The sequence below is a fragment of the Oceaniserpentilla sp. 4NH20-0058 genome, assembly GCF_040371755.1.
GTDB lineage: Bacteria > Pseudomonadota > Gammaproteobacteria > Pseudomonadales > Oceanobacteraceae > Bermanella.
On the sequence record NZ_BAABWE010000003.1, the window covers coordinates 115,343 to 173,013 of the forward strand.

The window sequence follows — 57,671 nt, forward strand, 5'->3', positions numbered from 1 at the left end:
GCAAAGAATTGTGCTTGTGCCAAATGTGACATTGCAACGGCCTGATCTTCTTTTGATTCAACAGGCAATAACTGCAAAACACTGGTGAAACCCAAAACAGCAGCATCGTATCTTTCCAGATCAAAATTCAAGCGGCCAAATAAATACCACATCTCAACATCGTTTGGCGTGTCTTTTGTTTGCTGCTCAATTCGATCAACTAAATCTAATGCATCCGTTTGCGTAAAACCCGCCTTGTTACTCTTTTTTAAAGCCTCTGTAATCGCTAATTCATTTTCAGCACCTAAATGAACATACAACCCGACACTTACCACTACAGCAAGCATGGCTGATGGAAATAATATCCAGTTACCTTTATTTTGATTATCTTCAGACGCAATACTTTGAGCCTCGGTGTCCGCTAATAAATTCAGTTTAACCTCTTGGCTTAAAGCATCAAATTCTGGTTGATCAATGCGCCCAAGTGCGAGGTCACTTTCTAAATCACTTAACTGTGATTTATAAATCACTAAATTGCTTTGCTGTCTTTTAGAATCACTACCACGTAACGATATAATCATTGGCATAAATAAAATCAGCAATGCCAACACTAATAAAACGGCAATACCTACCCATAAATCAAACATTGCCATCTCCTTTATCTTTACCTAATAACTCTTCTAAACGCTTCTGTTGATCACCTGATAACACTTGAGAGGTAGATTGCTGAACTTGCTTACGTTTGCGCACAATAAAACCTAAACAAATAAGCGCGATGAGTAATAAAGCCACAGGCCCAAACCACAAAACATAGGTCATGGTATTCACTTTAGGGCGATACAATACAAATTCCCCATAACGGTTAACCATAAACTCAATTATGCTTTGTTCATCTCCACCCGCTTTTACTTGCTGGTAAAGCTCACGACGCAAATCTCCCGCGATCATAGCGTTACTGTCTGCAAGGTTTTGGTTCTGGCATTTAGGGCAGCGAAGTTCTTCAGACAACGACCTAAACAGGTTGGCTTTTTGTTGATTTTCCTGACTATTACCATCTGCAAAAATGTATTCATGGCCATCAACGATAGCCAAGCCAGTTAGGGAATAAAAAACGCTAAATATAAATAAAATAGTCTTCATTATGGCTGGCCACCTTGTTTAGCTTCTTCTATCAAGCCCAACCAGATTTTTTCAAGTGGAGCCCAATTACCTTGAGTAATTGGTCCTTGATGCTTGTATCGAATTACGCCTTTTGCATCCACAAAGAATGTTTCTGGGGCACCAGTGACACCTAGATCCATTGATAGAGTACCTGCCTCGTCATCAACAGAATAAAGGTACGGATTACCTAATTCACTAAGCCATTGCCGCGCAGGATCATTCTCGTCTTTATAATTAACACCAACAATTTTCACCCCTTGCTGAGCAAGCTTCACTAAAAATGGGTGCTCAACCTTACAACTAATGCACCACGTACCCCACACATTCACAAGGTGCACATCCCCTTGCAAACTGCTTTGAGTCTTAGTCTCCCCCGCTACAAGTGTTGGTAAATTAAATTCTGGAAAGGATTTATTCACCAATGCCGAAGGCACATCTTTAGGATCTAAATACAAGCCTCGCCAAAGTAAAAAGCCTAACAAAACAAAAATAATAAACGGAATAAATAATGCCCAACGTTTCATACTCTACTCCTTATTATTGTTTTGCTATGCTGCGAGACATACGATAACGCTTATCACATACGGCTAACACACCACCTAACGCCATAAAAATAGCACCTAACCACAGCCAACGAACATAAGGTTTATAGTGAATTCGAACCGCCCAAGCATCCCCCTCTAAAGGCTCACCCAAAGCAACATATAAGTCACGGAACAAGCCCGCATCTATATCGGCTTCTGTCATCATATTTCGCTGAACTTTATAATGACGTTTTTGCGGCTTCATCGTGGTGTAATACTCGTCATTATTAAATACACGAATCTGACCTTCATCTGCAATGTAGTTCGGCCCTTGCACTTTTTTCACACCATCAAACACAAAATGATAACCAGAGGCATCAATACTGTCTCCTGGTACTACTTTAATATCGTGCTCTTGTGTGTAGTTACTAACAATACAAATACCCATGGCGGTCACAGCTACACCAATGTGAGCCAACACCATTCCGTAATAACTCAAGCTGAGCTTTCTAATGCCAGCTATTAAACCGTGCTTAGACTGTATTTTACGATACACATCCATCAACATTGAGCTAATGACCCATGCACTAATCGCAACCCCGACTACGATTTGCCATGTGTAATGCACACCATAAATTAATGGGAAAACACAGGCTAAAATAATCGTAAACACGGCCGCTGGCCATAATTGGCTAGCCAGCCAACTTGGCTCCGTTTTCTTCCAGCGACTAATAAAACCAATACTTATGAATAATAAAAGTACCGACATAATCGGCACAAAAAACAGGTTAAAAAACGGCGCGCCCACTGAGATTTTTTGATCAAAGAAATAATCAGCCACCATTGGATAAAGAGTGCCGAGCAATACCATGGCCGCCGTCACCACAAGCAGAACATTATTTAGCAATAGAAAGCTTTCTTTACTGACAGCAGCAAAACTCACACGAGCAACAACCGTCGGTGCTTTTAATGCATATATAAGCAATGAGCCACCGATACAGATAATCAATAACGCAAGAATAAATAACCCACGATCTGGGTCACTTGCGAAGGCATGCACACTATTAAGCACACCAGAACGAACTAAGAAGGTACCTAGTAAACTTAAGCTGAATGCAAAAATGGCCAGCAATACGGTCCAGCTTTTAAACGCACCTCGTTTTTCTGTTACCGCCAATGAGTGAATTAAAGCGGTGCCCACCAACCAAGGCATGAAAGACGCGTTTTCTACCGGATCCCAAAACCACCAGCCGCCCCAGCCAAGCTCGTAATAAGCCCACCAGCTTCCCAGTGCGATACCAACGGTTAAGAATGCCCAAGCAATGGTTGTCCAAGGACGAGACCAACGGGCCCAAGCAGCATCTAAACGTCCACTTAATAAAGCGGCGATGGCAAATGCAAACGCCACTGAAAAACCCACATAGCCCATATACAACATTGGCGGATGGACAATTAAGCCAAAGTCTTGAAGCAAAGGGTTTAAGTCACGCCCGTCTAAAGGAATATTAGGTAAAACACGTTCAAATGGGTTTGAAGTAAACAGTGTAAACAAAAGGAAACCAATACTAATCAACCCCATAATGGCCAACACTCTAGCCAAGATATCGATTGGTAAATTACGTGAGAAAATACTAACTGCTACCGTCCATGTACTTAGCAGCAACACCCACAACAACAGCGAGCCTTCGTGAGAGCCCCATACTGCTGAAATTTTATACTGAACAGGTAATAAACTATTAGAGTTGTTGGCCACATAAGCCACAGAGAAATCATCGTTCACAAAACTCATGGCCAGCGCGATGAATGAAATACACAAAAAGATAAATTGGCCCCACGATAACGGACGGCTCATGACCATCCACTGCGTTCGACCGAGGGACGTTCCCAACAAAGGAATTGTCCCCTGTAAGCAAGCAAAAACCAGCGCGATTATCAGCGCAAAATGACCTAACTCAGGTAACATACATCATTCCTTATTATATTTAGTAACGTGCGCTTTTCACGTCGTCTTGCCCTTGGTTATGGGCTTTTTCAAGCGCATCCGCCACTTCAGGAGGCATGTAATTTTCATCGTGTTTGGCTAACACTTCAGATGCGATAAAGATTGTGTTTTGATCTAACTGACCAAGGGCGACTATCCCCTGCCCCTCGCGGAATAAATCCGGCAGAATACCTTCATATTCAATCGTAACAATGTCTTTGCCGTCGGTTACGTCAAAACGGACTTTTAAGCCATCACCACCACGTTTAACTGATCCTTCAACCACCATACCACCAGCACGAATAGTCCTATTTACTGGTGCCTCACCCGCCGCTATTTGCTGCGGCGTATAAAATAGATTGATGTTCTCTTTAAGGGCCACCAGCATCAAGCCAACAGCCAAGGCAATACCTGCCACCATAAATAGAATAATAAAAAGTTTTTGCTTACGTTGAGGGTGCATTACTTCTGTTCCCGGCGCATTTGGCGCTCAATATCTTTAATTACTTTTTTACGAGCCAATACTGGACTGATGAAATTCTGAGCAACTATCACAGCAGCAATGCCATAACTAACCCAAACAAACAGACCATGACCACCCATTTGAACAAATTCTGAGAAGCTATCAAAAAACATCAGTGCTTAGCTCCCGTGTTAAGAAGGCTTTTAACCCATTTAGTTCGACGCTCACGCCATAAAATTTCATTTTGTGTGCGTGCAATGACCCAAACGGCAAACCAACAATAGAAACCAATAATGGTTAAAACCAATGGAATAAACATTTCAGGGGCCATTGTTGGTTTTTTAGTCAAGGTGATAGTGGCTGGCTGATGCAACGTGTTCCACCATTCAACGCTGTACTTAATAATCGGAATATTAATGCTACCAACCACAGATAAAATAGCCGCAGCCTTATTGGCCATATCTTCGTTTTCAATGGCGTTATAAATAGCAATTACACCCATGTATAAAAACAATAAAATCAACATTGAGGTTAGGCGTGCATCCCACACCCACCATGTACCCCACGTAGGTTTACCCCATACCGCTCCAGTAACCAGTGCAATAATGGCAAGGCTAGCACCAATAGGGGCAATGGATTTACCCACTACAAATGACATTTTCATTTTCCAAACCAGCCCTACTAATCCAGCAACCGCCATCATAATGTAGGCACTTTGACTTAAAAGCGCTGCTGGCACATGGATGTAGATAATTCGGAAGCTATTGCCTTGTAAATAATCAGCAGGGGCAAACGCCAACCCCCAAATAACACCCACAAGCATCAATGCAGAACCAATCCATAAAAACCATGGAGACCAGCGGCTAGTTAATTCATAAAACCACTTAGGAGAGCCTAACTGGTGATAGAGTCTTTTAATGGCAGACCACATATAAAAAACCTTAATCAATCAATACGGTTATCGCGCAATGGATATTTTTAATGCTGCAGCGCTTGCCCAAGGGGAAATCACCAACATTAATGCTAAATATGAGCCTAAAAACGCCAAGTGGCCCAAATAACTATTTCCATCAACCCCAGCTTGTACAGAACTGGCTGCAAAAATTAATACGGGAATATACAGGGGTAATATTAATAATGGCATCAACATTCCCCCTTTTTTTAAGCCAACGGTTAAACCCGCGCCAATTGACCCTAATAAACTTAATGTGGGAGTGCCCAATAATAGGCTTAACATAAGTGGTGCATAACCGCCTTCAGGCAGTGCCAACATGATACCCAAAATTGGCGCGACCAAAGTCAATGGCACCCCAGAAACCAACCAGTGAAGAGAGGTTTTCACCATTACCAACAAAACAGATGGCTGTGGCTGCAATAAGGTTTGCTCTAAGCTGCCGTCTTCATAATCGCTTTTGAACATCAAATCTAATGACAATAACGTGGCCAATAATGCACCAACCCAAATAATACCGGCAGCAATTAAACCTAGAAACTTAGGATCAGGGGTAACCGCTAACGGAAACAAGCTTGCCACCATTAAAAAGAACATTAATGGATTAAGCAGCTCCCCTCGATTACGAAAAGCAATGAGGAAATCACGTTTAAATATGGCTTTTAATGAAACAGAGGCACTCATCAAATAGCCTCCTGTTGAATAGATTGGGTACTTCCTAAAATAAGCTCTGTTACTTTGACCGCCAGTTGATGATGCGTCGTTAAAACCACCAACCCGCCCTGTTGAGCATGCTCAATGATGCGCTGCTCTAATTGCTCAACCCCTGAAATATCAATAGCTGTAAATGGCTCGTCTAAAACCCAAATACGCTTAGGCTGTAAATATAAACGGGCTAACGCGACTCTACGCTGCTGCCCTGCAGATAAGCCATGGGCTAAAACATCTTCAAAACCTGTTAACCCTACTTTTTCCAAGGCATTAATTATTTCTTTTTGTGAGGACTCAGGGCACAACCAATTCAAGTTTTCCTCGGGAGTCAAGCTGGTTTTAATCCCCACTTGATGGCCAAGATACAAAAGTTCATTACGAAATTCATAGCGAACCTGTGACATAGGTAGAGATTGATACAACACATCCCCTTCATAGGAGGCGCTTAACCCTAGCAAGATGCGTATTAAACTACTTTTGCCAGAACCATTTGGGCCAGCCAAACGAACAATTTCACCACCATTCCAATCAAATGACAGATTTTCAAACAACACACGATCATCTCGCTCGCAGTATAAATTGCGTCCGCTTAACAATGGCCCCTCAGTTGCGGCAAGTTGTTCGGTGGATTGCGTCACAAAGTCTCCCGTGTGTGTATCTGCCCAGTGTCTATACTGAACTTAATATCCTGTATATTTTGCCGATACCATAAACATTCATGCATTGTATGGTTTCGCGCGCGGCATTATATACAAAATGACGCCCATTTACGGCAGATTCGTCAAATATTAATGAGATTTATGAAGCTACCTAATAACTCCTCCTTATCTTCTGCTACACAGCATGCCCAAGGAGGATTAAATACCACAGCCACATCGGAAGCTTCTGCCAGCGCTTTGCACCCCAAACTGCCTGAGCGCATTCAAGCACTGGTGAATACATGGGCAAAAGTGCAATCCCATCAGTTATTACCGCCCCAGCAAAATCAACAGGTTTTATCGCAATTATCTGCACTTATTGCGCAGCCAAGCCCAATTAATAATCAAGGGACTGGCATCAGCGAAAAGCTCAACCTAGAACACATAACTGCTAGTTTAAATAAATCTGAAAGCTTCACTCAAACCACCCAGTTGGCCTTAGTGAAATTGCTTAGTACTCAAGGGCAAATCAGTATACTTTCCACACAAAAGGTAAAGCCCGGTGATAATGTATTAATTTCGCAAACTCCATCAGGGCAATTATCTTTAACCTTGAAAGCCTCACAAACGAGTCTCTCAAAATACCTTCATCAATTTTTGCCTGGGCATATTACCTCAAAACCCATCCCGCTTATTGATAACCATCAAGCTGGCCCTAGTTCTCCATCACTTAACCCAATAATAAGCAAGCCCATTAATCCAATTTTGAACTCTCAAAATATTCCAACCGCTCCATCTATAAAAGTCGCGATTGAATCATCAGGGCAGAACTTAGAACAAAAGCTTCAAACGCTACTTAGTACATTAGGTAATGGTCAAGTCGCCAGCACCCCAGCCACGCAATCACCCAAGCAGGCATTACTAGACTCTACGGTATCGGTACAAAATCGTTTTAACCAAGTGGAGCAACAAATTCAAAAATGGGTTCATAACTTTCAGCAAAAATTCACCATAGATTCGCCATCTCCCACAGTCGCACCAAACACACTCACAACGACTTCAAACCTCATCTCAGGCAATGTCAATCAAACCAGTACTCAAACATTGCAGGAGCAGGTTCAAAAAGGGCTAAATCAATTGTTAGCTCACGCACCTAGCAATGATGCAAAACCCACCATTGAAAACCTATTTCATAATATTCAGTCTGATCAGAAAAACTGGTTATCCAGTAATCAACAAACCTTGATACAGCAATTAACTCAGTCATTTAAGGCACACGGGGATCAGTTCATACCTAATTGGTCAAATCAATTATCGCAAAGCGCAAACATTAAAACCTTTAATGATTTAACCCACTGGTTTAACCTTTTAATCAACCCAAAAAGCACCACAACAAGCAGTGAAACCTTACTTATAAAAACCGGTGTCAGCGTTCAAGCTCAGTTAAATCAAACCCTTGCTTTACTTGCAAATAGCTTAGAGAAAAGTGAAAACAACACAGAGCAAATACTGATACGACAATTACTTAATTTGTCACAAAACATCATGAAGACCAGTCATGACCAAATTTTAAATCGTAACTGGATGAATACACCTGAATTACAGTCTTTTCAGCTTTCTCTTCCTTATTTACATCAACATCAAATTAATTGGTGTGAGCTAGAATTCAAAGGTCATACTCAAACTGAGCAAGAACAGCAAAAATCAAAAAGTTGGCATATTATTTTGCGATTTGCTCAAGACACTGACCAAGCCTTTGCCATTGAAAGCAAAATGATTCAAGAAAAATTAGATATCACACTATGGGCAAGCCACATTAACCAACTCAAATGCTTGCATCAAGAAATTCCAACATTAAAAGAAAAGCTCACCAAGGCAGGGTTTAAACTTGAAAGTATACAAAGCAAACATGGCTCTCCTACACCTTTAAATACACCGATTCAACAATCACTAATAGACGTACATACATAAGATAGGTAAAGCAATGGGTGATATTCCAAAACACGAGATAGAACAAGCATTAGCGTTATTCTATGATGGTGAGCAGGCCCCAATCATAACACAAAGACGCTTTGGTAATGCCGCACAAGAACTAATAGATTTAGCCAATGAAGCTGGGATTCCTATTTATGAAAACCCAGAGCTATTAGAGCAATTAGCAGCATTAAGCATTGGTGATAATATCCCCCCTGAACTATACCGTTTAGTGGCAGAAATTCTCGCGTTTGCTTTTTATGTTCAAGGCAAGACACCTAATACTTATAATGATGCTAATTAAAAACTTTATTCAACCACCAGCATATGTGCCGGGACCATGAAGAGACGTTATTTTTTATTACTTTAAAGTGCGCAATCAAATTAACAGGTAATAAACGCGGGGAAGTTAGCGCATAACCTCAAACTGAGCCATATTTTCATCCACTTGCGCCAACTTGCATTCTATACCGCTCACTTTAGCTAATATCGGGCCTTTTTCGCACCACGTTAGTAACGAATCCAATCCAGAAACAGGGCCTTGGGCATGAACTTCTACTCGTCCATCGTCCAGATTTTTCACCCAGCCTTTTAAGCCAAATGCTTGCGCTTTTTTTGCGGTAGATGCGCGATAGTACACCCCTTGTACTTTACCAGAAATAAACAAGTGGTACGCCTGTATCTGATCCTGTTGCGTTTGCACGTCCTGCCCTCCTAACAGCTTTACAAAATATATGCTCAAACAAACTACGTGGTCAATGCCCTATGAGTTGCCAATCCCCCCTGTTTTACTTAAAACAAATAGGTTTGGATCATTCGATGATAAATATAATGGATTGAAGCCATCAGGTATTGACCGGATTAATCACACATTAGGTTGTATCGTTAACGTACGGTGCTTTTTTACCGGTTAAATATTTAAAATAGATCAAATCAACACAAGCTTGACTTAAAACAAGCTCACAAATTGGCAGTTTGTTAATATTCTCGCATCTTAAAAGACAATTTTCGGTCCACCATGACACACACCTTACTCCCCAACATCCAGTGGGATATTGACCTTATTAAGCGTTACGATAAATCAGGCCCAAGGTACACCTCATACCCCACTGCGGTGCAATTTAATGGTGGCTTCGATACTCGTCACTATCAAGCGGCTCGTGACGCCAGCAACCATGGCCCGATGTCTTTATATGTTCACATCCCATTTTGTGCCCATGTTTGCTACTACTGCGCCTGTAACAAGATCATCACCAAACGTAAAGAAAAAGCCCAGCCATACCTAGATGCCTTATACAAAGAAATGGCCTTACGCAGTGATGGCTATGATAAAAACCGACCTATCGAACAATTACACTGGGGCGGTGGCACACCGACTTTTATCAGCCACGAGCAAATGACAGAGCTTATGACTGAAATGGGTAAACACTTTAATTTGCTCGACACTGAAGACCGTGATTACTCTATCGAAATAGACCCAAGAGAACTTCAACCAGACACCTTAGCCCATCTAAAATCCATTGGGTTTAATCGGGTCAGCCTAGGCGTTCAGGATTTTGATGAAAAAGTACAAAAAGCAGTAAACCGCGTACAGCCTCTTGAAATGACACGCAACACCTTAGAAGAGGCACGCCGACTGGGCTTTAAATCCATCAACATTGACTTAATTTATGGCCTGCCGTTCCAAACAAGAGAAAGTTTTGCTCAAACATTAAAAACAGTACTGGAATTAGACCCTGATCGTTTATCCGTTTTTAATTATGCTCACCTGCCTGAACGCTTCATGCCACAGCGCAGAATCAATGAAGCAGACTTACCATCCGGCGAACAAAAACTAGGTATGCTAGAAGACAGTATTCGAATATTAACCGACGCTGGTTACCACTATGTAGGCATGGATCACTTTGCTAAACCTGACGACAGCTTAGCCCAAGCACAAATACAAGGTAAACTACACCGTAACTTCCAAGGCTATACCACCCATGAAGAGTGCGATTTAGTCGCTCTAGGGGTATCCTCAATTAGCCAAATTGGTGATGCTTACTTCCAAAACAGCGCCGACATTGACGAATACATGAACAGCATTACTGACGCCACCCTACCAATTAAACGCGGCGTTATCCTTACTGAAGAAGATGACCTGCGTAGGGCCGTAATCAAGCAATTAATATGTCACTTTAATTTGGACTTCAAAGATATTGAATCACGCTTCAAAATTCAGTTTAAGCAGCATTTTAAAGAGGAACTTCACAGCTTAACCCCCTACATTGAAGACGGATTAATTAGCCTAAATGAAGACTCAATACAGGTAACAGACAAAGGGGGTTTACTGATTCGTAACATATGCATGGCATTTGATGAATATATATCTCACCCTGAGCATAAGGTCAGCTATAGTAAAGTAATATAAGTTTCCTTACTTAGGGGGATCTATGCTGGCAGATGCCACCCATATTGCTTCACAAACCGCTGCCGCAGCAACTATTTCAGGGCATTTATACCGCGCTAGCGTTATTGCTAAACGTATGGCGCTAGCGGCTAAAAACTCACGCGCCATGGTACTTAGAGCTGGCGCTCGAGCTGCGGGCCTTAAAGTCATCAGTGATTATTTTGATGAACTTGCCAATAAAACCATTAACTTATCCAACATTATTAACCTCTGCGCCATCAGCATCTCTCAGAACTCCGTTAAGCAATGGCGGACACACTCATTTTTATCTCGTATCGAAAAATGCAGTTCACGTATTGAGCAAGCCCATAAAGCCAAACAATTAGAATTCGCATCCCATGAAGGGGAAGCAAACATGGAGCAGCTAAGCTTAAATTTACATCAGCAGTTAGCTTCATTAAATGATCAACTAGCTGATATTAGACAATATATGCAATCCAGCAGCGTAGTCGCCGTCACTTTTCGTCTTGAAGCTACCCAAACAGGTGAATTTCAGCCACTACTTGAGCACATGGCCAATACCATAGATGGCTTAAGTAACGACATAAAACAGCATATAACCTTCAGCCAAAATCAATTGGCCCAATTCAAAATGAGTTAAAAAAGGAAATAGCATGGATGCACTAAAACTCTATGATAACGGCCATCAATGGTATGTCTTTGGCCGGGACCCTGAAAAACCTGAAAAAATAATCGACACCAACCAATTTATGGTAGTTGACGGTGATCGCAGTATATTACTTGACCCAGGTGGCATAGAGGTGTTTTCAACCATGCTGGCCTCTGTTCTAAAGTACGTAGATATAGAACAAATAACCGACTTATTTGCTAGTCACCAAGACCCAGATATCATTTCATCCCTTGGAATGTGGGACCAAGTACTTCCTAACGCAAAGCTACATGCATCTTGGCTGTGGGAGGGGTTCATTCGCCACTTTGGCATGGACAATGTTGCCTACAGTTCAATCGAGGATAACGGCGGGCGCATGACCCTCAATAATATAGAGCTAGAGTTCATTCCCGCCCATTACCTACATAGCTCAGGTAATTTTCATGTCTATGACGCAAAATCAAAAATACTATTTAGTGGGGATATTGGCGCAGCACTTGAGCCACCAGGTTCTGCCCTTTTTGTTGAAGATTTCGACAGCCATATAAGTAAAATGCGCTACTTTCATGAGCGCTGGATGCCTTCAGATGAAGCCAAACATCACTGGCTTAAACGCGTTCGGAAACTCGATATAGAAATCATGGCTCCACAGCATGGTCGACTATTCAAAGGTGACGACGTACAAAAATTCTTTGACTGGTTTGAACAATTACACGTCGGCATCGCCATTGACTAACCTTCTTAGCTAAACATCTGGCTGCACATCGCAGCCGACCTAATAAACGCCGCTAAACCAAACTTTCATAACCGAGCCACTAAATAACGGTATAAATATGTATTATTTGTTTAATCAAATAGTCATAAAATGAACATTTGTTACTGTTATTACTACTAAAAGCCCCGAAATTACGGGTTTTAATGATCTACATACTTTACCTAGCCATAATTTGAGCATACACTTGTTCACTCAAATTATGTGGAGATTTACATGACATCCTCGACATTGGGAAAGGCTTGGCAATGGGTCATGAACAGCCTAACCAACCACAATACATTAGCCGATTACCTCGAGCCGCTTATTAATGGTGTGGTTCCTGGTTGGCGCGCAGACCGTTTACGCAGCTACGTAACCCACGTGCGTAACGAAAATGCAGATATGTACAGCCTTGTTATTAAGCCAAATAAAAAATGGAAAGGCTTTGAAGCTGGGCAATATATTGAACTAACTGTTGAAAAAAACGGCGCTTGGATGAGCCGCTACTTTAGTATTTCATCAAGTCCTGAATATTTCCAAATAACAGGGCTCATTGAATTAAGTATCCGCATACAAGAGCAAGGTCGAATTACACCTTGGCTACCAAATGCACTTAAAGCCAACGGTATTGTGAATATTTCTCAAGCCATGGGTGAGTTTACTTTAAACCCAGAGCACCAAAACATTTGCATGATTGCAGGTGGTAGCGGTATCACCCCTTTTCGTTCGATGCTTCAACAACTAAATTTGCAAAGTGCACAAAGCAATCAAAACATCACTTTAATGTATTACGCTCGAAGCGATCAGCATTTTTTATTTGAAGATGAGTTCAAACAAGTATCAAATTTGAACCCACTCATACAATTAAATCTAATGAACAGTGAGTACGATGGCAATATTAATCAGAGCCATTTAGACGTATTTGTAAAACCAGAAAGCGATACGCATTTCTACATTTGCGGCCCGAGTCCAATGATTGTACTTACTCGCAAGCTATTACAAGAAGCCAATATTAATAGCGACCATATTCATTACGAGTTTTTTGGCCCCGAACCATTGTCACTAGATATACAAAGTGAAGGTGCCGCCATTTTATTTGAACGCTCAAACAAACAAATTGAAAGCGATGCAGATGAAACCAGCACGTTATTAGAAATTGCGGAACAAAATAACTTAAACCCTGTTAGCGGCTGCCGTATGGGTGTATGCCACCAATGCATATGCCAAAAGAAAAGCGGCGTGGTTTACAATACAAAAACACAAACATACAGCGATACCGGCGCGCAAGAGATTCAACTATGCATAAGCGTTCCCGTAAACGATGTTGTATTAGACTTATAAAAGGCAAAACATATGAATATGCAAGCCACTGAGCTTAACAAGCAGGATTCTCAAAAGTGGGCCTCTCGCCCAGATGATGAAACGCTTAATCATTTTGCACAAGACTTAAACGAGCTACGCGAACGCACCATGGAAAAAGTGGGTTCAGATGATGCCAAATACATTCGCAATGTTATCCGTGTACAGCGTTTAAGTGAAATTGCAGGTCGAATTCTAATTGTCCTTGGGTTCCTACACCCTGCCTATTGGATACTTGGTGTATTAGCATTAGCAACCGCCAAAATCCTAGATAATATGGAGATTGGTCATAATGTTATGCATGGACAATACGACTGGATGAACGACCCAAACATCAACAGCCGTAATTTTGAGTGGGACAACGCAGGTGACAGTGGCTCATGGAAGCGCTACCACAACTACGATCACCACACATATACCAATATCATAGGCAAAGACCGTGACTTTGGTTATGGGCTATTACGTTTAAGTGATGACACTCGCTGGAAACCTAAAAATGTATGGCAATTTTTTGTATATATCGCCCTATGCTTAAACTTCCAATGGGGTGTGGCATACCATGAACTGGCTGGCGAACGAGTATTCTTCAAAAAGTCTCGTAAAGCGAGCAAGTTACCTGTCACTCGCGAGCAGCTTAAATTTGCATTCTTTAATAAAGCCGCACGCCAATTATTTAAAGACTACATCTTTTGGCCCCTTGTGTGCTTCCCTGTGTTCCTTCAAGTATTCCTAGGTAATCTAGTGGCCAACTTATTACGAGACATATGGACAAATACCATTATCTTTTGTGGCCACTTTACTGACGGCATTCACACATTTAAAGAGTCGCAATGTAAAAACGAAACCCAAGGACAATGGTTTTATCGTCAAATTTTAGGCTCTTCCAACCTTGAAGGTAGCCGCTTATTTCATATTATGACTGGACACTTAAGCTGTCAGGTTGAACATCATTTATTCCCTGATGTACCTGCTAAGCACTACCCACAAATGGCAGAAGAAGTAAGAGCCATTTGTGCAAAATATAAAGTGCCATATAACAGTGCAGGATTCTTTAAACAGTATTTTTCTGTTGTTAAGCGTATTGTTAAATACAGCTTTCCAACCAAAAAATCCTCTCGTTTAGCCAGCGCGTAATGCAAGAAGCCCAACCACTGGTTGGGCTTCTTTCGTATAACCATACAAAAACCGATAAATTCAACTTAGCCCTACCCATAAAACCTAATTTCCCGCTTTTTTTCCATAAACCATTGAAGCCAATTCAGAAAAGAGACAATATAAGCTAAGTCTAAACACGACCAGCTTCCTTAATAAGGAGATTACATGAAACGAATCGTGATTTTTGGCAATTCAGGGTCCGGTAAATCCACATTTGCTCACCATCTAAGTGAGAAACACAAAATTCCTCACCTTGATTTAGATACCCTTGCTTGGCTACCAACTGAGCCCCCTACTCGACAACCATTAAAAATAGCGCAGCAAACCGTTAACACCTTTATCCAACAGAACACCGATTGGGTGATTGAAGGTTGCTATGGCGATCTGATCGAACATTTATTCCCAAGCTGCAATGAGATCTATTTTTTAAATTTACCAATTGATCTGTGCATAGAAAACGCAAAACAGCGTCCTTGGGAACCTCATAAGTATGAAAGCCAAGCCCTGCAAGACCAGAATTTACCCATGTTATTAGAATGGATCAAACAATACACAACCCGCCAAGATACATTCTCACTTCAATTCCACAAACAACTATTTGATAAATTCCGTGGAACTAAACACAAATTTGTTTCACAAATTAATTTTTAAAAACGGTTCGACAAGCACACAGATAGTTAACACAGAGCTAAAAAGCAACTTATAAAGTTGCTTTTGTATTCTCTAAATATTGATGGTGAAATTTCAAATGCTCACTTATGAAACTACTAATAAAATAGTAACTATGATCATAACCTGCTTGTATACGTAAGGTTAATGGGTAGCTACTCAACTCTGCTGCCGCTTGTAGGGCTTCAGGTTTTAGTTGCTTTTCTAAGAAATCATCCGCATCCCCTTGATCTACTAGCATAGGTAATTGCTTAGCATCTGCGCTGAATTTCATTAGCTCACAGCTATCATATTCACGCCAGTCTTGTTTATTATCACCAAGATAGCCGTAAAAAGCTTTTTGCCCCCATGGGCAATTGATTGGATTTGAAATTGGACTAAACGCCGATGCTGAGGTGTATCGATCTGGATTTTTAAGCGCTACAGTTAACGCGCCATGACCACCCATAGAGTGCCCACTAATTGCTCTTTGATTCGTAACCGGAAAATTTTCTTCAATGATTTTTGGTAATTCATTCACCACATAATCATACATATTATAATGCTGATTAAACGGAGCTTGAGTGGCGTTCAGATAAAATCCCGCCCCTAATCCAAAGTCATAACTGCCTTCTGGGTCATCCGCCACCCCTTCGCCACGCGGACTTGTATCTGGTGCAACAATGGCAATGCCCAACTTTGCTGCGGTTTCAAATGCTCCTGCTTTCTGCATGAAATTTTCATCGGTACAGGTCAAACCCGATAACCAATACAGTACAGGTACTTTTTCGCCCGATACTGTTTGCGGTGGTAAAAAAATCGCAAAGCGCATGGTGCAGTTATTACTAACAGACTGATGACTATATTGTTTATGCCAACCACCAAAACTCTTTGCACTACTGATAATGTCTAAACTCATATTCACAACCCTATCAACATTAATATAGCCTAGTGAAACCACTAGGCTCTTTTGTCCGTTTATTTGTTGTAATGAATTACTGAACGGATACTTTTTCCCTCATGCATTAAATCAAATGCATGATTAATCCCCTCAAGACCCATTGTATGAGTAATAAAGTCGTTTAGTTTAAATTCGCCTGCTAAATATTTTTCAACAATACCTGGTAGCTCACTACGTCCTTTTACACCACCAAATGCACTGCCACGCCACACTCGCCCTGTCACTAACTGAAATGGTCGTGTTGAAATTTCTTTACCTGCTCCAGCAACGCCAATAATCACAGACTCACCCCAGCCTTTATGGCAGCACTCAAGGGCTGAGCGCATTACGTCAACATTGCCAATACATTCAAACGAAAAGTCCACGCCACCGTCTGTCATTTCCACAATCACATCTTGAATGGGCTTATCGAAGTTTTTAGGGTTAATGCAGTCAGATGCTCCAAGCTGTTTTGCTAGCTCGAACTTACTTTCATTAATATCAATCCCAATAATGCGTGATGCCCCTGCCATGGTCGCGCCGATAATGGCAGATAAACCAATACCGCCTAAGCCGAAAATGGCCACAGTATCTCCTGCTTGAACTTTTGCCGTGTTCATAACCGCACCCATGCCTGTGGTTACACCACAGCCCAAAAGACATACTTCTTCCAACGGGGCTTCTTTATTGACCTTGGCTAATGAAATTTCAGGTAGCACAGTGTATTCAGAAAACGTGGATGTCCCCATATAGTGATAAATAGGCTCTCCGTCTTTATAAAAGCGAGTGGTGCCATCAGGCATTAAACCCTTGCCCTGCGTCTCACGAATTTGCTGACACAAGTTAGTTTTGCCAGACTTACAAAATTTGCACTCACCACATTCAGGGGTATAAAGCGGTATGACATGATCGCCCACTGCTACACTGGTTACGCCTTCGCCCAATGCCTCAACTATGCCACCACCCTCATGACCCAATATGGCAGGAAACACCCCTTCTGGGTCTTCACCAGATAAGGTGTAAGCATCCGTATGGCATACGCCCGTGGCAATGATTTTAACTAACACCTCACCCTTACGAGGCATCATTACATCCACTTCTTCAATACTCAGTGGTTGTTTAGGACCCCATGCTATGGCGGCTTTGGATTTAATAAATTGATCAGTCATGACTTTGCCCTGTTAAATAAGTGTGATGATTTGTGCACAACGTAAAATACACACATCTATGATTAACGAATATCCATTGTAATTACTTCTAATATAAAGATAATCAGCTTAATAATTAAAATACTTTTACATATAGGTAATAATAAGTGTCAACTTGGGAAGGTATCTCAGAGTTTGTCTATGTGGCTGAACTGGCCAGCTTCACTCATGCCGCGCAAAAACTTGGGGTTTCAGTGGCCCAAGTAAGTCGGCTAGTGTCAGACTTAGAGACACGGCTTGCTACTAAACTACTGTATCGAACAACCCGCAAAGTTTCCCTCACTGCCGAAGGTGAAATCTACTATCAACATTGTCGCCAATTATTAAGCGGCCTAGAAGACGCCGAGCGTGCGCTAAGTAATTTAAAAAGCAGCCCGCAAGGCACAATTAAGCTAACTGCCCCAGTTATGTATGGCGAAAAGTATATAATGCCATTGGTGCATGATTTTATGCTCAAGCATAAAGAAGTGGATGTGATTGCTGACCTCACCAATCAGCAGTTGGATTTAATTAACGGCGGCTACGATTTAGCTATTCGCCTTGGTAAACTGAAAGACTCCAGCATGATGGCAAAACCATTGAGCCGTCGCCGATATATTGTATGTGCCTCCCCCGCTTATCTTGCACACCATGGCACACCTCACTCATTAACTGAGTTAACCCAACACAATTGCTTAGCGGGCCAACACACATTTTGGCGCTTTGAAAATAATAACAAAGAAAAAACCAATAAAATCAGCGGCACAATAACCTGCAATAGTGGATATGGTTTAGTAGATGCAGCCTTGAAGGGAATTGGCATTGTGCAATTGCCCAATTACTATGTGGACCAGTATTTGAACTCAGGAGAGTTAATTGAGGTTTTAGGGCAGTTTCAAATTCCTCAGGAATCCATTTGGGCCGTGTACCCTCACAACCGCCATTTATCAGCAAAGGTCAGACAACTAGTCACATATCTACAATTGAAGCTCGAAGATCCAACTCATAACCACTTAAGCACTTAAGCCATGCATCATACAAAATGCCAACCATTGCTTTGAATAATCCGTATCTCGAATAACAATTGGCTCGCCGCCTTGGTGCCAAATATTGTTCAAATGCACTGTATAGGCATGCAGCATATGATGATCAGTAGGCCAAGCATGCAAGTCCTCTTGAGTAAGTGCATCATCCAACCGCTTTAAATAAAATTCACCACCTTGGCTGTATATTTTGTCTCCAACAATTGGGTGGCCAAGCTGAGATAAGTGCGCTCGAATCTGATGTTTTCGGCCCGTCAATAACTCACACTCTACAATTGAGTAGCCATTATGAGAGCTTATGACGTTAAACAGGGTTTCACTCAATTTTCCCTCACCTTCTTTTACTGGATGCATTTGGCAACGTATCGCACTGTCTTTGCGTGTATTGAGATAACTTTGGTGATGAAGGTTCTGCCAGCTAGGTTCCCCATGAACTATGGCATGATAGATCTTTCGTATCATTAAACTGGAAAGTGTCGGTTGAAAGCGCTTAGCTTGAGTATTGTCCTTTGCAATCAATATGACCCCTGAGGTTTCTAGGTCTAACCGATGGAGCAAATGGGCATCTGGCCAACTGCTTTCCCTGCGTAGCAACTGTATCAACGTATTGTAAACATTACGTGTAGTTCGACTCACAGGTAAATTGGCCGGTTTATGAACTGCGGCTATTTCATCATTTTCCCAAAGAAGCCGCCAACGAGTATCAACTGGAGCCTCTTCATAATTAGGAACGGTGTATGACACCACATCCTCTAACTTGAGAAGCTGATCATCAAACACAACACCACTATTAATCTTGATTCCACCACTCACTAAAAGTGAGCGACACTGGTTAGGCTGTAAATAAGGAATACATAAAGGTAAGCATTCTAATAAGGTTAAGCCTTGCTGAGTTTGATTGACAGTGAATTGAAAATTAGCGTCCAAAGAAGCAACCTGATACAGATAAAACCAGCATCATAAAACATAATTACTCTTACTTCAGTGGTATTTTAGCTTGCACTTTTCTGCACCACAAAGCTGTGCAACTCACAAAGGTCGCCAAAAATTCATTACCCCAAAGTTTTACTGTTACCTTAATAATCGCCTACTTTTCATCGAATTTGGCGACAATTAGATCAACTCTTGTTCATACCCCCTATTGATTCAACTTGAGGGTTCATAAATATTACCTTTTTGCCACTAACGCTATTGATAATCCATCTCATTTGCACTACTATTAGGTCAATAGCTACTTTAAATGAGTATTTCACCATGTACGTGTGTCTTTGCAAGGGAATAACAGATTCGCAAGTTCAGTCCGCTATCGAAAACGGAGCTGACTATAAATCCCTACGTGATGAGCTTGGAATTGCTATGGATTGTGGTCAATGCGGAAATACATGCAAAGAAATGCTTAAACAGAAGCAAGAATGCGCATTTTATGAGGCGAGAGTCGCTTAGCCAAATTCAGATTACTTCTCAGGCTTTTCCCTCATAAACCACCGTATATCGCTAGACTCCCCTTCTTTTGACCCACATAATTCATACCTCTATATATTTAGGTGTGGTATCGGCCTTTTGAAAAAATCAATATTTCGAACAACAGACCCATGGGGACCGCTTGAGGTGCTTGATGACGGGGCTAAACGCTTCCTTACCTTTGGGAATGACCACGAACAAAGTTGCCAAATTAAAGCCCAGCCCCATATACCCCAACATGAATATAACCGCGCAATTATGGTATGCCTATTATTCAGTCAACCTAAACGGGTATGCATAATGGGATTAGGCGGTGGTACCTCTGTGTTGGCTTTTTTAAACGCCTGCCCTAACAGTGATGTTTATGCAGTTGAGCTCAGGCAAGAAGTCATCCGTGTGGCACAAAAGTATTTCCAACTGCCTAAACATGAAGCCAGATTAACCATTACTAACCAAGATGCCTTAGATTTCGTGCAGCAAGAAAACGAACCCTTTGATATCTTAACTGGTGATCTATATCACCATCATGGCATCGACGAAATATTGCTACAAAAGCAATTCTTGAAAAACTGTGCGAATAACCTAAGTGACTCTGGCTGGTTGGTTTTAAATTATTGGTTAGACCATGATTTAAACCAAAACGTTTTACAACAGTTGCATGAAGATTTTGAGTGCATATATGCATGTAATAGCGGAGGTGGGAATCTCATATTAATAGCTGGAAAAAAACAGCCTATTGAAGACTACTTAAATCCAAGCGTCATAAAACCACTGGCAAAAAAATTAGGATTCTCTTTAAATTACTACATAAAGCGGTTAACGCTTTTGAATTTATCATAAAAAACAAACAGCATAATGAAAACCCACATAAAGCCAAAGCTGCCCGCACCATTTGATTCATCACCTAGTAATTGACTGGTTGTGTTATTACTCGATATTTGTCCATTGCTGAAAATAGCATCCGTATTTGTTCGACTCACATAGGTAAATTCACTGTCTTCATAATCAATATTTTCACATACAGCATCCACACCACTTTGAGGCATTGGGTCATCCAAACTGGCTATATCATCTGTATTGTAATACCCGCTTGCACTGGAGCAACTAGATTCATTAAAGCGATCCGTACACACTTTTAAATCATCCAAAAAAGCAGCACCGCCACCAGATTGATAAAAAATAAACATAGTATGATTTAACCCTGGATCTAATTCGACAGTGTAGGTTGTCCAGTTTGTGGCCGTAACCGTTTTTTCACTTTTCTCATTAATGAATACCTTTAAGTAACCAAAATTAGCATCGTCGAGTTTTGCTGTGAATTTCAGGTACAAAGGAGTTTCATCGACTGAACCATTTAAATAACTTAACAACACCGAACGCGTCCCAGATAATTGATTACTTGATTTCATCACCGAGCCTAGTTCTAAATCCTCTACCTCTGTCCAAGGTTTACTATGTTCTGTGTTTTGTGAAGTTCCACTATAGAATTCCCATTGTGTATCCAATGCCTGAGCATCTATCCGGCTTAAAACTTTGGCATTTAAATCCGCAGACACTGCATTATGAGTTAACGATAACGATAATTCTGCTAAGTGTTCGCCACCCCAAAGTCCATCTGCATTCACAACAAATGAGCATTCTTTGCTGCCCGGCAATTCACCATTCAATAGCCAATTATTTGGATCAATAGAAAAATAATCATTTGAAATATATTTTTGATTAATGGTTTGGCTACTTTCAGACAGATTCTGTAAGGTAAATGTTTGCGCCTTACTGCGATCTTTTCCTAAAAAACCAATACGTCCTGAGCCAAATAATGATACTCCTGCTCGTCTGGTGTCGATCCAATCTGACATAGCAGACACTTCAGAATATACGCCATAATAACCGGCTTCTGCACAACCACTGCCCCAGCTCACTAGCCCAGTTAACGCCCATTCATTCTGCGCCCTAACTAAAATCGGCCCTCCAGAATCCCCTTGGCATGAATCTTTTCCACCACTAATTTCCCCTGCACAAAAGCTTCTATCCCAATAATGGTCAATACCATTAACTGAATACGTCGCATCACATATTTGATCCGCTTGAAAGCTCACTTCAACTTCTTTCAATTGTCGCGATGTACTACCTAATTCTGTTACGCCCCAACCTAGGATTCTTAATTGCTCATTTTGTTTAAGGTCTAGCGTAGCCTCACGGCTTAGGATATTAATAGGCGTTTTGCCTGAGCTTTGATCTAGCTTAATAATGGCAAGATCACTGTAAAATAAACGATCGTTGTAATCAGGATGAATAATGAACCACTCTGCCCCTCTCGCTTCTCCTGAGGCGAGGTTGGATAAATTCTCTAGTCCGATATATAACGTTAAATCATCCGCTTCTTTATCATCTAAACAATGGGCGGCGGTTAAAACCCAATCTTTACCAATGAGCACTCCACCGCAAAAGTGGTACCCCCTTTGAATGGAAACCATCCAAGGATAATTTTCTGTGTTATCAACACCACCTATTATCTTCGATTGGTTAGTGTCAGAGATAACACTGGTAGACCAAGAATAAGGAGCCGTCAAAAAAATCAGGCAATAAAACAGCCTAATTAACATCATTTTCATAGCCAAAACCTTGCTGCTAAATAGATTCCATCTCTAAAATTCGAGTTGGTTTAATCAGTATAGAAGTGGGTTTTGAAATCTGCCGTATGAAAATCTGATCTATAAAAGCCTTACTAAATAGCCATTGGCGAATTTCGATGACTTTCGAACTCGGTGCTATGCTTTATAAAGGACCTGTGATGTTGTGGAGTTAATAATGTACATAAAAGCCATCTTTTATATGCTGACGGCATATATGCTTTGGGGCTGTGGAGCTTTAGATGAAAGCAGTAGTACAGAGGTCCCAGCTCCGACGGAGGATGCGCAACTAACAGGCTTATGGGTCGGCGTAACCCAAGAACAAGGCACCACAGAGGATTTAGAGACTCAGGTCTTATTCATCAATGATACAGTTTACATTTTACGTGAGGACGAAGCGCATTTTGGCTCCTACACCCTGAACTCAAACGGCAGCGCTTTATTTGAGACAGATGTTTATACCTATAATACACCCGACACTGATAATCAGTTTTTTGTCGGTGTACGCGGGAATATTCAGTTGGATATGGACGCATTGTTCGCCACCAATGACGATTTATTTATCAATTATGAAGGTAGTAATCGATCCGGTAGCATCACCCTTGAACTCGATTCTGCCAGAGAAAATAATCTCACCCTTACCCGAGTAAGTGGCCAATGGGATACTACCGATTCTGTAATGTATATTAATGACGTTGGTGGACTACAAGGCAGTGACAGCGCCACAGGCTGCCAATGGAAAGGAGATTTAACGCCATTAACTGATGATTTGCTAAGCCTAAGTATTGAAAGACAATTATGTTCTGACTTTAATCAATCCACAGATTCTCCTGTAGATGGCTATGCATTAGTGGACGGCGAAGGCTTATTGCACTTTGTAGCACAACAGCCTAATCAATTATTGTGGATGCGTTTTGAAAGCAGTTCTACCACCACTACAACCACCACAGAAGAAGAAACAACAGATGAAACAACAGAGGAAACTACTGAATAATACTAAGGAAAATACTCCAGTTGAGATTCGGGTTCCCACTTAGGGTACTTGTGCATGATATCTTTAAATTCAGGGGATTCTAGGCAAACATCTAACCACCGAATCACGTGGGTATAATGGCTTTGATAAAACCAGTGTTTATCAACGCAGGCAAATTGCCTAATAAAAGGAAAAATCGCTAAATCGGCTAGAGTAATGCCATCCCCCATTAAATATATATGTTTATTTAATCTTTGATTTAAATCTGCGATGAATACTTCTGCTTGCTCTCGATAAAACAACTCACTTTCTTCATAGCGATCAGCATATTTATAATGATCAAGCGCCCATTTAAAGGACTGATCATTATGTGAAATCAGAGCATCAATTTGATTAGCCAATTGCTCAGGATAAAGTGTTCTTTTCATTTGAGAGTTAGTAGACACCGCAAAGTGCATGATTTCCAAGCTCTCTTCAATAACCTCACCAGATGTAAGTTGCATAACTGGCACCGTTCCTTTTGGGCTAATATCCAACATGGCTTGAGGCTTTTCTTTTAAAACAACTTCCCTCAACTCAAAACTTTTAGCATGCATACAATAACGAATAGCCAATCTGGCTCGCATTGCATAGGGACAACGCCGAAAAGAATACAATATATCCGCCATATAAATACCAAACGTTAAATACAAAAATGCCCATCAAAGACGGGCATTTTATCATACTCTATGCTTATCACATTCTTACATTGCGGCCGCTGTTTCCTTTTCGCATTCGACAGACGAAACTTGCTCCAAGATCCAATCACAAATACGTGGCTGAATCTGTAAAGGCAAGTCATGGCCCATACCTTCAACCACATGTAATTTTGCATTGGCAGCCTCGGCTGTTTCTTTACCGGCAGAGATTGGTATTAGCGGATCCGCAGTACCGTGAATAACTTGAACCGGTATCGATAACTTGGCTAACTCATCATAGCGATTATGTGTACCTATTATCGCCAGCATTTGGCGCTGAGTGCCGGCCGCGGATATGCCTCTGTCTAATAAGCTTTGAACATAGGTTTTTAAATCTGAATCTGAAGTTGGAAACATAGGGCTCCCTATTAATTTCCATGTCTTCATATGGTAATTCAAAATATCTTCTTTTGACTTAGATGCCGGCCCAGACATTAAATGCGATGACACTTCCTTACTTGGTTTGGGTAACTTAGGGTTGCTAGTGGAACTCATAATGGATGTTAAACTTTTAACACGCTCAGGTGCATTTATAGCGATTAATTGAGAGATCATGCCTCCCATACTCACCCCTACTAAATGTGCTTTTTCAATATTAAGCGCATCCAAAACACCGATAGCATCGTTCATCAGTTCCGTTAATGGATATGGAGGGTTAATCTGTAAACCTAGTTTAAGCTTAATAACCTGCCAAATCATATTTGGCATCGATAAATGGTGAAGCTTTTCAGATTGGCCTTGATCACGGTTATCAATCCTTAATACCCGATAACCCGCTTCTACCAATTGATTTACCATGGTCATTGGCCATGCTGTCATAGGCATACCTAAACCGTGTATTAACATGATAACGGGCGCATTTTCATTACCATATAGCTCATAGGCTATTTCGATATTATTGGCTCTGATAGTGGTAACAGGCTGGGTACTGATCATAAAACTTACTCTATATACTGCGTTAGACCCGTGTTCTAACATTAAAGTGTGTCAGAGAGACTCTATTTATGCTGAATCTAGGGGAAATGCCGAATCTAACATGTTTTTTTATTATTAGGCGGCCTAACTTGCCATCGAACGCAGAAAAGATCAATGGGCTGACTTATCACAAATTAATATATTGCTTATTATTGCCTTGATAAGAGTTACCATAAACCCCATTAATTTATACTTATTTAACTTATTTATTAGTTGCCTGTTGTTTATCACAAAGATCTTACTGCAACGGTGTGTTTCAAAACTTTTTACACCAAACAGTCAATAATATTACGCTCACTAAGGCCATCCTGTGGTATAAAGCAGCCTAATAATCGATGTTGCTTAATATTAGCAGGATATATAGGTACCTAGCATTTCTTCCACCTCTCAATTTCAGCCTCCCAGTATTTGGGCATTAGCTTGGCCATCTGTATTGGCAAACGTATTATTAGCCAGTATTGGTGTGGTACAAATCGTTTTGGCAACCGACTTTGGCCCAGAAGCAACCGCCGCTGTCGCAGTTTCACAGCGTGTTTTCTTTGTATTGCAAGCCTCTCTATTTGGTCTGGCAACCGGTATCTCTGCTTTAATAGCCCGCAGTGTCGGGGCTAATCAATTACTTCAGGCAGCACAAACTGTGCAAAGCGCCATGTTACTAGGATTCATAGTTTCCACTTCAGTTGGTGCTCTTTGTTACGTCTGGGCCAGTGAAATAGCGAGCGTGTTTAATTTAGAGGGGCAAACCCATAGTTTAGCCACGAACTTAATTCATTGGGTATGCATTTTTAACCCTATTTATGCTCTGAACATTGTATTAGCTGCCTCTATGCGTGCCAGCGGTGATGCTAAAAACCCATTACTTTTGGCGTTCATTAGCAGTGTTGGGAATTGGATTGGTAGCGCGGCACTTGCCTATGGTTGGTGGGGGCTTCCTGCATGGGAAGTAGAAGGGCTTGCCATTGGTGGGATCTCAGGCTCGGTTTTAGCTTTGATTTTATACACCCTTTTGTGGCGCATTGGTAAGCTACGAGTGCCATACCCTGATATGAGCGCCTTTAGGCTTAAAACCAATAAGATATTAAGAGTAGGTACACCCAGCGCCATCGAGCAAACCCTCATGCATGTAGGTTTTATGGTGTATATGGTGGCTATTGCCCATTATGGTAGTGATGTTTTAGCTGGTTATGGTTTAGGGTTAAATATCTTAACCATGATCACCCTGCTTTCACTGGGGTTTTCAATGGCATCCGCCGTTATTGTGGGGCAATACCTTGGACGCGGCGAGCCTGAAACCGCCGAAAAATATGGCTGGAAAGGATGGCGTTTATGCATAGGTATCATGTTAGGTGCTGCATTAATTTTTGCCGTATTCAGTCAAGAATTAGCGCAACTGCTCACCACTGAAAAAGCAGTACAAACGTACACCGCATTATTCTTTACAGTAGTAGCCATTGCATTACCATTCATAGCAACTGACTTTGCTCTAGGCGGTGCTATTCGTGGCGCAGGTGAAACCACCTACCCCTTGAAAGTCAGCATGATAAGTTTAATTTTGGTACGATTTATTATGCCGTTTGTGTTCTTAGAAATGGAATTTTCTATTAACACCATGTTTTTACTTACAGCCTTAGACTTTGGTATAAAGGCCGTGTTTATGATGTATTATTTCCGCAGCGGTAAATGGAAACACAAAGCACTTTAACCGCTCAGTTGTGATTATTCAGGACAAACAATGAACGATAAGCAAAATGATGTATCGCCAAGTTTTGGCCTACTTTTAAAATTTTGGCGCAAGATACGCAAAATCAGTCAAGAGTCACTAGCCTTAAGTGCCGACTCCTCTACGCGTTATATCAGTTGCCTCGAAAATGCAAAATCCCACCCTAGCCGGTCCATGGTTGATAAACTGGCTGAGGTTTTAGAGTTAGGGGACCGTGATTCATGTTATTTACATCTAGCAGCTGGTTATTTACCCAATGCTGGCTATGAATCCTTCCATAAACCTCAATTTAATTGGCTTCGTAATGCCATGCTATTGACTTTAAAAGGAATGGACCCTTACCCTGCTGCTCTGATGGATCGCTACGGAAATTTATTAATGGTAAATAAAGGTTGGGTATCTTTTTACCATCAATTAGTCGGCAAAGAAAAACTACTAAATACTCAAAATCTTTATGAGTTTTTATTTTCGCAACAACAAAACAGCAGCACCTCTGAAATCAAACAGAATACCTTGGCTTTAATATTAATGTCTCTTAAACAAGAATTTTTATTGAGTCAGGATATAGCCTTTCAAAATATGTTTGAAACACTGATAAATTCACTGGATATACCCGACAACTGGCAGGAGCGAGCCGCTAAGCTCGAACCCCAAGCCAGCTATAAAGTACAAATGGACATCAACCATGTGCAGCAAAACTTTTACTGCGTCAGCCAAATGGTGGGCGCTTTAGGGCCCTCGTCATTTGTGTCTGAACCAAGGCTTATCGTCAATACACTCTACCCCGAAAACCCCGAATTAATACTGACAATTGACCCTAATGTTGACTTATCCCACCCTCTTTTAAATTACTAACCCTTAGTGCCATGGAAAGGCTGGCGGACATGACCTATCTAGTCATGGAAGTGTCTTACGACTTTTATCACACTTCCCGCATAAATTAGTAATACCAGATAGGGTTTTGTATGGCCGCACCAATTTTGAACGAACGTGACTTGGAATTCATGCTTTATGAGTTGTTTGACGCTGAAGGGTTAACAAGCCGCCCACGCTACCAAGATCACAGTAAAGAAACCTTTACTGCTGCTATCAACACAGCCAAAACCGTATCTGAAAAACACTTTTTACCCATTCGTTCAAAAGTAGATAGTAATGAGCCGACTTTCGATGGTGAAAAAGTCTCGATGATGCCTGAAATTCAGCCTGCTCTTATGGCGGTTATCGAAGCGGGCTTAGCATCGCCATCCTCTGATTACGATATGGGCGGAATGCAACTTCCCCTTATCGTTGCTAATGCGGCAAATGCATTTATTTCGGCAGCCGCCAGTACAACCACCGGCTATATTGCTTTAACCAATGCAAACTGTAACTTATTAGAAGCCTACGGTACCCCAGAGCAAATTGAACAATGGGTTGTACCTATGCGTGAAGGTCGCTACTTCGGCACAATGGCCATGACGGAACCAAGTGCAGGTTCTGGTCTAGCTGACTTAACCACCACTGCAACGAAAGACGAAGGTGGCAACTACCGAATTCGTGGTAACAAAATATTCATCAGCGGTGGTGATCACAATCTTTCTGAAAACATCATCCATCTTGTGTTAGCTCGTGTGAAAGGCGCACCTAAAGGCATCAAAGGTGTCTCTCTCTTTGTTGTACCTAAATTCTTAGTAAACGAAGACGGCACGAAAGGTGAATTCAACGACGTTAACCTTGCTGGTTTATTCCATAAAATGGGTGGCCGTGGTCAAACATCTTGTGCGTTAAGCTTTGGTGAAAAAGACGGCGCAATTGGCTACCTTGTAGGTGAAGAAGGCAAAGGCCTTAGCTACATGTTCCACATGATGAACGAAGCTCGCATCATGGTCGGTACTGGCGCAGCAGTGACGGCGCTTACTGGCTTCCAATACTCTTTAGATTACGCAAAAGAGCGCCCACAAGGTCGCCTACTGTCTAATAAAGACCCACTATCCCCTGCAGTCAGCATCATTGATCACCCAGACGTCCGTCGCATGTTACTCGCGCAGAAAGCCTACTCGGAAGGTGCGTACGCCCTTTGCCTTCTAGGTAGCCAATTAGCCGATGATGAAAAAACAGCGGAATCAGAAGAAGAACGCGCAAAAGCTGCTCTACTTTTAGATTTCTTAACGCCGATGATTAAAACTTGGCCTTCTGAGTATGGCCCTAAAGCCAACTATCTAGCGATTCAGGTACTAGGTGGTCACGGTTACATTAACGAACACCCAGTAGAGATGTTCTACCGTGACAACCGCTTGAACCCAATTCATGAAGGTACTACCGGCATTCAATCTTTAGACCTGCTCGGTCGTAAAGTACCCATGAAAAACTTTGCCGGTTACGGTGCTATGTTGACTGAAATTTTAAGCACAACTGAAACTGCTTCTGCTATCCCTGAATTAGCCATTCACGCGCAAGAGCTAAACGAAGCGGTAGACATCTTAAAAGATGTTACCAACACCGTGATGCAAGCTAGCCAAGTTCAAAACCCTGACCTAGTGTTCTCTAATTCAGTTGCGTATTTAGATATGTTTGGTCATATCGTAATTGCATGGTTATGGCTTAAACAAGGTATGGTTGCTCAGACTGCACTTGAAAAGCAGCCACATGAATTTGATGTGAATTTCTACAAAGGTAAAGTTCAAGCGATGCAGTTCTTCTTCCGCAGCGAACTTCCTAATATTTATCACTGGGCGTCTTTGGTTAAAAACATCGACACCACTAACTTTGACATGAAACAAGACTGGTTCTAATAGGAGAATAAATATGAAACAAGTATCACGTGAAGAGATTTTTAACGAAGTTAATAGCGAAGTACTATTTTCTGATTGGTTTGAAGTAAAGCAAGAGCAAATCAACCAATTTGCTGATTGCACCATCGATCACCAGTACATTCACATTGATCCAGTAAAAGCAGCTGAGACACCATTTGGCACCACTATTGCTCACGGTTTCTTGACTCTTTCTATGCTTTCTTATCTTGCTGAAGAGTTCAGCACCTTGATTGATGGCTTCTACATGGGCATGAACTACGGTTTTGATAAAGTTCGTTTCATCTCTCCTGTTAAAGTAGGCAGCAAAATCCGCGGTGCGGCTAAGCTAATCGACGTAATAGAGAAAAAGCCAGGGATGTTCCAGCTTAAGACTGAAGTTACCGTTGAAATCGAAGGTTCTGATAAGCCAGCACTACAGGCTGAGTGGATCACGATACAATTTGTTAAATAATTTTGGAATTATTCCTGTATAATCCCGACTCTTTTTTTACTCAATCTATTAACAAGAGAGATAAGTATGTCTATTAGTTTTGAAGGTCAGGTTGCTATCGTAACTGGTGCTGGTAATGGTCTTGGTCGTTCTCACGCATTAGAATTAGCTGCTCGTGGCGCTAAAGTTGTAGTTAACGATCTAGGCGGCGCTCGTGATGGTAGCGGTGCTTCTTCTGCTGCAGCTGACGAAGTGGTTGCGCTAATCAAAGAAAATGGTGGCGATGCATTCGCTCACGGCGCTAATGTTGCTAAATACGACGAAGTACAAGACATGGTTAAACAAACCATGGAAAAATGGGGTCGTGTTGACATCCTAATCAACAACGCCGGTATTCTTCGCGATAAAAGCTTCACCAAAATGGAACTTTCTGACTTCCAACTAGTAATGGACGTTCACGTAATGGGTTCTGTTAACTGTACTAAAGCAGTTTGGGACATCATGCGCGAACAAAACTATGGTCGTATCCTTATGACCACGTCTTCTTCTGGCCTATACGGTAACTTCGGTCAGTCTAACTATGGTGCAGCTAAAATGGCCGTTATCGGCTTCATGAACACCCTAGTAATTGAAGGTCATAAAAACGATATCCGCATCAATGCACTAGCACCAACTGCCGCTACTCGTATGACTGAAGACCTAATGCCACAAGAAGTACTAGATATGCTTGTTCCTGAAGCAGTTACAGCTGGTGCACTGACATTAGTACATAAAGACTCTCCAAACCGCTTGATCCTAGCAGCTGGCGCTGGCGGTTACGCTTCTGCACACCTTTATGAAACTGAAGGTGTATTCTTGCCACAAGAGAAGCAAACAGCTGATCATGTACAAGCGACCTTAGAAGAAATCAACGACCCTGCTGGCCAACAAGAATTCATTGCTGGCTCTAAGCAAGGCGAGAAGTTCTTAGGTAAAGCTATGGCTTACCTTCAGTCTTTAAAATAATCAATTTTAATAGGAGCCTTTAGGCTCCTATTTTTTTCATTTGCCGCTCTTAGTTGTGGCATTTATTTACGTATTTATTCAAGGGAATTTATCATGAAAGAAGCTGTAATTGTATCGGCTGCCCGTACTCCAATTGGTAAAGCTTACCGTGGTGCTTTCAACAATCTGACTGCTCCATCACTATCTTCTTACGCTGTAAAAGCGGCCGTTCAACGTGCTGGCATCGACGGCGCTGAAGTAGATGACGTACTTTTTGGTGCATCTATTCAACAAGGTACTCAAGGTACTAACTTTGCGCGTCAAGTTGCGCTTGCTTCTGGCCTACCTGTTACTGTTTCTGGTATGTCTATGGACCGTCAGTGTTCTTCAGGCGTAATGACTATTGCAACTGCGGCAAAACAAATCATTGTTGATGGCGCACCTGTTGTTATTGCTGGTGGTTGTGAATCAATCAGCTTGGCTCAAAACGACAAAATGAACACCTATAAAGCAAAAGATGCCATGGTTCTTGAAGCCGCTCCTGATATCTACATGCCTATGCTAGATACTGCTGAATTGGTTGGTAAGAAATACGGCATCTCACGTGAAGCTCAAGATGAATACGCATTAGAATCTCAAATGCGTACTGCGGCTGCTCAAGAAGCTGGTAAATTCGATGATGAAATCGTACCTGTTACTGCCACTAAACTAGTTCAAGATCGTGAAACTGGTGAAGTAAGCGAACAAGAAGTTACTCTAACTAAAGATGAAGGTAACCGTCCAACTACAACACTTGAAGGTCTTTCTTCTCTTAAAGCTGTTCGTGAAGATGGTTGTATCACTGGTGGTAACGCATCTCAGCTTTCTGACGGCGCAGCTGCTGTTGTTATGATGGATCGTGAACTAGCTGAAAAACGTGGTCTTGAGCCTCTAGGTATTTACCGTGGTATGGCCGTTGCTGGTTGTGAGCCAAACGAAATGGGCATCGGTCCTGTATTTGCTATTCCTAAGCTTCTACAGCGTACTGGTCTTAAAATGGAAGACATTGGTCTTTGGGAATTAAACGAAGCATTCGCAGTACAAGTTATCTACTGTCGTGACAAGTTAAACATCCCTGCTGACCGTCTAAACGTTAACGGTGGCGCAATCTCTATTGGTCACCCATACGGCATGTCTGGTGCTCGTATGACTATGCACGCTCTGATCGAAGGTAAGCGTCGTGGTGTTAAATACGTGGTAGTAACCATGTGTGTTGGTGGTGGTATGGGTGCTGCGGCACTATTTGAAGTTTGCTAACCATTAGCAAATAACGAAATCAAAGCCCTGAATAGCAATATTCAGGGCTTTTTTTAGCATCAAAAAAGATTAATCAAACCCACCTCAAGGGCAAACTCTGAACTTTCAAAAAATTGCCATAGCCGTATTCATGGATTTAAAACCTAGCTTTTTATATAAGCCCTCTTTCCCTAGGTGTCATATAAAATGATATTTTTGTAGCGTGAGATAAATCAATTAGCTTATTGATGATTTACCTCCCTAAATCATAACCTTGATAATCCGGGTGCACTGCCACGTCACATAATTAAGCACTCTGCTAAAACGCACCCAACAAGCAATGACTTGATTTGAATATTTAACAAAACAAATATTAAGACGATTAAAAGAAGCTCTATATATACAGAGCAATCATTCCCAATAATATCACGATCACCCATGAGGCTTCGGCAAAGTGCTTATTCTTCTTATGTTTCTTCGCTAAACGAATGACTTCTAAATCATTTAAACGACTTAACGTTTTGAAATCCGAAAATAGTGATTCATAAGGGCAAATATCTCCATCAATTTTGATGGCAAACCCAATATTTTGTAAATAATCCATTCCTAATGGAGAATCAACTCCTTCTGCACCTCGCACCGTAATTGAACGCATGAAGTCACGATGAGCACTCATTAATCGGTGCTCAAGTTGAGCTCTTGACCAACGATACACATACACGTTGTACAAAGTAATAACGACACAAACTACTAAAATTAAGACCATTTTAGCCTCCTGCCATGGAACACTTTTGACTAAGCAAAGGTGAATAGGTTTTTACAAACATCATGCATAAACATAGATCAAAAAGGTCGTTTTTTCACGAATAAAATCTTTTAAAATCAAAAAGCTTCGCTACTTCATTCACTAGTAGACTTTAAATGTATATTCATTTTTAAACGGAAAAAATTAAGGGGCTTAATAAACTTATGGGGATATACTTAAAAAGTGCGTCAAACCATTTACAGAAAGCCAAGCTAACGGGATATTGGATAGCACAAATACAACAAAACGGATTTCAATAATATTCGTCAATGCTTGAACCAAGCTATGAACCACTCTTAATGCAACATACGCCCACGCTAATTGTGCATTTAATCCACTGCCCTCTCCTAATAAACCCAAAGTGATGGCCAAGGCATAAAAAATGGTAGGTTGCTCCATTAAATGATTATAGTTATCAGCCTTCCAGCGTACCTTAGAAGGTAACTGTGAAACTTGCTCACCTCGAATGGCGTGAGGATCCATTTTCATTTTTGCAATAGAGATAGCAGGTAGACGTATAGCCAACATCCAAAACCACATGACCATAGACCAACAAATTAAGGCAATAACAGGGGCTAAAATCTGAGTATCTATCATATTCTTCCTTCTTATTATAAAAACGTATTGAGCCCTTTATTAGCTAATAAAGAACATCAAAACAGCAGTAAGTATGGCTGCCAAGGCAAAGCCATACCCTATTTTTTTGCTACCTTCTCGATTTTGCTCTTGTTCAACTAAAAAGTAATATAATTCTTTATCGGATAAATGTGTGCAATGCGGACATTCATCATGTTGTTTCTCTAAATAATAAAGCTGGCACCGTTCACATTGAACAGATGGCCCTTTAGCTTGCATCTCTGCTAGTTTTGCCAGTAAACCACCAATACTCATTTAAATTATCACCCTTCTGTTTTTAACATCAGTTAAAAGTAGAAATTAATTTTCAAATAGGAGTTATCCCACCTAGTGCCGAACTTGGTCGTTCGTTATTGTAAGTTCATAACCAACTTTTAGCCAAACTTTGAGCTTGCTCCAATGCATCAAACAATAATTTTGATATGATTATTTTTTGTTCAATTCCCATGAGCATGCAATATCAATTGCAATTTTAGTGGCAATCACTTTCATTAGGTCCAATATAATAATCCTCTATTAGGAATAAAATCCGATTTCAACACTAAATAAAACCCGACATCTCGACGTAACTTTCATGCATTAGTCAGTTAGAATAGCTGGATAAAACAAAGGATAAACATGGAATATTCAGTAGCTTCACGAAAACGCAGAATGACCGCTTTTTTAATCGATTCTTGGTGTTTTGGATTACTATCATTAATTGCAGGATACACTCTCATTTCGACTCTTCAGTTCTCAATGCACAACCCTTGGTTCAACGAGCCAATGATGCAAGGGGCTATCGGGTTATTCAGCTATTGTGTTTTTACTGCAAAAGACAGCTTTAGAGGTGCAAGCTTAGGTAAATGGATTACCGGAGTTCAAGTCATTAACCTTAATGATCAAAAGCCGGCTTCTGCCTTATCTTGTTTTATTCGAAACTTGAGCCAAATTGTTTGGCCCATTGAAGCCGTGTTCATGACGCTTAACTCAAATAAACGCCGAATAGGTGATTACCTTGCTAATACACAAGTGGTTATCAGTAAGAGTATGCCTGTCTATATTCGAGCTATATCATTTATTATTGTGCTTTTTTTGTATCAATTAAGCCCAGATTTACCTGAGTTCAAACCGTCTAGTTTCGATTTTGATCAATTCTCAGAATACGTCATTAAGCAATCTCAAGCCTATGATGTTGCGGAGCAAGCATTATACGAGCAATCAGAAATACAAAAAATAATTGGTCCTATTTTAACTATAAAGGTTACTAACAACAGCCAAATACATATTAACAATGAAGCAGGGGAAGCAAATTTTTGGTTTAAAGTTCTAGGAGAAAAAGCTGAAATTCCTGTGTTTATCAGCTTACAACGACAACAATCTCAATGGGAAATTAAATCTATTAAATACGAACAAGTTATAACTACCCAATAATAAATTAATTTTTTCAACAAAATAAAAAGCCAACTCAATGAGTTGGCTTTTTAAAATACATTGAATTACTTATTAATATTACGCTTTTGCCTCTTCTGTATTCATGGCAGACTCATTATCAATTAAAGCCTTTGATTGTTTCATGTCGCCAGGTAAGTGCCTAGCCGCTAAGAAAAATAATGCAACTGCAACAAGCCCTGCCAGTGACACCCAAGAAATTGCATAACGTAATGAATCAATCCCATAAGTGCTGCTTAACAAGTCACTCAGAATACCTACCGCTAAAGGACCCAAACCTAAACCAATAAGGTTCAAAATTAAAAACAATATAGCCGAAGACATCGCTCTCATGCTTGGGGAAACCAAAGAGTGCGTAATTGCAATAGTCGGTCCAAGGTATAATGCACCAGCCATAGTAGCCACAAATAAATATCCTAAAGCAGCATTAGACGTTTCAGCAAATACACCTAATACATTTAACAACGGAACAAAGATAGCCGGAATGGCCGGAACCCAAAGATACCAACGGATATCACGCTGGCCTAATTTATCAGCAAAATAACCACCTAAGAATGTACCGATTGCACCACCAATACCCGCAACTAACATTAAGCTTGTACCGATTTGTACATGGTCAAAACCATGTGAGCGGCCAAGAAAAGAAGGTAAGAAGTTGCCAACCCCATAACTTACAAAAGCAATTAAACCCGTACCAACTGAATACAAGCGAAAAGAACGTAATGCCCATAATGTGGCAACCGTTTCTTTAAGTGTGCTTTTTCCAGTAGCTCCAGGGCCATCCATTGCGCCACGAATAGGTTCACGAATTGTAAAGCGAACCAACACGGCAATTAGTAAGCCAGGAATACCCACAGCAAAGAAAGCAACACGCCAGCCATAATACTGAGCAATTAAACCACCCAAGCCATAACCAACCAATATACCAACATAGACACCCATTGAGTACAGAGACATGGCACGGCCACGCTCTTCTGCTGGGTAATAATCAGAAATCATTGCGTGAGACGGCGGACTACCACCGGCTTCACCTACACCCACACCAATACGAGCAAGCAGTAACTGAACATAGTTTTGAGCTAAACCAGAAATCGCTGTCATACCACTCCATATTGTCACTGCCCCAGCAACAATATTACGCCTGTTGCCTGAATCGGCCCAGCGTGCAATGGGAATACCCAAACTTACATAAAAAACAGCAAACGCAAAACCCGTTAACAAACCTAGTTGAGAATCGGATAGATCCATATCCGCTTTAATAGACTCTTGTAATACAACTAAAATCTGACGGTCAATAAAGTTAAATGCATAAACGATGGTCAGTAGAAATAAGACGTACCGCCGATAATTTTTGGAATATGTTTGATCTGGGTTTGGTTTCAAGGTGTCACCTTTTTATTATTTTTTGAACGGCATAGTTCATTAGCTAAGTTCCACAATGTGTACTACAACTGAGCCAAACAACAATCAAAACGATCGTATCGTTGGTCGATAATAGTCCACTCCTTATAAGAAATACTACGACTATTTGTGCCAAGTAGGCGTGAATAGTCATACATATTGTCTAAAATTGAAAGCGCAAGAACCAATTGTAAAAATTTATTACGTTTAGGGTTTAAAGCTGAGAGCTTTCCTTAATATCCATACATTCATTCTATCTATAATCAAGGATAAAAAATGTTTATCTAACTCCCTTTAGGATAACAATCAAATGGTATCGCGAACGTTATAAATATTACATTTAGGGTGATTTTAAGACATTTAAAACAACAAAAATGTCTTCACTAACGAAGAAAGAAAGTACAGGAAAACAAAAAAGCCCCTGTATCTATGATAAAAGGGCTTAAAGGAAATGTATGTGAATATTTATATAATACGAATGGCTACTTCCTGTTCGTAGCCCATTTCTCGCCAAACCTTCATTGGACTACCAACTAACTTTTGAGACCAAGTTGAGGTCAAGTATTCCTCAATATCCAGTACCTTATTACGAATCGACAACCACTCAAAGTTTAAACCGGTTTCACTCAAGAACTCATAAAATGCCAGCATTTCATGGTTTTCAAAGCCTGAATAGTGCAATAATTCATCAAATACAATAATACACCCCGGCTTGATCATAGGTTTACATATATTAAAAATAGTCTTGGTAGACGAGTAGATATCACAATCAATATGCATTAACGCGAAACATTCATCCTTATGTTCTGCAACAAACGCTTCAAGCGTATCTTCAAAATACCCTTGTATTAAAGTGACATTTTTCGGAACGTCAGGCAGTTTCCCCTGAAGAGAAAAATCATGCTGCCAATCCGTTCGTCCGTCATCAGGAAAACCAGTAAACGAATCAAACCCATAAAATTTCTGACTAGGTAATTTATTTGCCATCATCCGAATAGTGACCCCCTTAAATACACCAAACTCAGCGCATAACCCTGCTTGACTAAATGAGTATTTATTAACCACATAGCGCAATGTATCATGTTTGGTTTTACGGGATTTTCGCCAAAAAGGCAGACGCTTAGTTTTAAGTTTTGGTAGTTCTACTTTCAGAAAAGCCAAATAGTCTTGAGATAATTCAGGCATATTAATTTAGATTTTCGCTTATATTTTAAAAAATACCGATTTAATTAAACAACATCGAAAAAACTAACATTGGCTAGCTCGATGCCAAAATTGTCGTTTAACCCATAAAGTTAACGCTTGTACTAAAAACATCAAAGCAAGACTGGTAATTACCATAAAACTAGAGGTTGAATAACCATCTAATGCAAAAAAATGGAACACATAACTAAACCCACAACATATTAAGCAAAGCCATGCAAACCCCAACCAAAACCGACCATGTAATGGCCATGCTAACCCGCCCCCCATGAACACAGGAAACAAATACCCAGCTAAGTAATTGGTATCCGTTTGTGAAAGTAACGCTGAATGATAAACAGGCAACACATTTAAAAAGACAAAAAACACAAATAAACCACAAGCAGCGGAAATGGGTGGCCAGACTAAGTATTCCTGAGGGACCTTTATGTTTTTAGACATTATTAAACATCTTTAGATGAACAGTCGCTTTCGCAGGCTCTGCATGCTGTGCGTTTCGCTTTATGTTTTTTCGCGAAGTCGTCGTCATCACCATATGCAATAAAATCTTCATAATGATCATGGGAACGTTTCGCGTGGTCAGGGTGTTTAATTGGACACCAATACCACTCTGTTCTCCCTGCCACTTCTACTCCATATGCCAAAACACCATTTGCATAATCACAATAAATGCAATTCAAACGCTGAAATAAATTAAGGTAGGTAAGCTTGCCCCGTTTAAAATTTATATAATCCTTACGCTTCACTTTTGGGATTTTATAAACAGGAAAACATATAGCCTGATACAGGCTAACAAATACATCCATAACCACAACCGGAATAATCAAGCCATAAATAGCCGGTGCGGTTAATGTAATTAAAAGAAAATGTTTAGGGTTTTTCGCCACCCGAGTTAATAACGCCATGACAACCCTCTACAGCTCATTCAGAAAAAACAGATTATACGCTTATTTTGACTTCAATCACGAAATCCAACGTTAGGAAGTTTCGCTCTCTTTACTTGATAGACTTCATTATATCTAATTTTGAAACAATCCTACCCATTACATCCCTATATCAACCTGCCCTTTCACTTGAATCGATCACACTTTGACTATATATTAGATAAAACTAATTTAGATAAGACTAAATCACTTTATGTACTATGAAGCTGCTTATGCCTCTTCTACACTTAAACGTGGTAAACGCTAAGGATAAAATCATGAAATCCATCTCTTTTTGGCAATCTGTACTACTGGGCACAAGTCTTATCAGTCACATTGTTTTCGCCAATGACACCGTTACTGTGAGCCTAAAGGAATACCCAAATTGGTTTGCACTAGAAGCACAAATGGAGGCGGTGAACGAAGCTACCATCAGTGCACAAACCAGTGGCCGTGTGCAATCTATTGAGGTAGATGTAAACGACTACGTGAAACAAGGGGATATCATTATCCAATTGCGTAACACCCAGCAACAAGCTGGTGTCACCCAAGCCAAAGCCGGCTTGAGTCGTGCCCAAGCCGCCAATAGCGATGCCCAATCCCAACTGAAACGAGCCACGCCATTATTTGAACAAGGTTCGGTATCAAAAGGACAATACGATTCAATTAAAGCCAATGCCAAATCAGCCGCCGCACAAGTAAAAGCCTCCAAAGCGGTTTTAGATCAAGCTCAAGAGCAGCTTTCTTATACACAAATTCGCGCCCCCTATTCAGGTATTGTTAAAGACCGTTTGGTACAAGTGGGAGAAACCGTCAACCCCGGTTCGCCTCTCATGACAGGGTTGTCCCTAAACCAACTCCGTGCGGTGGCCCATTTGCCCCAGCGTTTTATTAATAAAGTCAATCAACAAACTCAGCTGAACATTCAACATGGGGATACTCTTTTAAGTGGAGGAAAAGTCACCATTTTTCCGTTTGCTGATGCCGACAGTCACAGCTTTAAGGTACGAGTGGATATCAACAGCGAAAACGCAGGGTTATTCCCCGGTATGTGGGTAAAACTGTTAGTCCCTACCGACAACGCCCAAGCCATCCGAATCCCACTATCCAGCATCGCTCGGCAAGGGGAAGTCAGTTACGTTTATGTAAAACACGGCGACGTTTATCAGTTACGCCAAGTGCGTCTTGGGGATTCACACCAACAAAACGACAGCCTTGTAGTTGATGTTTTAGCGGGCCTAAAAGACGGCGACACCATCGCACAAGATGCCTACGCCATTATGGCTACTCAGGAGATATAACATGACTGAGGAAACAAAATTAGGCATCAGTGGGCGCTTAGCCAAGACCTTTCAAAACAATGCCATCACCCCGCTATTAGCTTTGTTTGGTTTACTGCTTGGTTTTTTTGCCATCATGGTAACTCCCAAAGAAGAAGAGCCACAAATTGATGTCACTTTTGCTAATGTGTTTATCGCCCTACCCGGTGCCAGTGCTAAAGAAGTTGAAACCTTAATCAGCACCCCCGCTGAACAAGTTCTAAGTGAAATCACTGGGGTAGAAGATATTTACAGCGTGTCTCGTCCCGGTATGTCGGTACTCACCGTCGCGTTTAAAGTGGGATTAAAACGAGAAACCGCCATTTTGAATTTGTACAACCAAGTCTACAGCCATCAAGATTGGTTACCGCCTCACTTAGGTGCCATGCAACCCGTAATCAAACCTCAAGGCATTGATGATGTGCCCATCATGAGTCTGACTTTATACAGTAATGATCATGACGTGACGGCCCAGCAGTTAACCCAAGTAGCTCACCTACTAGAAGTAGAACTCAAGCGTATTGACGGTACTCGTGATATTTACACCCAAGGTGCACAACAAAATGTGGTCAATGTTCGCTTAGACCCAGTGCGATTAAGTGCCTACAACATTGCCATAGATGACGTATCCAACACATTGTTAAGCAGTAATGCCGCTGCTCCGGCGCGCAATGTGTATCAAGGGCAACATGTGATTCAAGTGCAAGCGGGGAGTTTTCTAACCAGTGCTAATGAAATTAAACAGCTGGTAATCGGATTAGCCACCAATGGCAGCCCTGTATACTTATCCGACGTAGCGGATATTATTCACGCCGCCGACATTCCCGAGGCACAGGTCTTACATTTTGAACAAGGCTTCAAACACAACCAAAGTGCTGTGACCCTCGCCATTGCCAAACAACCGGGGAAAAACGCGTTTGATATTACCAGTGCCATTGAAAGCCGCATTGAACAATTAAAAAACATCGCTATTCCAAGCAACATAGAAGTAAAAGTCACCCGTAATTATGGCGACACCGCAAAAGATAAAAGCGACAAACTCATCGCTAAATTATTGTTTGCCACCGCAGCTGTGGTGGTTTTAGTGCTAGCCACCATGAGCTGGCGCGAAGCCGTTATTGTGGGCGGTGCCATATTCATCACCCTTGCCATTACTCTATTTGCCAGCTGGGCATGGGGCTTTACCTTAAATCGTATCTCATTATTTGCACTGATTTTTAGCATTGGGATTTTAGTGGACGATGCCATAGTGGTGGTGGAAAACATACACAGGCACTTACACATGGGAGGGGAAAAGCTATTAGAAGTCATTCCAGTAGCTGTAGACGAAGTGGGCGGCCCTACTATTTTGGCCACCTTTACGGTTATCGCCGCGTTAATGCCCATGGCATTTGTATCCGGCTTAATGGGCCCCTACATGAGCCCTATCCCCATTAACGCCAGTACTGGCATGTTAATTTCACTGGCCATTGCGTTTATTGTGACTCCTTGGTTGTCCTATAAACTATTAAAAGAACACGTGCCCACTGGCGCAGACAACCACAATGAAGAAAACCCACAAACCGGCAAGCTGTACACCGTTTTTAATAAAATTGTGCGCCCGTTAATTCAAGGGGAGCAAGCCGCAAAAAACCGCCTAAAAATGTTAGGTTTAGTCATTGGTTTAATTCTGCTTTCGGTTTCATTACCGGTGATGAAACTCGTAGTACTTAAAATGCTCCCCTTTGATAACAAGTCTGAGTTTCAAATTATCGTGGATATGCCCGAAGGCACCCCCATGGAAAATACCCTAGTAACATTAGAAGCACTCGCTGCCGAACTTAAAACCAACCCCTATGTGCAAGACTTCCAACTGTACTCTGGTGTCAACGCGCCCATTAACTTTAATGGTTTAGTACGCCAATACTACATGCGTAACGAGCCACACATGGGGGATATACAAGTAAATCTAGTGGACAAAAATAAACGGGATTTACAAAGCCACGACATCGCCTTACAACTTCGCCCTGCCTTGCAAGCCATAGGTAAAGCCCATAACGCCAACGTGAAAATTGCCGAAGTGCCACCGGGCCCACCAGTAATGGCACCTATTGTGGCCGAGGTCTATGGCTCCCATTACGCAGAGCAAATCCAAACTGCACAACAATTGCGTGGCATATTTGCAAACACCCCAGACATCATTGACGTAGACGACACCATTGAAGCACCACAAAATAAAACCATCATCCGCATTGATCGCCAAAAAGCCGCACAAATGGCCGTACCTTACGCCAGCATTGTAGATACACTGGACACCGCCATGGCCGGCCGTGATGTAAGTTTTTTACGAGACGACCACAGCAAATACGCCACCCCTATTCGCTTAGAATTTCACGAAAAAGATAAAGCCAACTGGAATGCCTTATTGAATACCAAAGTGCGTAGCATGAACGGTAACTTAGTGAGCATTTCAGATATGGTACGCTTAGATCACGGCACCATAGACCAAACCATCTACCACAAAAACTTATTGCCCGTGGTTTTTGTAAACGCCGACATGGCTGGCGAATTAGACAGCCCACTTTATGGTTTGTTTGATATGTCAGGTGCTATGGATGAAGCCGCCCTCAATGGAGGCTTTGGCCCAGAGCAGTTTTTTATTAATCAGCCACAAGTCACCAACAAGCCCTCCATAAAATGGGATGGTGAATGGCAAATTACCTATGAGACGTTCCGCGACATGGGCATCGCCTACGGCGTAGGCATGATCTTAATTTACCTATTGGTGGTCGCACAATTTAAAAGCTACCTAGTGCCATTAATCATCATGGCCCCGATTCCACTCACCATCATTGGCGTCATGCCGGGCCACGCATTATTAGGCGCGCAATTCACCGCCACCAGCATGATTGGTATGATCGCCTTGGCAGGCATCATCGTGCGTAACTCCATATTATTGGTGGACTTCATCAACCAAGAACTGGAAAAAGGCACCGATTTAATAGAAGCCGCCATCAACAGCGCCGCCGTACGAACTAAACCCATTATGCTCACCGGCATTGCCGCCATGACTGGTGCGTTCTTCATATTGGACGACCCCATCTTTAACGGCCTCGCCATCAGCTTAATTTTTGGTATTTTGATCAGTACCTTGTTTACGCTGATTTTGATTCCCATGTTGTATTTTGTTTATAAGAAGCGAAATGCTTGATGAGAGACGGAAGACGCTTTGATGCCTGAGATGTGGAATGTTAGGTGAGAGATAAGAAACGCAGTCGATGGCTGCGTTTTTTGTGTTTTAAAGTACTCTGACTCCTTGATTGCTACCATCACAGCAGATTTATATCTGAGATTTATTCCAAATTTATTAGACACATAATTGTTTATAGAACGAACAGGTGACTTTAAAAAAGAAACCTTACGCCCACTTGTAAATCATGGCGAACACAAAAAAGAACAGAACAACAATCAGTGCCACATTCAATAAAAAACCATTTTTAAACTCAGTGCTTACATGTTTATTATTTAACCACAATAGGGTCATGGCCAATATCGGCATGAAGAAGGCGCCTACAACCGAATAGAGTTTTTGAATCTCCTTAAATGGCATCACTAACGCCAGCATAGGAACCACCGCTAAAACAACTAACCATATTTTATAGAGTCGGGTATTGGGTAATGCATTAAGTGACATTTTATCGCCTTTTAAACTATGAACTGCATCGGCAAAAATCAATGGCACCGCCTGCCAAACACCAAGTAAACTGGAGAAAATCGCCGCCCATGCACCCACGAGAAATAGTCCGCCCAAAAAAGGATGCACTGTATTTGAAAAATACTGACTCACGCTTAATAATAAACTTAACCCCTTCCCGTTTTGCACCGCTACCGAGCCTATTACCACCATGGCAATACCAAACAAACAGGTTAGAGCATAGCTGATACCAATATCCCACCGACTCGTATTTAAACCGCTCACACCTTCTCTTTCACTGTTGGCCAGCCAATATCCATAACACAACACTGTCAACGTGCCGCCCACCCCACCCATTAAGGCTAACGTCCAGCTTAACGCTTCTGGTTCGTCTGGAATAACAGGGACGAATAATCCAGATACAATATCGGCAATATTAACCGGTATCATAAACGCACACGTAATAACCGTCGCAAATAATAACACCGCCAAAACGCTCATTACTTTCGAAAATAACGCCTGTTTGCCTACAAATAATAAAATCAGCGCTAAAACACTATGAAAAATCCCACCGCTTATTTTAGTTATTTCAAACCCCATCAAAAAAGCCAATTCTTTTGCGGCAACACCCGCTGCATTAATAAGCGCGCCACCTACAAACCAACACCAAGGCACAAAATAGATAACCATAAAAATTATAAAAGGTTTTTTAATGTGATGAATGCCACCTTGGATAATCGATGTATTCGAAGCCAACTGCCAACGAGCAATACCTTCTGTCAGAACAAACTTAAATATTCCCCCTAACACAACGGCCCACAAAACCGTCGTACCCAACTGTGCCCCAGTAAAACCCGCAGTTGCAAGATCACCCACCCCTACTCCGGTCATAGCCATTAATAAACCGGGAAGCATAAATAAATATATTTGATTCAGTTTTGTGCTTAGCATTTTTATCCAAGATAAGTCCTGATTGCAGGCCGATTACGTTAGCATAAAGGTAACTACTCAGCTAATTAATTGAAAATATATCAATAAATATGGACCACTTATGTGAGAACCTCCATCGAACAGTCTTAATACTATACGAATTTAATCCACTTCCTTGTATTGTAAGTTCTTTCATACGCTTTACTGTATTTGTTCTGGTCGTTCTTGGTTATATAGATAATTTCGGAACTTACCTGATTGTACATAACTTGAATAGATCCTTTTTCTAGCTGTTCTTGCAAAAAATGTTGCACTCTTTACAGAGCAGATCCCGATCCTTAATAGGCTAACCATTAACTTAACCTTTGGTAAATTAATCAATACCTTGTTTACGCTGATTTTGATTCCTATGTTGTATTTTGTTTATAAGAAGCGAGACGCTTAGGTTCGTGAGATGTGGAACGTTATATGAGAGATGAAAAATGCAGCAGAGGCTGCGTTTTTTGTTTGTAGCCATGAAACTGAAATGTGATGCATATTGCTACACTATACAAAATATCATCTACAACAGGATACCGCCATGGCCACCAGCAGCATTCGACTAGACCAAGAGGTTATCGACAAAGCCACCATCATGGCCAAAGCCTTAAACCGCACTACTCCCAAACAAATCGAACACTGGGCTAAAATCGGCGAAATGATGGAAGACAACCCAGATTTACCCTACGAATTTGACTAAGGTGGTCAGCGTTTTACAAACGCCCACCTTTAAAAAAGCGGTGATAAAGCTCAAACCCAATCAAAAGAAAGATTTAGATGTCACCGTCAAAGCCCTAATGCAAGACTCAACCCTTGGCAAGCAGAAAAAGTCGTCCTCGCCTTTTTGCGTGAGCATAAGTTTCAAATGAATAAACAGCTCACCCTACTGGGTTACAGCTATAACGATGGCACCTTGATTTTAGAGTTAATGGCACTGGGTTCCCATGAGAATTTTTACGGGATGTGAAACTGTAGGTTTTTGGGCTAGGAGATGAGGAATGTTAGATGGGAGATGAAACGCAGCCTCGGCTGCATTTTTCTTAATCTTAAAAAATACTCGTAAATTATGATAATTAATTAATCCAAATTTTCGATAATTACCTGATTATTTTCCTCGTTTTTATAAACAAGCTGATTAAACTCAACTTGCAATAGTTTATCACTTCTTTGTTTAATCCTGTAGAAATCCAAACCGCTAAAATCTAATCTCATATCATCCGGATAAAGATTCAATATCTTTTTTAACTCACCAACTGTTAAGTTCATATTTTTTCCTTTTTAATAGCCAATAAAATTATAAAAAAATCATTATCTACAATCAATCGCTAACTAAATAAATAGTTAATCATCTAGTTTTTCTAAATCTATATCTCGAATTTTTCTTTAATATTTTTATTTCATAATCAATTTTTTCTATAGATTTATTTAAAAGTTCAATATTATTTTTTTTCAATTTCACATCTAAATCATGCAAATCTTCTTTCCATCTCCAGAATCCAAGAACAATCGAAACTAATGCTACAATCAGGTATAAAAGACCAAGAATTATTACTTTAGGATTATCTAAAAACTTAGTTTTACTATCTATAGAAGTTTCTACCGCCCATTTATTAACCAAAACTGTTTTGGAATTTTCATTCTTTGCATGCTCTAAAATACGTTTTTCTTGATCCAAATTCCAATTACTTGGAACCCAGTCCAATTTATTATCATCAAACTCACCCGTATTAATAGAGTTCAACCTATTTTGTATATCACGAAGAGATCCTTCTGCTGAAAAATAAGAACTTATAGCTATATTTCTTTCCTCAATTTCATATTCTAGATAAATAATCCAAACAAATAAAAGAAATACACCAAACATCATCCAACTACCTAATAATGCAAGAAATTTATAGTAATTATCTGTTGGTATAGCAGGTAACATCTTCATATTAAGTTTCCCTATAATTTTCAAAAATAAGAGATTGATAATTATCTTTCAATAACATCAATCACCCAAAGTCTAACTCAAAAATCCAATTTAACACTATCTTCCCAGAACCAATCGGAAACAAAACCTGTAACGTTACCAACCTGCGGCATCCGAGCGACGCATCACCAAAACCCAGTTAAATCTATTAGGCTGGCGGCGTGAGGCTAGCCGCGAAGCAGGGTCCGGGATGCAATCCCGAGAAAGAAAACCCGTGCTGGCGTTAACTTCCCAGTTTGCAATAACTCCAATAATTCACAATCTAAAAATATCGCACACGGCGTGCCCCGCGAACGAAGTGTACTCAAAGAGCATGATAAGTGCTTTGGATACGCACTTAATATATCTGTCGCGCGCCAGCGCCCTCCCACAATGGCAAATCACCATCAATTTCAGGCAGAAGGCTGCCCTGCAACAAATGAAAACCTTACAACTCTAACTTATAAACCCCGTACTCTACCCCAAATATCGGGTCGATATCTTTAAACTTCTCAAACCCCATGCGCTGATACATGGCCAATGCAACTTCCATAATAGGGCTAGTATGCAAACCTATGGTTTTAACGTCTGACTGTTTAGCATGATCAAGGCACGTGTGGGTTAATGCTTTGCCGATACCTTTACCACGATATTCAGGGGATACCACTAACATACGAATGGCAGTCCATGTTTTATCAAAGTGGCTATTGGGGTTGTCATTAGGTGGCACTAACGCAACACCACCTACAATTTTTCCGTCATCTTCGGCGACGAATAAATGTGCGCTTTGTGCAAGGTTGGCCATATTACCAACGGCTGTGATGAGGGATTGCCAATCGGAATAGTGGTGTTCGAATTGCGAGAAGGCTTCAACCGCTATTTGATTAAGCTGGTCTGTATCTTCTACCTGAAATAGCCTGATTCGCATATTTTGTTTAATTCCTTTTAGGCTTTATACACAGCTTCGATATTCTTCTGAGGATACTTTCCTTATAAAACTTGTTCAAAGTAACTCACGGTTACCTGCATATCCAGCTTTGATAACGAGTAAAAACTAAAATTTAGGCACAACATCCTCTTAAAATAGTTTACATTGTTATCTTACTGGCTTGCGATATCACTTTTAAGCAGTTCCTGAATCGTCTATAAATTGGTAAAAATACGCCGACCTATCAAAAACAAACTTCACATGGAAATGTCACATGGTTTACATTGTTTAATTGAAAAACAAGATAAAACAGTAGTCTGCCTAAAATAACAAAAAAAGGATTTCATCATGACTCCTGCAACACCGCCAAGCGCGTCTAAGTATTACCGGCATTATGTTCTGGTACTACTCACCCTAGTGTATGCGTTCAATTTTATTGATCGCCAAATTCTCGTAGTACTATCTGAGTCCATTAAATTAGATATGGGACTATCAGATTCGCAACTGGGTTTATTAACAGGCTTAGCGTTTGCGGCCTTTTATGTGAGCATGGGGATTCCTATTGCTCGACTGGCCGATGTGAGCAATCGTCGAAATATTATCGCAGCGGCGATTACCGTTTGGAGCGGCATGACAGCTCTAACAGGGCTTGCTCAAAACTTTACTCAATTGTTGCTTGCTCGTATTGGTGTGGGTGTTGGTGAAGCTGGTGGCAGCCCCCCTTCTCATTCTATTATTTCTGATTACTACCCAGCCAAAGAGCGTGGCCGCGCCATGTCGTTTTATTCAATGGGGGTTTATATCGGCATTTTTATTGGCTTTGGCTTGGGAGGTCTAATTAACCAGTATTACGGCTGGCGTGTGGCTTTATTTGCCGTCGGTATTCCTGGTTTGCTTATTGCTTTGCTAGTGCGTTTCACCATTCGTGAACCCGTTCGCGGTATAATGGACGGTAACACGAATATTGAAAAAACCTCCTTTAAAGAAACACTTAAAACCCTATGGCAGTTAACTTCTTTCCGTTATTTTTCGCTGGCGGCAGGTGTGACTGCATTTGTTAGTTACGGCATTGGTAATTTTTTACCTTCTTTTTTGATGCGCTCCCATGGGTTTGATAGCCTACAGGTCGGCACAAGTTTGATGCTTACGACAGGGATTGGTGGTGCTATTGGTACTTATATGGGTGGTTATTTAGCCGATAAATTTGGTCAAAAAGACATTCGCTGGTACTTATGGGTGCCCGCTATTCCGGCTTTAATTGTCACTCCAATTAATGTTTTTGCCATGTTTACGCCACAGGCTGATATGGCACTTATGTATATTTTTATGGCGACTATGTTGGGTTCATTATACTTAGGGCCAACCATTGCAATTACCCATACGCTTGTTCCTCCGAGTATGCGTGCCATGGCATCTGCTGTTTTATTTTTTATTTTAAACTTAATTGGCTTAGGTTTAGGACCATTAACAGTTGGTATTGCTAGTGATGCTCTTGCTAGTAGTTATGGTGCTGACTCACTGCGCTATGCCATTGCTGGTGTGTCATTTGTAGGTTTAATTGCTATGGCCCTTTGTTTATTAGCGGCTAAACATTTACCAAAAGATTTAGAAAAATCAATGAAACAACAAGCCCAAGCAATAAAAGATCAAAACGAGTCTTTTGCTTAATTGATCCCAAAAAATGCCGAGTTAATCATTTAACTCGGCATTTTTCATGCTTGTTTGCTATGTTTTTTTACTATTAACAACTCCTCTCAAAACGTATTTTTCCGTTATCTTAGACGATACGAATTGTGCAGGGTTAGCCATATTCCAACAGCAGCGATAAAAACCTTCAAGCGGAATATAAGTTCATCAATTAATTTTTATCAATTTTGCATCTTAAAGCTAACCTCCCAATAAACCAGCGTTGTATCATATCTATCCCATAAGGCTCATAGGTTTTATACCAACCTGATTTGAAAGTCTTTATAAGGTAAGATAGCCAGCAATTTTTTAAATTAAGCTCAACATCTTGAACATTAGCATCATCTTAATGTAATTAGCGCGGCTGATGTCTCTTTAAAAACAAACCCATAAACAAACACCATGAAATTAGCCGAAAGTAAGCCCGACACCGTTAGTACCCTTAAAACCAGTGTTCAAAGTGACACATACACTGTCGTTCAACGTGAGCAAGACCGCACCCTTTACCTACGCTTTTACATCATGACTGTATGGTGTTTTTTTATCACAGGTTTAATACCGGATTACACTCAAGAGCCTATTGAAATACAAACCGCCATACGCTGGTTGTTCCTTTTTTTGCTAGTGGTGCCCACAGCTCTTTCCATTCGCAATTTAGGCTTTACATGGGCAGAAATTGGCTTAACCACAAAAAACACTTCACATGCGATTATTGAATCTCTTTTTATATTTGCCCTATTAATCTCCGTTTTGCTTTTAGCAAAGATGTTGGCCCATGAACCCTTAGCGGCTTTTTTCCATTGGGGAGACCTAGAGCGATACAGTAGTAGTCAGTTATGGTTTTATTGTGTGAGTTATTTACCTCACACTATAGGGCAAGAATTTGTGGCACGAGGAGTGGGTTTAGCTTACGCCTGTCGTATATTAAATGATTACACAAGCCTAAAGCCCGTGATCATCGTCAGTATTATTTTTGCTGCTTTTCATGTTCACTTATCCCTGTCCATTGCACTGGCTATTTTTATCAGTAGCTTACTATTTGGTATGGTATATCGTCGCCATGGCACCCTAATTGGTGTGTGTTTATTGCACTTTTTATTGGGTATCAGCGCTACCGCATTAGGATTAATTTAATGAGTGTCATTAAATACTGTGTTTACGGACAAGGACTCCTGTGTGTGATTGCATTGGCCTTCTATTTCATCACTGCGTTACCGGAGCCTTCTGTGCAACGCAATTTCTCAGCATTGGTTTTTGCCCATCGAGGGTATTATGAAAAAGCCCCTGAAAACAGCTTAGCGGCCATTCAAGCCGCTTATGATATTGGAGCAAACGCCGTTGAGATTGATGTCATGCAAAGTAAAGACTTAGTGCCTGTTGTGATACATGATCAAGATATTCGTCATACCACCCTAAACGAAGGCTTAGTGAGTAACCTAAGTGCAGATCAGCTATTGGCCATACCACTAAAAGACAGGCAAACAGGTGCCGCTAGCACATGGCACATTCCCAGTTTAGAGTCGGCTATTAAATTGGCCAAAAATTTAAATATTACATTAGAAATTGAATTGAAAACCGAAATACACAATCACTTTGCCATGGCCAAAGCGATTCAGGCTTTATTCTTAAAATACGACTTTTATGAGCAAGGGTTTGTCTCTTCGTTTGACCCAAGACTTTTATATTATGTACGCAGTATCGAGCCTAATATAACCACGGCACTGGGGCTTTTATCACACCCGCCCTACTCTTTTGTTTTAAATTATATCTTTCAGCAGCCATTTTTTATGGATTACTTGGGTGTTTCCATTGTTGAGCCTGAATATACCCTTGCCACTGATCCATTCATTGAATACTGGCAGGGGCAAAATAAACAAATCAATGTTTGGGTGATCAATAGCCAAAAGAAAAAACAATACCTTTTACAAAAAGGGGTATCCGTCACCAGTGACTGCATACTAGGCAGCTGCTAATAATAAAATCAGGGTCAGCAGCCAGTATCGTAAATTAGCAGCTTGCCTGCCTTAATAAGAGACTCAGCTCCATCCCTCTATTTAACCCCCCTGTGTTAGAAATCCTTTTTGTCATTCCCTCTAATCATCAGTATCCTTACCCCAAATTTCACCCATGGGTTCACCGCTTTGTTCCGTTTGATTGTTTTAACCATTAGCGCCCTATTCAGCACTGGCTTGCTGACGTTCCATGAGGCTTTCGCAGAAGACACAAGCTACACTGACAACAAGTCTTTAACTCATCAGAACCTGCCTAAATTGAGTCAAGCTGAAACGCTACCCATTGAGCAAGCTAACTATTTTTACTTTGGGCAGCAATATGGCTCGGAAGCGCAATTTGGCTTTTGGAATGTGATGGTCAACGTGGGCTTAGTGGTACCTGGGCGCTTAGGCACTCAGCCACAATTAAGATACATCCACTGGCAAGAGGGTTGGAAGCATGTAGAAAGCAGTCTAACCAGCCAAACTGACGTATTTAAAGAGTCCGGTGGTACACAAGAATCCCTTGATAAAGAATTCATTCCCTTTGCTCATCCCTCTGGGGCTTGGTTGCCTAATTACTTTTTGCATTTTTTAGGCGAAGGTATGCTTTCCCGCAAACTAGAGGAGTATTACCTGTATGAAAACCCTGATAGCCCTATGCAGGCCAAGATCAAAGCCATTGCCACCACTTTAGCGGCGCAATTCACTAACGAGGTAGTTGAGCACGAACTACCTTGGGAGCAGCGCCTTGACCCTTTGGCGGATTTTTATTTTAACATGGCAGGGATTATCGCCTTTTCGTTCGATGGGTTCGCCAAACTATTTAATAATGATTATCTAAATTATTACTACTGGCCCGGACAAGCCATCATCGACCCACAAGACGGGGCTATTTTTAATCAAGGGGAGCAGTATTACTTTCGTTCTCACTTGGGTTTCTTTTCTGATACACAACTTGCCATTATTACCGGCATGCCTGCCTCCGGCTTGGGGCTTGCTTACCCTTTAAATGCAGATGACACCATCAGCGTGTTATGGGGCACAGATGTGGGTGTCACTAAACCCCATAAAAAAGTTGAAAAACTAGAACGTAAAACCAACTTCACAGCCTCCGAAATTGCCGACTTATATAACCGTTCAGTCAATATTTATTGGGACAGAAAAGGCTCACTTATGGGTAGTGTGACTTTAAGCTATGAGCCTTTCGCCCAGCTAAGTCTTAACCTCTATCCACAAACGTACACTGGGGCTAGTTTGTTCGGCTTGCCTCTTGGTGAGGTGGGCATTGGCGGCTATTTTCTTACTTCTGAGGAGGGAGCTAGCAGCCTTGGCATAACCTTTAGTTTCACTCCTATTATGCTGGGTTACCGTTGGTAGCTTAGCGGCATATTACAAATAACTGTAAAATATAAAGAATATTAATGTTTCCCTAACCATCTTAAAACCGTGAACTATACTTAGGGTGAATAAAGGGGAAACATATGTGGTTAGGGTTAGATAAATGGTTCGCTGGATACTATGCCTATCAAGCACGCTCTCACTATAAGGGCCACCGTTATGGTCTTTGCTTACATTATTTGAATGCATTATCCCAATGGGATGAACATTTTTTAAACAACCCAATGTATGCAGGCTATATGGCCATTTGTCATTATGAATTGAAACATTGGGACAACATTATTACTGAAGTTGAAACCGCCTTGTTTTTATTAAGGCGCCATGTGGATGATAATTCTGATGCTCAGTATTTATGGCAAGATTTAAAAAATCATTTAACCGACTTAAGAAATGTAAAACCACAAAATATGCCATTTAAACAGGTAGGTGGGATTTAAATAATTAAGTCAATGCTTTAAAAAAACGAACTTTATGGTTCGTTTTTTTTTGCCTCATTTACTCTAAATGTGCTGGAATCACCATTTGTATGGCAAACCCTTCCCCTGATACAGGAAAGAAGATCCGTCCTTTAAAAGCAATACACACTAAATTGTAAATCATATATAAACCTAAACCTATGTGACCATCATAACCCTTGTCAGTTGTGAAGAAAGGTTTGCACAGATTTTTTACCAGTTCTTTTTTAATACCGATCCCATTATCAACAAACAATATATTGATATTGTCTTGCTTATCTTTAGTCACTGAAATAGTGATAATAGGCGAGCTCTCTTTATCCGCTTGGCTATGGACTAACGCATTATCAATAAGCTGAATAATGATAGAGTTAATAGCCTGTTGATATGTATAAATGTTCAACTCAGGGTCACAATTAATATCCACACGCCAACCTGCCATTCTCCATCGTTGCGAATTCACAACGTTTTCTAATTCAGATAATACCTCTACGTGGCTTAGTTTTAAGTTTTGGTGCCAGCTGGATACCTCTCTGAAACGTTTCACTACTCTCGTAATTCGTTTTTGATTACTCGATACTAAACCTAAGGAACTGCGCACTAAATCAAAATAGTTTTGATAATCGTCTTTACTGAGTTTTGATTGCTTTTCTAATTCGACTAAGTCATCTAGACCTTCACGCATAAATGAGGTGGTAGCAACGTTAGAGCCCAAAGGAATACTGATTTCTTTTGCTATCCCTAAAGAGAATTGCTCCATGACTTTTAACCGTTCTTGATCCAGCTCAGCTTTTAACATATCCGCTTGTTTGCGTTCGGTAATATCTTGCACTGTGCCTTCATAGCCCATTTGTACATCCGAACTAATGTAATTTAAATTAACGCTTATCCAGCGTAATTCTCCTTGTGCATTTTTTATAAGCAGCTCATTATCAATAGATGCTTGGCTTAATGTTGCTTTTCGCACCATACCTTGGAATTCTTCATATGGGGATTCTAAATACTCCCGAATATCAGTAAAGGTCGATAGCATCTCTCTTTGGTCTTCAAATCCAAAAACCTGTGAACAAGCTTTATTTACACTGGTTAAACGAAATTTATTATCACTTTGAAAATTACCAATCGGGCTGTTTTCGTATAAATTTTGAAAACGTTTTAATACCTGTAGATGATCGTCTTTACTTTTAACAAGTGCTTTCTCGGCGGTTAACTTTTGATGATTAATTACTTGAATACGGTCAGCTAATGAAAAAGCAAATAGCAATACTTGCAATAAAGACCCAACTAACACAACGTAATTAATGAACCATGAGGTATCAAAAACCCCAAAACCTCTTAAGTTCACCATCAAAAAACCAAATAAGAATACCGCCCAAGCTAAAGTAAAGAAACGAGCTCCTTTATTGCCTCGATACCAAAGATATGAGCCTGAAAATATGCCATAAACGAGGACCATTGAGCCAAAGAATAAAATTATTGGTGATGTGAAACTGTATTCTAGGAAGAAGTTCCCAATCAATAAAACAATAGATATCGCTCTAAAGAGAATGCTGATTTTATACAGCCATTTACTACTGTTTTTTAATTCAAGAAAAGTCGATATAAACGTGAGAATGGCCACTTGATAAAGCAAATAAAAGGTATGGAAGATATAATTATTGATCTCAGGAAGGTTAGGCCAAAGCCAAGCAAAACCACGTCCATCAAAGGCTATTCTCAGTAAAATATAACTCGCCACTGACAGCACAAAATATAGGTAACTTTTTTCTCTTGTGACTAAAAAAACAAACAAGTGATAGATCGTCATGATTATGAGTACGGCATAAAATGCACTGAACACATTGTGCTCAATGAGCAAATGTTCAACAAATTTTTCCTTATCCCACCACTTAATGGGCATTAACATGACGCCGCTGGATTGAAGGCGTCCAATAACAACTATCGACTCAGGTTTTTCGTTTTCGATCTCTAATAGAAAATAAGGTACTTTGTAGGGGCGGTTCCCATACGGTAAGGCGTCACCAGTGTGTAATTCTTGTGATAGTTCACCTTCGACATAAACATACAAGTCCACATAATCAATAAGCTGAAACCCTAACTGTAATATCCACTCACCTTTACGAAACACTTTCAAGTTTTGCATAAACCATAGGGGTTTTTTGGTATAACCAAAATTTAATTCGCCATCTAGTTTTTCCCAACTGGCATCATCTCTTACCTCATCGACTGTATATTGCTTTCCTGTTGGCTCAAACCAGTAATACACAGAGGATGCATACATCCCCTGATGACTGCTGGTTTCTGCCAGTACGATGTTTGTATATACAGCGCACAAAAGAATTAAAAGATGTTTCAAAATATGTTATCCAACTATCCCATCGTATAAGCTTAGCAGTATTGCAAAATCAAGCATCACCGATTGTCTTTACTAGACAGTATCAGCCAAATCTAGGCCTCATTCATGACCTATATCGTAACCTTTAATTAACTAATAGTAGCTATAAAGAGCAAGGGAGCCTCCTAGGTCGATTTGCTACCTAATTACTGTGTAATTCTCAGCAGTGATGGTTGAAATGTCCTTTGCCCACGACAACATGGCACGACTGATAAATGCTCCCTCTTCCTACGTACCTAAATGAGGGTTCTCTGCTAGTCTTTATGTATAAATCACAGACAGGGATAATGTCATGGCAAAACCCTCACCAGTGCGTGAAAATCGATTTAAAGCGAAATACGACACCTTAAACAGTAACACACGATCCCTGATAAAATTTTTAGCTATAACTGCAACCCTTATACTGTTAGGTGTGTTATATCACTTCAACTCTAATCAGGACATAGATTCCACCGAGAAGTTTTTTGAACAACGCAAAAGTGTTCAAGAATTCCATCAATACCAAGAAGATGAAGAAGACGCGAAAAAGCGTGCTGAACGCAATATATTCTTGCAATAAAAAAGGGGCTTTTGCCCCTTTAATTATTTATCTCGCTGCCTAATTAGACCTTCTTGGGCCACACTGACCATTAATTGCCCATCTTTATGGTATATATGGCCAAAGCTTAATCCCCTCCCGTTTGCCGCTACCGGACTTTTCATGCTGTATAACATCCAGTCATCAATGCGCGGTTTATGGTGAAACCAGATCACATGATCCAAACTGGCCATTTGCATACCTTTACTGTGATATGACACCCCATGTGGCTTTAATGCTGCCGCTAGTAAGCTGAAATCGGTACTGTATGCCAATAGCGAGTAATGCATGGCTAAGTCCTGAGAGCTCCAATCGTTAATTGATTTGAACCATATATTACTGTGTGGCTCGGTTTTTTCTGGTTTGAATACATTAATAGGATTAACAGGACGTGTATCTAACGGTTTTTCGTTGGTCAGTTTTTCTCGTAAGGACTCTGGAATCATCTCCGCGTATGAGCGTGCAATTTCCACCTGCGACATTAAACCCTCAGGTTCAGGCACATTGGGCATAGTATCTTGGTGTTCAAACCCTCCCTCAGGGGTATGGAAGCTGGTGTTTTGGGTGAGGATGATTTTGCCATCCTGAATAGCGTCAACTCGCATTGAGGCAAAACTACGCCCCTGCCTAAGAATTTCCACTTTATAATCTACATAGCTATTAATGTGTCCAGGCAACAGAAAATACGCATGCATAGAATGGGGTAAATAACCATCTGGTGCCGCCTGAATAGCTGCGTTGAGTGATTGACCCAAAATTTGCCCACCAAACAAATTCTTGAGACCAATATCTTCACATTCACCACGATACAAAAAGGTTTGCGGCCCTTTATGGAGAAACTTAACCGACAGCAAATCAATTAGTTGTTGTGTTACTTCATTCATTTTCATTACCTATCAATGCCACCTTTACATACTGGTAGCTTAGCTCAATATCACACAGGGTATTCAAACAAGTGTTTGAAAGCAAAGAAAAGTCATGAATTCATTGTCTATAGCTTAGAACATTGGTTGTCAGGCCGCTTTGCCCTATAATGCGCCCCTTTATGTTTATCCTAGGTAGCGGTGAATGCACCAAGTCGTACCGGAACAATATTCCACTTTATTAGCCGAAAAACAGCAGCTCATTGAAGAACAATTCACTCAATTTAATGTGGGTGATATTCAAGTTTTTGAAAGTGAACCGCTGCACTTTCGCCAACGGGCAGAATTTCGTATTTGGCACGAAGGTGATGAGTGCTTCCACGCTATGTTCGCACCGGGCACAAAGACGGACCCGATAAAAATTACTGACTTTCCTATTGCCAGTAAGGCGATTTGTGAATTAATGCCAAAACTGATTACAGCCATTAATGAACAAACCATTCTGAAACACAAACTATTTCAAGTGGAATACCTTAATACGCTTTCCGGTGAGATGTTG

59 protein-coding genes and 1 pseudogene (2 of these 60 running past the window's edge) are annotated in these 57,671 nt (G+C 40.8%); 31 read left to right on the top strand and 29 right to left on the bottom strand.

Translation table 11 applies throughout. The features are described from left to right. The 9 genes in view from ccmI to ccmA are tightly spaced (at most 27 nt apart) and all read right to left on the bottom strand, a layout consistent with a single transcriptional unit that may run on beyond the window. A protein-coding gene (ccmI, locus tag ABWV45_RS05755; RefSeq protein WP_353349605.1) for a c-type cytochrome biogenesis protein CcmI crosses the window boundary here: on the bottom strand, nucleotides 1-626 show its 5' portion. The gene continues 616 nt to the left of window position 1, outside the view; only the first 626 of its 1,242 coding nucleotides appear in the window; it begins with the start codon at nucleotides 624-626; its stop codon lies off the left edge, out of view. Then, nucleotides 619-1,119: a cytochrome c-type biogenesis protein gene (locus ABWV45_RS05760; protein ID WP_353349607.1), complete on the bottom strand. Its 501-nt coding sequence runs from the start codon at nucleotides 1,117-1,119 to the stop codon at nucleotides 619-621. Before ABWV45_RS05760 ends, ccmI begins: the two co-directional genes overlap by 8 nt. Further along, the gene (locus tag ABWV45_RS05765; protein WP_353349609.1) at nucleotides 1,119-1,664 is read right to left on the bottom strand and encodes a DsbE family thiol:disulfide interchange protein; all 546 of its coding nucleotides are present in this window, start codon (nucleotides 1,662-1,664) and stop codon (nucleotides 1,119-1,121) included. Before ABWV45_RS05765 ends, ABWV45_RS05760 begins: the two co-directional genes overlap by 1 nt. A gap of 13 nt (nucleotides 1,665-1,677) precedes the next feature. Then, nucleotides 1,678-3,627: a heme lyase CcmF/NrfE family subunit gene (locus ABWV45_RS05770; RefSeq protein ID WP_353349611.1), complete on the bottom strand. Its 1,950-nt coding sequence runs from the start codon at nucleotides 3,625-3,627 to the stop codon at nucleotides 1,678-1,680. A gap of 19 nt (nucleotides 3,628-3,646) precedes the next feature. After that, the gene (gene ccmE / locus ABWV45_RS05775; RefSeq protein WP_353349613.1) at nucleotides 3,647-4,108 is read right to left on the bottom strand and encodes a cytochrome c maturation protein CcmE; all 462 of its coding nucleotides are present in this window, start codon (nucleotides 4,106-4,108) and stop codon (nucleotides 3,647-3,649) included. Next, nucleotides 4,108-4,281 (bottom strand): heme exporter protein CcmD, encoded by a 174-nt coding sequence (ccmD, locus tag ABWV45_RS05780; RefSeq protein ID WP_353349615.1) that lies wholly within the window; start codon nucleotides 4,279-4,281, stop codon nucleotides 4,108-4,110. The genes ccmE and ccmD overlap by 1 nt, the downstream gene beginning before the upstream one ends. After that, a complete protein-coding gene (locus ABWV45_RS05785; RefSeq protein ID WP_353349617.1) occupies nucleotides 4,281-5,039 on the bottom strand; it encodes a heme ABC transporter permease in 759 nt (252 codons plus the stop codon). The genes ccmD and ABWV45_RS05785 overlap by 1 nt, the downstream gene beginning before the upstream one ends. Nucleotides 5,040-5,066: 27 nt before the next feature. Next, nucleotides 5,067-5,744, bottom strand: coding sequence for a heme exporter protein CcmB (gene ccmB, locus ABWV45_RS05790; RefSeq protein WP_353349619.1), 678 nt, complete (start codon nucleotides 5,742-5,744; stop codon nucleotides 5,067-5,069). Beyond that, on the bottom strand, nucleotides 5,744-6,409 hold the full coding sequence (gene ccmA, locus ABWV45_RS05795; RefSeq protein WP_353349621.1) for a cytochrome c biogenesis heme-transporting ATPase CcmA: 666 nt from the start codon (nucleotides 6,407-6,409) through the stop codon (nucleotides 5,744-5,746). Before ccmA ends, ccmB begins: the two co-directional genes overlap by 1 nt. Before the next feature lie 162 nt (nucleotides 6,410-6,571). On the opposite strand from ccmA, the gene ABWV45_RS05800 reads away from it, so the two are divergent. Beyond that, a complete protein-coding gene (locus ABWV45_RS05800; protein ID WP_353349623.1) occupies nucleotides 6,572-8,380 on the top strand; it encodes a hypothetical protein in 1,809 nt (602 codons plus the stop codon). Between the two features lie 13 nt (nucleotides 8,381-8,393). Then, nucleotides 8,394-8,687 carry an EscU/YscU/HrcU family type III secretion system export apparatus switch protein gene (locus ABWV45_RS05805; protein ID WP_353349625.1) on the top strand — a complete coding sequence of 98 codons (294 nt, stop codon included), beginning with the start codon at nucleotides 8,394-8,396 and terminating at the stop codon, nucleotides 8,685-8,687. A 105-nt stretch (nucleotides 8,688-8,792) separates the two neighbouring features. Here the strand turns inward: ABWV45_RS05805 and ABWV45_RS05810 are convergent, their stop codons facing one another. After that, nucleotides 8,793-9,086, bottom strand: coding sequence for an acylphosphatase (locus ABWV45_RS05810; protein ID WP_353349627.1), 294 nt, complete (start codon nucleotides 9,084-9,086; stop codon nucleotides 8,793-8,795). A gap of 315 nt (nucleotides 9,087-9,401) precedes the next feature. Between ABWV45_RS05810 and hemN the strand changes: the two genes are divergently transcribed. The 6 genes from hemN to ABWV45_RS05840 all read left to right on the top strand — a co-directional run bounded on the left by hemN (nucleotide 9,402) and on the right by ABWV45_RS05840 (nucleotide 15,361). Then, the gene (gene hemN, locus ABWV45_RS05815) at nucleotides 9,402-10,793 is read left to right on the top strand and encodes an oxygen-independent coproporphyrinogen III oxidase (protein ID WP_353349629.1); all 1,392 of its coding nucleotides are present in this window, start codon (nucleotides 9,402-9,404) and stop codon (nucleotides 10,791-10,793) included. Between the two features lie 22 nt (nucleotides 10,794-10,815). Beyond that, nucleotides 10,816-11,433 carry a hypothetical protein gene (locus ABWV45_RS05820; protein ID WP_353349631.1) on the top strand — a complete coding sequence of 206 codons (618 nt, stop codon included), beginning with the start codon at nucleotides 10,816-10,818 and terminating at the stop codon, nucleotides 11,431-11,433. Between the two features lie 13 nt (nucleotides 11,434-11,446). After that, complete coding sequence (locus ABWV45_RS05825) at nucleotides 11,447-12,178, top strand: oxygen-binding di-iron domain-containing protein (protein WP_353349633.1); 732 nt, start codon at nucleotides 11,447-11,449, stop codon at nucleotides 12,176-12,178. A gap of 252 nt (nucleotides 12,179-12,430) precedes the next feature. Further along, the gene (locus ABWV45_RS05830) at nucleotides 12,431-13,537 is read left to right on the top strand and encodes a ferredoxin reductase (RefSeq protein WP_353349635.1); all 1,107 of its coding nucleotides are present in this window, start codon (nucleotides 12,431-12,433) and stop codon (nucleotides 13,535-13,537) included. Between the two features lie 12 nt (nucleotides 13,538-13,549). Next, nucleotides 13,550-14,689: a fatty acid desaturase family protein gene (locus ABWV45_RS05835; protein ID WP_353349637.1), complete on the top strand. Its 1,140-nt coding sequence runs from the start codon at nucleotides 13,550-13,552 to the stop codon at nucleotides 14,687-14,689. Between the two features lie 186 nt (nucleotides 14,690-14,875). Continuing rightward, the gene (locus tag ABWV45_RS05840) at nucleotides 14,876-15,361 is read left to right on the top strand and encodes an AAA family ATPase (protein WP_353349639.1); all 486 of its coding nucleotides are present in this window, start codon (nucleotides 14,876-14,878) and stop codon (nucleotides 15,359-15,361) included. A 49-nt stretch (nucleotides 15,362-15,410) separates the two neighbouring features. On the opposite strand, the gene fghA is transcribed toward ABWV45_RS05840, so the two are convergent. Together fghA and ABWV45_RS05850 are read right to left on the bottom strand one after the other, a co-directional pair. After that, entirely contained in the window at nucleotides 15,411-16,277 is an 867-nt protein-coding gene (fghA, locus tag ABWV45_RS05845; RefSeq protein ID WP_353349641.1) for an S-formylglutathione hydrolase, read from the bottom strand. A gap of 59 nt (nucleotides 16,278-16,336) precedes the next feature. Next, nucleotides 16,337-17,467, bottom strand: coding sequence for an S-(hydroxymethyl)glutathione dehydrogenase/class III alcohol dehydrogenase (locus ABWV45_RS05850; RefSeq protein ID WP_353349643.1), 1,131 nt, complete (start codon nucleotides 17,465-17,467; stop codon nucleotides 16,337-16,339). A 146-nt stretch (nucleotides 17,468-17,613) separates the two neighbouring features. On the opposite strand from ABWV45_RS05850, the gene ABWV45_RS05855 reads away from it, so the two are divergent. Next, nucleotides 17,614-18,510 (top strand): LysR family transcriptional regulator, encoded by an 897-nt coding sequence (locus ABWV45_RS05855; protein WP_353349645.1) that lies wholly within the window; start codon nucleotides 17,614-17,616, stop codon nucleotides 18,508-18,510. On the opposite strand, the gene ABWV45_RS05860 is transcribed toward ABWV45_RS05855, so the two are convergent. Next, the gene (locus ABWV45_RS05860) at nucleotides 18,499-19,455 is read right to left on the bottom strand and encodes an RluA family pseudouridine synthase (protein WP_353349647.1); all 957 of its coding nucleotides are present in this window, start codon (nucleotides 19,453-19,455) and stop codon (nucleotides 18,499-18,501) included. The genes ABWV45_RS05855 and ABWV45_RS05860 overlap by 12 nt on opposite strands. A gap of 327 nt (nucleotides 19,456-19,782) precedes the next feature. Here ABWV45_RS05860 and ABWV45_RS05865 point away from each other — a divergent pair, with 327 nt between their 5' ends. Both ABWV45_RS05865 and ABWV45_RS05870 read left to right on the top strand, forming a co-directional pair. Further along, on the top strand, nucleotides 19,783-19,971 hold the full coding sequence (locus ABWV45_RS05865) for a (2Fe-2S)-binding protein (protein WP_353349649.1): 189 nt from the start codon (nucleotides 19,783-19,785) through the stop codon (nucleotides 19,969-19,971). Nucleotides 19,972-20,088: 117 nt separating this feature from the next. Then, on the top strand, nucleotides 20,089-20,829 hold the full coding sequence (locus ABWV45_RS05870) for a spermidine synthase (protein ID WP_353349651.1): 741 nt from the start codon (nucleotides 20,089-20,091) through the stop codon (nucleotides 20,827-20,829). On the opposite strand, the gene ABWV45_RS05875 is transcribed toward ABWV45_RS05870, so the two are convergent. Next, nucleotides 20,793-22,601, bottom strand: coding sequence for a S1 family peptidase (locus ABWV45_RS05875; RefSeq protein ID WP_353349653.1), 1,809 nt, complete (start codon nucleotides 22,599-22,601; stop codon nucleotides 20,793-20,795). The two genes, ABWV45_RS05870 and ABWV45_RS05875, sit on opposite strands and share 37 nt — an antisense overlap. A gap of 196 nt (nucleotides 22,602-22,797) precedes the next feature. On the opposite strand from ABWV45_RS05875, the gene ABWV45_RS05880 reads away from it, so the two are divergent. Next, nucleotides 22,798-23,613: a hypothetical protein gene (locus tag ABWV45_RS05880; RefSeq protein ID WP_353349655.1), complete on the top strand. Its 816-nt coding sequence runs from the start codon at nucleotides 22,798-22,800 to the stop codon at nucleotides 23,611-23,613. A gap of 2 nt (nucleotides 23,614-23,615) precedes the next feature. On the opposite strand, the gene ABWV45_RS05885 is transcribed toward ABWV45_RS05880, so the two are convergent. Then, entirely contained in the window at nucleotides 23,616-24,260 is a 645-nt protein-coding gene (locus ABWV45_RS05885; RefSeq protein WP_353349657.1) for a glutathione S-transferase, read from the bottom strand. 75 nt (nucleotides 24,261-24,335) lie between these two features. Next, a complete protein-coding gene (locus ABWV45_RS05890; RefSeq protein WP_353349659.1) occupies nucleotides 24,336-25,265 on the bottom strand; it encodes an alpha/beta fold hydrolase in 930 nt (309 codons plus the stop codon). Nucleotides 25,266-25,737: 472 nt separating this feature from the next. Here ABWV45_RS05890 and ABWV45_RS05895 point away from each other — a divergent pair, with 472 nt between their 5' ends. From ABWV45_RS05895 to ABWV45_RS05920, 6 genes are all read left to right on the top strand, one after another. Further along, nucleotides 25,738-27,006 (top strand): MATE family efflux transporter, encoded by a 1,269-nt coding sequence (locus ABWV45_RS05895; RefSeq protein WP_353349661.1) that lies wholly within the window; start codon nucleotides 25,738-25,740, stop codon nucleotides 27,004-27,006. 30 nt (nucleotides 27,007-27,036) lie between these two features. Next, nucleotides 27,037-27,879, top strand: coding sequence for a helix-turn-helix domain-containing protein (locus ABWV45_RS05900; protein WP_353349662.1), 843 nt, complete (start codon nucleotides 27,037-27,039; stop codon nucleotides 27,877-27,879). A gap of 110 nt (nucleotides 27,880-27,989) precedes the next feature. Further along, nucleotides 27,990-29,795 (top strand): acyl-CoA dehydrogenase, encoded by a 1,806-nt coding sequence (locus tag ABWV45_RS05905; RefSeq protein ID WP_353349663.1) that lies wholly within the window; start codon nucleotides 27,990-27,992, stop codon nucleotides 29,793-29,795. 13 nt (nucleotides 29,796-29,808) lie between these two features. Then, on the top strand, nucleotides 29,809-30,267 hold the full coding sequence (locus ABWV45_RS05910) for a MaoC family dehydratase (protein ID WP_353349665.1): 459 nt from the start codon (nucleotides 29,809-29,811) through the stop codon (nucleotides 30,265-30,267). Between the two features lie 66 nt (nucleotides 30,268-30,333). Then, entirely contained in the window at nucleotides 30,334-31,251 is a 918-nt protein-coding gene (locus ABWV45_RS05915; RefSeq protein WP_353349667.1) for an SDR family NAD(P)-dependent oxidoreductase, read from the top strand. A gap of 93 nt (nucleotides 31,252-31,344) precedes the next feature. Next, nucleotides 31,345-32,526, top strand: coding sequence for an acetyl-CoA C-acyltransferase (locus ABWV45_RS05920; protein WP_353349669.1), 1,182 nt, complete (start codon nucleotides 31,345-31,347; stop codon nucleotides 32,524-32,526). A 373-nt stretch (nucleotides 32,527-32,899) separates the two neighbouring features. Here the strand turns inward: ABWV45_RS05920 and ABWV45_RS05925 are convergent, their stop codons facing one another. The 3 genes from ABWV45_RS05925 to ABWV45_RS05935 form a co-directional block, all read right to left on the bottom strand. Beyond that, entirely contained in the window at nucleotides 32,900-33,271 is a 372-nt protein-coding gene (locus ABWV45_RS05925) for a hypothetical protein (protein WP_353349671.1), read from the bottom strand. A gap of 201 nt (nucleotides 33,272-33,472) precedes the next feature. Beyond that, a complete protein-coding gene (locus ABWV45_RS05930; RefSeq protein ID WP_353349673.1) occupies nucleotides 33,473-33,907 on the bottom strand; it encodes an MAPEG family protein in 435 nt (144 codons plus the stop codon). Nucleotides 33,908-33,946: 39 nt separating this feature from the next. Next, entirely contained in the window at nucleotides 33,947-34,201 is a 255-nt protein-coding gene (locus tag ABWV45_RS05935; protein ID WP_353349675.1) for a hypothetical protein, read from the bottom strand. 363 nt (nucleotides 34,202-34,564) lie between these two features. On the opposite strand from ABWV45_RS05935, the gene ABWV45_RS05940 reads away from it, so the two are divergent. Next, entirely contained in the window at nucleotides 34,565-35,359 is a 795-nt protein-coding gene (locus tag ABWV45_RS05940) for an RDD family protein (protein WP_353349677.1), read from the top strand. 78 nt (nucleotides 35,360-35,437) lie between these two features. On the opposite strand, the gene ABWV45_RS05945 is transcribed toward ABWV45_RS05940, so the two are convergent. The 4 genes from ABWV45_RS05945 to ABWV45_RS05960 form a co-directional block, all read right to left on the bottom strand. Next, nucleotides 35,438-36,760 carry a spinster family MFS transporter gene (locus ABWV45_RS05945; protein WP_353349679.1) on the bottom strand — a complete coding sequence of 441 codons (1,323 nt, stop codon included), beginning with the start codon at nucleotides 36,758-36,760 and terminating at the stop codon, nucleotides 35,438-35,440. A gap of 483 nt (nucleotides 36,761-37,243) precedes the next feature. Beyond that, on the bottom strand, nucleotides 37,244-37,963 hold the full coding sequence (locus ABWV45_RS05950) for a class I SAM-dependent methyltransferase (protein WP_353349680.1): 720 nt from the start codon (nucleotides 37,961-37,963) through the stop codon (nucleotides 37,244-37,246). A gap of 63 nt (nucleotides 37,964-38,026) precedes the next feature. Further along, entirely contained in the window at nucleotides 38,027-38,422 is a 396-nt protein-coding gene (locus ABWV45_RS05955) for a hypothetical protein (protein ID WP_353349682.1), read from the bottom strand. 2 nt (nucleotides 38,423-38,424) lie between these two features. Continuing rightward, nucleotides 38,425-38,886: a hypothetical protein gene (locus tag ABWV45_RS05960; RefSeq protein WP_353349684.1), complete on the bottom strand. Its 462-nt coding sequence runs from the start codon at nucleotides 38,884-38,886 to the stop codon at nucleotides 38,425-38,427. A gap of 296 nt (nucleotides 38,887-39,182) precedes the next feature. Between ABWV45_RS05960 and ABWV45_RS05965 the strand changes: the two genes are divergently transcribed. Together ABWV45_RS05965 and ABWV45_RS05970 are read left to right on the top strand one after the other, a co-directional pair. Continuing rightward, nucleotides 39,183-40,205, top strand: coding sequence for an efflux RND transporter periplasmic adaptor subunit (locus ABWV45_RS05965; protein WP_353349686.1), 1,023 nt, complete (start codon nucleotides 39,183-39,185; stop codon nucleotides 40,203-40,205). Nucleotide 40,206: 1 nt separating this feature from the next. Beyond that, nucleotides 40,207-43,413 (top strand): efflux RND transporter permease subunit, encoded by a 3,207-nt coding sequence (locus ABWV45_RS05970; RefSeq protein WP_353349688.1) that lies wholly within the window; start codon nucleotides 40,207-40,209, stop codon nucleotides 43,411-43,413. Nucleotides 43,414-43,620: 207 nt separating this feature from the next. On the opposite strand, the gene ABWV45_RS05975 is transcribed toward ABWV45_RS05970, so the two are convergent. Further along, nucleotides 43,621-44,847, bottom strand: a complete 1,227-nt coding sequence (locus ABWV45_RS05975) for an Nramp family divalent metal transporter (RefSeq protein ID WP_353349690.1) — start codon at nucleotides 44,845-44,847, stop codon at nucleotides 43,621-43,623. A gap of 559 nt (nucleotides 44,848-45,406) precedes the next feature. Here ABWV45_RS05975 and ABWV45_RS05980 point away from each other — a divergent pair. From ABWV45_RS05980 to ABWV45_RS15515, 3 genes and pseudogenes are all read left to right on the top strand, one after another. Further along, nucleotides 45,407-45,559 (top strand): annotated as a pseudogene (locus ABWV45_RS05980) (TA system antitoxin ParD family protein); the annotation flags it as partial. A gap of 46 nt (nucleotides 45,560-45,605) precedes the next feature. Continuing rightward, nucleotides 45,606-45,734, top strand: a complete 129-nt coding sequence (locus tag ABWV45_RS15510) for a hypothetical protein (RefSeq protein WP_502914664.1) — start codon at nucleotides 45,606-45,608, stop codon at nucleotides 45,732-45,734. Further along, nucleotides 45,731-45,832 carry a type II toxin-antitoxin system RelE/ParE family toxin gene (locus ABWV45_RS15515; RefSeq protein ID WP_502914663.1) on the top strand — a complete coding sequence of 34 codons (102 nt, stop codon included), beginning with the start codon at nucleotides 45,731-45,733 and terminating at the stop codon, nucleotides 45,830-45,832. The genes ABWV45_RS15510 and ABWV45_RS15515 overlap by 4 nt, the downstream gene beginning before the upstream one ends. Nucleotides 45,833-45,942: 110 nt before the next feature. Here the strand turns inward: ABWV45_RS15515 and ABWV45_RS05990 are convergent, their stop codons facing one another. From ABWV45_RS05990 to ABWV45_RS06000, 3 genes are all read right to left on the bottom strand, one after another. Beyond that, nucleotides 45,943-46,131 (bottom strand): hypothetical protein, encoded by a 189-nt coding sequence (locus ABWV45_RS05990; protein ID WP_353349692.1) that lies wholly within the window; start codon nucleotides 46,129-46,131, stop codon nucleotides 45,943-45,945. Between the two features lie 79 nt (nucleotides 46,132-46,210). After that, complete coding sequence (locus tag ABWV45_RS05995; protein WP_353349694.1) at nucleotides 46,211-46,798, bottom strand: hypothetical protein; 588 nt, start codon at nucleotides 46,796-46,798, stop codon at nucleotides 46,211-46,213. Between the two features lie 466 nt (nucleotides 46,799-47,264). Further along, nucleotides 47,265-47,744, bottom strand: coding sequence for a GNAT family N-acetyltransferase (locus ABWV45_RS06000; RefSeq protein ID WP_353349696.1), 480 nt, complete (start codon nucleotides 47,742-47,744; stop codon nucleotides 47,265-47,267). A gap of 348 nt (nucleotides 47,745-48,092) precedes the next feature. Between ABWV45_RS06000 and ABWV45_RS06005 the strand changes: the two genes are divergently transcribed. The 5 genes from ABWV45_RS06005 (at nucleotide 48,093) to ABWV45_RS06025 (ending at nucleotide 53,259) form a co-directional block, all read left to right on the top strand. After that, nucleotides 48,093-49,412, top strand: coding sequence for a spinster family MFS transporter (locus ABWV45_RS06005; RefSeq protein ID WP_353349698.1), 1,320 nt, complete (start codon nucleotides 48,093-48,095; stop codon nucleotides 49,410-49,412). A gap of 420 nt (nucleotides 49,413-49,832) precedes the next feature. Continuing rightward, entirely contained in the window at nucleotides 49,833-50,564 is a 732-nt protein-coding gene (locus ABWV45_RS06010; protein WP_353349700.1) for a CPBP family intramembrane glutamic endopeptidase, read from the top strand. Continuing rightward, on the top strand, nucleotides 50,564-51,403 hold the full coding sequence (locus ABWV45_RS06015) for a glycerophosphodiester phosphodiesterase (protein ID WP_353349702.1): 840 nt from the start codon (nucleotides 50,564-50,566) through the stop codon (nucleotides 51,401-51,403). Before ABWV45_RS06010 ends, ABWV45_RS06015 begins: the two co-directional genes overlap by 1 nt. A 108-nt stretch (nucleotides 51,404-51,511) precedes the next feature. Next, complete coding sequence (locus tag ABWV45_RS06020; RefSeq protein WP_353349704.1) at nucleotides 51,512-52,801, top strand: hypothetical protein; 1,290 nt, start codon at nucleotides 51,512-51,514, stop codon at nucleotides 52,799-52,801. 104 nt (nucleotides 52,802-52,905) lie between these two features. Further along, complete coding sequence (locus ABWV45_RS06025; protein ID WP_353349706.1) at nucleotides 52,906-53,259, top strand: hypothetical protein; 354 nt, start codon at nucleotides 52,906-52,908, stop codon at nucleotides 53,257-53,259. 58 nt (nucleotides 53,260-53,317) lie between these two features. Here the strand turns inward: ABWV45_RS06025 and ABWV45_RS06030 are convergent, their stop codons facing one another. Further along, nucleotides 53,318-55,633 (bottom strand): 7TM diverse intracellular signaling domain-containing protein, encoded by a 2,316-nt coding sequence (locus tag ABWV45_RS06030; protein WP_353349707.1) that lies wholly within the window; start codon nucleotides 55,631-55,633, stop codon nucleotides 53,318-53,320. 331 nt (nucleotides 55,634-55,964) lie between these two features. On the opposite strand from ABWV45_RS06030, the gene ABWV45_RS06035 reads away from it, so the two are divergent. Beyond that, a complete protein-coding gene (locus tag ABWV45_RS06035; protein ID WP_353349709.1) occupies nucleotides 55,965-56,231 on the top strand; it encodes a hypothetical protein in 267 nt (88 codons plus the stop codon). Between the two features lie 23 nt (nucleotides 56,232-56,254). Here ABWV45_RS06035 and ABWV45_RS06040 read toward each other — a convergent pair whose 3' ends face one another. Then, nucleotides 56,255-57,133, bottom strand: coding sequence for an acyl-CoA thioesterase domain-containing protein (locus ABWV45_RS06040; RefSeq protein WP_353349711.1), 879 nt, complete (start codon nucleotides 57,131-57,133; stop codon nucleotides 56,255-56,257). A gap of 184 nt (nucleotides 57,134-57,317) precedes the next feature. Between ABWV45_RS06040 and trmA the strand changes: the two genes are divergently transcribed. Then, nucleotides 57,318-57,671: the 5' portion of a tRNA (uridine(54)-C5)-methyltransferase TrmA gene (gene trmA / locus ABWV45_RS06045; protein WP_353349713.1), read on the top strand. Its footprint extends 729 nt past the window's final position; the window shows 354 of its 1,083 coding nt (coding positions 1-354); its start codon is at nucleotides 57,318-57,320; the stop codon falls past the right edge of the window.

Bases quoted from the DNA above. Each gene is read 5' to 3' on its own strand.
- ABWV45_RS05760 (WP_353349607.1), bottom strand. From the start codon at position 1,119: ATGAAGACTATTTTATTTATATTTAGCGTTTTTTATTCCCTAACTGGC.
- ABWV45_RS05765 (WP_353349609.1), bottom strand. From the start codon at position 1,664: ATGAAACGTTGGGCATTATTTATTCCGTTTATTATTTTTGTTTTGTTA.
- ABWV45_RS05770 (WP_353349611.1), bottom strand. From the start codon at position 3,627: ATGTTACCTGAGTTAGGTCATTTTGCGCTGATAATCGCGCTGGTTTTT.
- ccmE (WP_353349613.1), bottom strand. From the start codon at position 4,108: ATGCACCCTCAACGTAAGCAAAAACTTTTTATTATTCTATTTATGGTG.
- ccmD (WP_353349615.1), bottom strand. From the start codon at position 4,281: ATGTTTTTTGATAGCTTCTCAGAATTTGTTCAAATGGGTGGTCATGGT.
- ABWV45_RS05785 (WP_353349617.1), bottom strand. From the start codon at position 5,039: ATGTGGTCTGCCATTAAAAGACTCTATCACCAGTTAGGCTCTCCTAAG.
- ccmB (WP_353349619.1), bottom strand. From the start codon at position 5,744: ATGAGTGCCTCTGTTTCATTAAAAGCCATATTTAAACGTGATTTCCTC.
- ABWV45_RS05800 (WP_353349623.1), top strand. From the start codon at position 6,572: ATGAAGCTACCTAATAACTCCTCCTTATCTTCTGCTACACAGCATGCC.
- ABWV45_RS05805 (WP_353349625.1), top strand. From the start codon at position 8,394: ATGGGTGATATTCCAAAACACGAGATAGAACAAGCATTAGCGTTATTC.
- hemN (WP_353349629.1), top strand. From the start codon at position 9,402: ATGACACACACCTTACTCCCCAACATCCAGTGGGATATTGACCTTATT.
- ABWV45_RS05820 (WP_353349631.1), top strand. From the start codon at position 10,816: ATGCTGGCAGATGCCACCCATATTGCTTCACAAACCGCTGCCGCAGCA.
- ABWV45_RS05825 (WP_353349633.1), top strand. From the start codon at position 11,447: ATGGATGCACTAAAACTCTATGATAACGGCCATCAATGGTATGTCTTT.
- ABWV45_RS05830 (WP_353349635.1), top strand. From the start codon at position 12,431: ATGACATCCTCGACATTGGGAAAGGCTTGGCAATGGGTCATGAACAGC.
- ABWV45_RS05835 (WP_353349637.1), top strand. From the start codon at position 13,550: ATGAATATGCAAGCCACTGAGCTTAACAAGCAGGATTCTCAAAAGTGG.
- ABWV45_RS05840 (WP_353349639.1), top strand. From the start codon at position 14,876: ATGAAACGAATCGTGATTTTTGGCAATTCAGGGTCCGGTAAATCCACA.
- fghA (WP_353349641.1), bottom strand. From the start codon at position 16,277: ATGAGTTTAGACATTATCAGTAGTGCAAAGAGTTTTGGTGGTTGGCAT.
- ABWV45_RS05850 (WP_353349643.1), bottom strand. From the start codon at position 17,467: ATGACTGATCAATTTATTAAATCCAAAGCCGCCATAGCATGGGGTCCT.
- ABWV45_RS05865 (WP_353349649.1), top strand. From the start codon at position 19,783: ATGTACGTGTGTCTTTGCAAGGGAATAACAGATTCGCAAGTTCAGTCC.
- ABWV45_RS05875 (WP_353349653.1), bottom strand. From the start codon at position 22,601: ATGAAAATGATGTTAATTAGGCTGTTTTATTGCCTGATTTTTTTGACG.
- ABWV45_RS05880 (WP_353349655.1), top strand. From the start codon at position 22,798: ATGTACATAAAAGCCATCTTTTATATGCTGACGGCATATATGCTTTGG.
- ABWV45_RS05885 (WP_353349657.1), bottom strand. From the start codon at position 24,260: ATGGCGGATATATTGTATTCTTTTCGGCGTTGTCCCTATGCAATGCGA.
- ABWV45_RS05890 (WP_353349659.1), bottom strand. From the start codon at position 25,265: ATGATCAGTACCCAGCCTGTTACCACTATCAGAGCCAATAATATCGAA.
- ABWV45_RS05900 (WP_353349662.1), top strand. From the start codon at position 27,037: ATGAACGATAAGCAAAATGATGTATCGCCAAGTTTTGGCCTACTTTTA.
- ABWV45_RS05905 (WP_353349663.1), top strand. From the start codon at position 27,990: ATGGCCGCACCAATTTTGAACGAACGTGACTTGGAATTCATGCTTTAT.
- ABWV45_RS05910 (WP_353349665.1), top strand. From the start codon at position 29,809: ATGAAACAAGTATCACGTGAAGAGATTTTTAACGAAGTTAATAGCGAA.
- ABWV45_RS05915 (WP_353349667.1), top strand. From the start codon at position 30,334: ATGTCTATTAGTTTTGAAGGTCAGGTTGCTATCGTAACTGGTGCTGGT.
- ABWV45_RS05920 (WP_353349669.1), top strand. From the start codon at position 31,345: ATGAAAGAAGCTGTAATTGTATCGGCTGCCCGTACTCCAATTGGTAAA.
- ABWV45_RS05925 (WP_353349671.1), bottom strand. From the start codon at position 33,271: ATGGTCTTAATTTTAGTAGTTTGTGTCGTTATTACTTTGTACAACGTG.
- ABWV45_RS05930 (WP_353349673.1), bottom strand. From the start codon at position 33,907: ATGATAGATACTCAGATTTTAGCCCCTGTTATTGCCTTAATTTGTTGG.
- ABWV45_RS05935 (WP_353349675.1), bottom strand. From the start codon at position 34,201: ATGAGTATTGGTGGTTTACTGGCAAAACTAGCAGAGATGCAAGCTAAA.
- ABWV45_RS05940 (WP_353349677.1), top strand. From the start codon at position 34,565: ATGGAATATTCAGTAGCTTCACGAAAACGCAGAATGACCGCTTTTTTA.
- ABWV45_RS05950 (WP_353349680.1), bottom strand. From the start codon at position 37,963: ATGCCTGAATTATCTCAAGACTATTTGGCTTTTCTGAAAGTAGAACTA.
- ABWV45_RS05955 (WP_353349682.1), bottom strand. From the start codon at position 38,422: ATGTCTAAAAACATAAAGGTCCCTCAGGAATACTTAGTCTGGCCACCC.
- ABWV45_RS05960 (WP_353349684.1), bottom strand. From the start codon at position 38,886: ATGGCGTTATTAACTCGGGTGGCGAAAAACCCTAAACATTTTCTTTTA.
- ABWV45_RS05965 (WP_353349686.1), top strand. From the start codon at position 39,183: ATGAAATCCATCTCTTTTTGGCAATCTGTACTACTGGGCACAAGTCTT.
- ABWV45_RS05970 (WP_353349688.1), top strand. From the start codon at position 40,207: ATGACTGAGGAAACAAAATTAGGCATCAGTGGGCGCTTAGCCAAGACC.
- ABWV45_RS05975 (WP_353349690.1), bottom strand. From the start codon at position 44,847: ATGCTAAGCACAAAACTGAATCAAATATATTTATTTATGCTTCCCGGT.
- ABWV45_RS15515 (WP_502914663.1), top strand. From the start codon at position 45,731: ATGAATAAACAGCTCACCCTACTGGGTTACAGCTATAACGATGGCACC.
- ABWV45_RS05990 (WP_353349692.1), bottom strand. From the start codon at position 46,131: ATGAACTTAACAGTTGGTGAGTTAAAAAAGATATTGAATCTTTATCCG.
- ABWV45_RS05995 (WP_353349694.1), bottom strand. From the start codon at position 46,798: ATGAAGATGTTACCTGCTATACCAACAGATAATTACTATAAATTTCTT.
- ABWV45_RS06000 (WP_353349696.1), bottom strand. From the start codon at position 47,744: ATGCGAATCAGGCTATTTCAGGTAGAAGATACAGACCAGCTTAATCAA.
- ABWV45_RS06005 (WP_353349698.1), top strand. From the start codon at position 48,093: ATGACTCCTGCAACACCGCCAAGCGCGTCTAAGTATTACCGGCATTAT.
- ABWV45_RS06010 (WP_353349700.1), top strand. From the start codon at position 49,833: ATGAAATTAGCCGAAAGTAAGCCCGACACCGTTAGTACCCTTAAAACC.
- ABWV45_RS06015 (WP_353349702.1), top strand. From the start codon at position 50,564: ATGAGTGTCATTAAATACTGTGTTTACGGACAAGGACTCCTGTGTGTG.
- ABWV45_RS06025 (WP_353349706.1), top strand. From the start codon at position 52,906: ATGTGGTTAGGGTTAGATAAATGGTTCGCTGGATACTATGCCTATCAA.
- ABWV45_RS06035 (WP_353349709.1), top strand. From the start codon at position 55,965: ATGGCAAAACCCTCACCAGTGCGTGAAAATCGATTTAAAGCGAAATAC.
- ABWV45_RS06040 (WP_353349711.1), bottom strand. From the start codon at position 57,133: ATGAATGAAGTAACACAACAACTAATTGATTTGCTGTCGGTTAAGTTT.